The 42,621-nt window shown below is 63.3% G+C and carries 37 protein-coding genes and 2 pseudogenes; 21 read left to right on the forward strand and 18 right to left on the reverse strand.

Going from position 1 to position 42,621, the window contains the following annotated elements; genetic code table 11:
- Positions 1-144: 144 nt before the first annotated feature.
- The 3 genes from groL to NKH02_RS28250 all read right to left on the reverse strand — a co-directional run bounded on the left by groL (position 145) and on the right by NKH02_RS28250 (position 3,122).
- The gene (gene groL / locus NKH02_RS28240) at positions 145-1,800 is read right to left on the reverse strand and encodes a chaperonin GroEL (RefSeq protein ID WP_352882975.1); all 1,656 of its coding nucleotides are present in this window, start codon (positions 1,798-1,800) and stop codon (positions 145-147) included.
- Between the two features lie 62 nt (positions 1,801-1,862).
- Positions 1,863-2,159 carry a co-chaperone GroES gene (groES, locus tag NKH02_RS28245; RefSeq protein WP_031261112.1) on the reverse strand — a complete coding sequence of 99 codons (297 nt, stop codon included), beginning with the start codon at positions 2,157-2,159 and terminating at the stop codon, positions 1,863-1,865.
- A gap of 165 nt (positions 2,160-2,324) precedes the next feature.
- Positions 2,325-3,122: a class I SAM-dependent methyltransferase gene (locus NKH02_RS28250; protein WP_352882977.1), complete on the reverse strand. Its 798-nt coding sequence runs from the start codon at positions 3,120-3,122 to the stop codon at positions 2,325-2,327.
- A gap of 84 nt (positions 3,123-3,206) precedes the next feature.
- On the opposite strand from NKH02_RS28250, the gene NKH02_RS28255 reads away from it, so the two are divergent.
- Positions 3,207-4,058: an ATP-grasp domain-containing protein gene (locus NKH02_RS28255; protein ID WP_352869405.1), complete on the forward strand. Its 852-nt coding sequence runs from the start codon at positions 3,207-3,209 to the stop codon at positions 4,056-4,058.
- Positions 4,059-4,074: 16 nt separating this feature from the next.
- On the opposite strand, the gene NKH02_RS28260 is transcribed toward NKH02_RS28255, so the two are convergent.
- Positions 4,075-4,701 carry a TetR/AcrR family transcriptional regulator gene (locus tag NKH02_RS28260; RefSeq protein WP_352869407.1) on the reverse strand — a complete coding sequence of 209 codons (627 nt, stop codon included), beginning with the start codon at positions 4,699-4,701 and terminating at the stop codon, positions 4,075-4,077.
- Positions 4,702-4,827: 126 nt separating this feature from the next.
- On the opposite strand from NKH02_RS28260, the gene NKH02_RS28265 reads away from it, so the two are divergent.
- The 4 genes and pseudogenes from NKH02_RS28265 to NKH02_RS28285 all read left to right on the forward strand — a co-directional run.
- Positions 4,828-6,015 (forward strand): MFS transporter, encoded by a 1,188-nt coding sequence (locus NKH02_RS28265; RefSeq protein ID WP_352869409.1) that lies wholly within the window; start codon positions 4,828-4,830, stop codon positions 6,013-6,015.
- A 12-nt stretch (positions 6,016-6,027) separates the two neighbouring features.
- The gene (locus NKH02_RS28270) at positions 6,028-7,329 is read left to right on the forward strand and encodes a D-arabinono-1,4-lactone oxidase (protein ID WP_352882979.1); all 1,302 of its coding nucleotides are present in this window, start codon (positions 6,028-6,030) and stop codon (positions 7,327-7,329) included.
- Complete coding sequence (locus NKH02_RS28275; protein WP_352882980.1) at positions 7,326-8,465, forward strand: DSD1 family PLP-dependent enzyme; 1,140 nt, start codon at positions 7,326-7,328, stop codon at positions 8,463-8,465. Before NKH02_RS28270 ends, NKH02_RS28275 begins: the two co-directional genes overlap by 4 nt.
- A gap of 86 nt (positions 8,466-8,551) precedes the next feature.
- Positions 8,552-8,680: pseudogene (locus tag NKH02_RS28285) on the forward strand (iron ABC transporter permease); the annotation flags it as partial.
- A 21-nt stretch (positions 8,681-8,701) separates the two neighbouring features.
- Here the strand turns inward: NKH02_RS28285 and NKH02_RS28290 are convergent.
- Genes NKH02_RS28290 through NKH02_RS28315 form a run of 6 tightly spaced genes read right to left on the reverse strand, consistent with a single transcriptional unit; the run spans position 8,702 to position 14,499 of the window.
- A complete protein-coding gene (locus tag NKH02_RS28290) occupies positions 8,702-9,637 on the reverse strand; it encodes a phosphatidate cytidylyltransferase (protein WP_352882982.1) in 936 nt (311 codons plus the stop codon).
- Entirely contained in the window at positions 9,637-10,299 is a 663-nt protein-coding gene (locus NKH02_RS28295) for a lysophospholipid acyltransferase family protein (protein ID WP_352882983.1), read from the reverse strand. Before NKH02_RS28295 ends, NKH02_RS28290 begins: the two co-directional genes overlap by 1 nt.
- A complete protein-coding gene (locus NKH02_RS28300) occupies positions 10,296-10,739 on the reverse strand; it encodes a hypothetical protein (RefSeq protein WP_352882984.1) in 444 nt (147 codons plus the stop codon). Before NKH02_RS28300 ends, NKH02_RS28295 begins: the two co-directional genes overlap by 4 nt.
- Positions 10,736-12,061 carry a phosphatase PAP2/dual specificity phosphatase family protein gene (locus NKH02_RS28305; RefSeq protein WP_352882985.1) on the reverse strand — a complete coding sequence of 442 codons (1,326 nt, stop codon included), beginning with the start codon at positions 12,059-12,061 and terminating at the stop codon, positions 10,736-10,738. Before NKH02_RS28305 ends, NKH02_RS28300 begins: the two co-directional genes overlap by 4 nt.
- 5 nt (positions 12,062-12,066) lie before the next feature.
- Complete coding sequence (locus tag NKH02_RS28310; protein ID WP_502913867.1) at positions 12,067-13,851, reverse strand: bifunctional alpha/beta hydrolase/class I SAM-dependent methyltransferase; 1,785 nt, start codon at positions 13,849-13,851, stop codon at positions 12,067-12,069.
- Positions 13,852-13,890: 39 nt separating this feature from the next.
- Complete coding sequence (locus NKH02_RS28315; RefSeq protein WP_352882987.1) at positions 13,891-14,499, reverse strand: CDP-alcohol phosphatidyltransferase family protein; 609 nt, start codon at positions 14,497-14,499, stop codon at positions 13,891-13,893.
- Positions 14,500-14,713: 214 nt separating this feature from the next.
- On the opposite strand from NKH02_RS28315, the gene NKH02_RS28320 reads away from it, so the two are divergent.
- The 4 genes from NKH02_RS28320 to NKH02_RS28335 all read left to right on the forward strand — a co-directional run bounded on the left by NKH02_RS28320 (position 14,714) and on the right by NKH02_RS28335 (position 21,217).
- On the forward strand, positions 14,714-15,190 hold the full coding sequence (locus tag NKH02_RS28320) for a MarR family winged helix-turn-helix transcriptional regulator (RefSeq protein ID WP_352869425.1): 477 nt from the start codon (positions 14,714-14,716) through the stop codon (positions 15,188-15,190).
- Entirely contained in the window at positions 15,187-16,368 is a 1,182-nt protein-coding gene (locus tag NKH02_RS28325) for an HlyD family secretion protein (RefSeq protein ID WP_352882988.1), read from the forward strand. The genes NKH02_RS28320 and NKH02_RS28325 overlap by 4 nt, the downstream gene beginning before the upstream one ends.
- A gap of 307 nt (positions 16,369-16,675) precedes the next feature.
- Positions 16,676-18,208, forward strand: coding sequence for a DHA2 family efflux MFS transporter permease subunit (locus NKH02_RS28330; protein WP_352882990.1), 1,533 nt, complete (start codon positions 16,676-16,678; stop codon positions 18,206-18,208).
- 327 nt (positions 18,209-18,535) lie between these two features.
- The gene (locus tag NKH02_RS28335) at positions 18,536-21,217 is read left to right on the forward strand and encodes an EAL domain-containing protein (RefSeq protein ID WP_352882991.1); all 2,682 of its coding nucleotides are present in this window, start codon (positions 18,536-18,538) and stop codon (positions 21,215-21,217) included.
- A 68-nt stretch (positions 21,218-21,285) separates the two neighbouring features.
- Here NKH02_RS28335 and NKH02_RS28340 read toward each other — a convergent pair whose 3' ends face one another.
- Both NKH02_RS28340 and NKH02_RS28345 read right to left on the reverse strand, forming a co-directional pair.
- On the reverse strand, positions 21,286-21,801 hold the full coding sequence (locus tag NKH02_RS28340; protein ID WP_352882992.1) for a CAP domain-containing protein: 516 nt from the start codon (positions 21,799-21,801) through the stop codon (positions 21,286-21,288).
- Positions 21,802-21,873: 72 nt separating this feature from the next.
- A complete protein-coding gene (locus NKH02_RS28345) occupies positions 21,874-22,236 on the reverse strand; it encodes a winged helix-turn-helix transcriptional regulator (RefSeq protein WP_352882994.1) in 363 nt (120 codons plus the stop codon).
- 106 nt (positions 22,237-22,342) lie between these two features.
- Between NKH02_RS28345 and NKH02_RS28350 the strand changes: the two genes are divergently transcribed.
- Together NKH02_RS28350 and NKH02_RS28355 are read left to right on the forward strand one after the other, a co-directional pair.
- Positions 22,343-23,047, forward strand: a complete 705-nt coding sequence (locus NKH02_RS28350; protein WP_352882996.1) for a glutathione S-transferase family protein — start codon at positions 22,343-22,345, stop codon at positions 23,045-23,047.
- 219 nt (positions 23,048-23,266) lie between these two features.
- The gene (locus NKH02_RS28355; protein ID WP_352882998.1) at positions 23,267-24,094 is read left to right on the forward strand and encodes a DUF2189 domain-containing protein; all 828 of its coding nucleotides are present in this window, start codon (positions 23,267-23,269) and stop codon (positions 24,092-24,094) included.
- 10 nt (positions 24,095-24,104) lie between these two features.
- Here the strand turns inward: NKH02_RS28355 and NKH02_RS28360 are convergent, their stop codons facing one another.
- Positions 24,105-24,737: a LysE family translocator gene (locus tag NKH02_RS28360; protein ID WP_352869435.1), complete on the reverse strand. Its 633-nt coding sequence runs from the start codon at positions 24,735-24,737 to the stop codon at positions 24,105-24,107.
- A gap of 273 nt (positions 24,738-25,010) precedes the next feature.
- Positions 25,011-26,240, reverse strand: coding sequence for a TadE/TadG family type IV pilus assembly protein (locus tag NKH02_RS28365; RefSeq protein ID WP_352882999.1), 1,230 nt, complete (start codon positions 26,238-26,240; stop codon positions 25,011-25,013).
- Positions 26,241-26,552: 312 nt separating this feature from the next.
- Between NKH02_RS28365 and NKH02_RS28370 the strand changes: the two genes are divergently transcribed.
- Complete coding sequence (locus NKH02_RS28370; protein ID WP_352883000.1) at positions 26,553-27,413, forward strand: TIGR01459 family HAD-type hydrolase; 861 nt, start codon at positions 26,553-26,555, stop codon at positions 27,411-27,413.
- A gap of 6 nt (positions 27,414-27,419) precedes the next feature.
- Positions 27,420-28,400, forward strand: coding sequence for a bifunctional riboflavin kinase/FAD synthetase (locus NKH02_RS28375; RefSeq protein ID WP_352883002.1), 981 nt, complete (start codon positions 27,420-27,422; stop codon positions 28,398-28,400).
- A gap of 17 nt (positions 28,401-28,417) precedes the next feature.
- Here NKH02_RS28375 and NKH02_RS28380 read toward each other — a convergent pair.
- Positions 28,418-28,970: pseudogene (locus NKH02_RS28380) on the reverse strand (HdeD family acid-resistance protein).
- A gap of 195 nt (positions 28,971-29,165) precedes the next feature.
- Between NKH02_RS28380 and NKH02_RS28385 the strand changes: the two are divergent.
- Positions 29,166-29,972, forward strand: coding sequence for a MipA/OmpV family protein (locus NKH02_RS28385; protein ID WP_352883003.1), 807 nt, complete (start codon positions 29,166-29,168; stop codon positions 29,970-29,972).
- On the opposite strand, the gene NKH02_RS28390 is transcribed toward NKH02_RS28385, so the two are convergent.
- On the reverse strand, positions 29,921-30,154 hold the full coding sequence (locus NKH02_RS28390; RefSeq protein WP_352869443.1) for a hypothetical protein: 234 nt from the start codon (positions 30,152-30,154) through the stop codon (positions 29,921-29,923). The two genes, NKH02_RS28385 and NKH02_RS28390, sit on opposite strands and share 52 nt — an antisense overlap.
- 123 nt (positions 30,155-30,277) lie before the next feature.
- Between NKH02_RS28390 and ileS the strand changes: the two genes are divergently transcribed.
- Together ileS and NKH02_RS28400 are read left to right on the forward strand one after the other, a co-directional pair.
- Positions 30,278-33,265 (forward strand): isoleucine--tRNA ligase, encoded by a 2,988-nt coding sequence (gene ileS, locus NKH02_RS28395; RefSeq protein ID WP_352883004.1) that lies wholly within the window; start codon positions 30,278-30,280, stop codon positions 33,263-33,265.
- 211 nt (positions 33,266-33,476) lie between these two features.
- Entirely contained in the window at positions 33,477-34,157 is a 681-nt protein-coding gene (locus NKH02_RS28400; RefSeq protein WP_352869447.1) for a hypothetical protein, read from the forward strand.
- Positions 34,158-34,208: 51 nt separating this feature from the next.
- Here NKH02_RS28400 and NKH02_RS28405 read toward each other — a convergent pair whose 3' ends face one another.
- Positions 34,209-34,658, reverse strand: a complete 450-nt coding sequence (locus NKH02_RS28405; RefSeq protein WP_352883005.1) for a nucleoside deaminase — start codon at positions 34,656-34,658, stop codon at positions 34,209-34,211.
- A 241-nt stretch (positions 34,659-34,899) separates the two neighbouring features.
- Here NKH02_RS28405 and NKH02_RS28410 point away from each other — a divergent pair, with 241 nt between their 5' ends.
- The 5 genes from NKH02_RS28410 (at position 34,900) to NKH02_RS28430 (ending at position 41,855) form a co-directional block, all read left to right on the forward strand.
- Positions 34,900-37,113 carry a pseudouridine synthase gene (locus NKH02_RS28410; protein ID WP_352883006.1) on the forward strand — a complete coding sequence of 738 codons (2,214 nt, stop codon included), beginning with the start codon at positions 34,900-34,902 and terminating at the stop codon, positions 37,111-37,113.
- 13 nt (positions 37,114-37,126) lie between these two features.
- A complete protein-coding gene (gene rsmD / locus NKH02_RS28415; RefSeq protein ID WP_352883007.1) occupies positions 37,127-37,681 on the forward strand; it encodes a 16S rRNA (guanine(966)-N(2))-methyltransferase RsmD in 555 nt (184 codons plus the stop codon).
- A gap of 114 nt (positions 37,682-37,795) precedes the next feature.
- Positions 37,796-39,166, forward strand: a complete 1,371-nt coding sequence (locus NKH02_RS28420; protein ID WP_352883008.1) for a M16 family metallopeptidase — start codon at positions 37,796-37,798, stop codon at positions 39,164-39,166.
- Between the two features lie 250 nt (positions 39,167-39,416).
- Positions 39,417-40,760 (forward strand): M16 family metallopeptidase, encoded by a 1,344-nt coding sequence (locus NKH02_RS28425; RefSeq protein WP_352883010.1) that lies wholly within the window; start codon positions 39,417-39,419, stop codon positions 40,758-40,760.
- 225 nt (positions 40,761-40,985) lie between these two features.
- On the forward strand, positions 40,986-41,855 hold the full coding sequence (locus NKH02_RS28430; RefSeq protein WP_352883012.1) for a patatin-like phospholipase family protein: 870 nt from the start codon (positions 40,986-40,988) through the stop codon (positions 41,853-41,855).
- A gap of 197 nt (positions 41,856-42,052) precedes the next feature.
- On the opposite strand, the gene NKH02_RS28435 is transcribed toward NKH02_RS28430, so the two are convergent.
- Positions 42,053-42,616 (reverse strand): TetR/AcrR family transcriptional regulator, encoded by a 564-nt coding sequence (locus tag NKH02_RS28435; RefSeq protein WP_352869456.1) that lies wholly within the window; start codon positions 42,614-42,616, stop codon positions 42,053-42,055.
- Positions 42,617-42,621: the final 5 nt, after the last annotated feature.

Consider the following 42,621-nt stretch of genomic DNA (forward strand, 5'->3'; position numbering starts at 1 on the left):
ATGCCGCCACTCAAGCCCGCTTGCGGGCTTGAGCAACTTGGATTCATGGGCGAGCTTTATGGACTTCTTAGAAATCCATGCCGCCACTCAAGCCCGCTTGCGGGCTTGAGCAACTTGGATTCATGGGCGAGCTTTATGGACTTCTTAGAAATCCATGCCGCCCATGCCGCCCATGCCGCCGCCGCCCATGCCGCCAGGCATGCCGCCGCCAGCCGACTCCTTCTTCGGAGCCTCCGCGATCATGGCTTCGGTGGTGACCAGCAGGCCGGCGACCGAGGCCGCGTCCTGGAGAGCGGTACGAACGACCTTGACCGGATCGACGATACCCATGGCGATCATGTCGCCATAGTCGCCGGTCTGGGCGTTGTAGCCGAAGGTCGCGCCCTTGTTCTCAAGGATCTTGCCGGCAACGATCGATGCTTCCGCACCTGCGTTGGCCGCGATCTGGCGGGCCGGAGCCTGCAGCGCACGACGAACGATGTTGATGCCAGCGGCCTGGTCGGCATTGACGCCGGTGGCCTTGATGTTGGCCGAAGCGCGCAGCAGGGCTACGCCACCACCAGCAACGATGCCTTCTTCGACGGCCGCGCGGGTTGCGTTGAGGGCGTCATCGACGCGGTCCTTCTTTTCCTTGACTTCGACTTCCGTCGCACCGCCGACGCGGATCACCGCAACGCCGCCCGCGAGCTTCGCGAGACGTTCCTGCAGCTTCTCCTTGTCGTAGTCCGAAGTGGTCTCTTCGATCTGCTGCTTGATCTGGGCAACGCGGCCCTGGATCTCGGCCTTCTTGCCGGCGCCGTCGACGATGGTGGTGTTCTCCTTGGAGATCGACACCTTCTTGGCGCGGCCGAGCATGTTGAGGCCGACGTTCTCGAGCTTGATGCCGAGGTCTTCCGAGATGACCTGGCCACCGGTGAGGATGGCGATGTCTTCCAGCATGGCCTTGCGGCGATCACCGAAGCCCGGCGCCTTGACGGCGGCGATCTTCAGGCCGCCACGCAGCTTGTTGACGACCAGCGTGGCCAGGGCCTCGCCTTCGACGTCTTCCGAGATGATGAGCAGCGGCTTCGAGGTCTGCACGACGGCTTCGAGAACCGGCAGCATGGCCTGGAGGTTGGAGAGCTTCTTCTCGTGCAGGAGGATGTAGACGTCCTCGAGCTCGGCAACCATCTTGTCGGCGTTGGTGACGAAGTAGGGCGAGAGGTAGCCGCGATCGAACTGCATGCCTTCGACGACTTCGAGTTCGGTCTCGGCGGTCTTGGCTTCCTCAACCGTGATGACGCCTTCGTTGCCGACCTTCTGCATCGCTTCCGCGATCATCTTGCCGACCGACTCGTCGCCATTGGCCGAGATCGTGCCGACCTGGGCAACTTCCTCGGAGGTCTTGATCTTCTTGGCAGCCTTGCCGAGCGCCGCGACGACTTCGGTCACGGCCAGGTCGATGCCGCGCTTCAGGTCCATCGGGTTCATGCCGGCGGCAACGGCCTTGTGGCCTTCCTGGACGATCGACTGCGCCAGAACGGTCGCGGTCGTGGTGCCGTCGCCGGCGATGTCGTTGGTCTTCGAAGCAACTTCGCGGACCATCTGCGCGCCCATGTTCTCGAACTTGTCTTCAAGCTCGATTTCCTTGGCGACGGTGACGCCGTCCTTGGTGATGCGCGGCGCGCCGAACGACTTGTCGATGACGACGTTGCGGCCCTTGGGGCCGAGCGTGACCTTCACCGCGTCGGCGAGGATGTTGACGCCGCGCAGCATGCGCTCGCGGGCATCACGGGAAAATTTTACGTCTTTGGCAGCCATTTTTAGCTCCTGGCAGGGGCTTTGATTGAGCCCGGGAATTCAGTTGATGAAAAGGCCTGATATCAGCCGATGATGCCCATGATGTCGGATTCCTTCATGATCAGAAGGTCTTCGCCATTGAGCTTGACTTCGGTGCCCGACCACTTGCCGAACAGGATGCGGTCGCCAGTCTTGACGTCCAGCGGGACCAGCTTGCCAGCTTCGTCACGAGCGCCGGAGCCGACAGCGATGATCTCGCCTTCCTGCGGCTTTTCCTTTGCCGTGTCGGGGATGATGATCCCGCCAGCGGTCTTGGATTCGGATTCGACCCGGCGAACGACCACGCGGTCATGAAGCGGGCGGAACTTCGACTTTGCCATTTTTTCTTCCTCGATGAGAACGGTGAGAACAGTTCCTCCGTCCGGCGGCGCCGGACATATGAGTTAGCACTCACCAATGGCGAGTGCTAACGTGGCGCTGAAATAGGCCGCCGCCCTGCCAGAGTCAAGGCGGTCGGAGCGCCTCTTGGCACCTCGATGACGAACTTATCGGGGCTTGGCCGAACCGAACACCAGCAGCGGGCAACGCTCCGCCAGGGGATAGCTGCCGCTCGGCACGACGCGCACGTCGTCGAACCAGTTGCTCGCTTCCTCGATCAGCATTGCCAGCGTCGCGAAGCTGTAGCTTATGTCCGAGCCCGCATAGACGTCTATCGTGTTGATCGACACCATGGTCCAACCCGTCCTCGCGGCAAGAGCTTCGCGGTTGGGGAACAGGCTGTCGAAGGTGTCGCGGATCGTTCGCACCTTGATTGCGAAATCGCGGTCGTCGGTCGTGCACGCCATCGCGATCCGCCATTTGAGCGCGTGGAAATTCTCGACCCCGCCGGCCAGAACCAGAGCTTCGATGCCGCGCGGATCATCCGCCGTTTCCGGCCGAGCAAAAACGCGGATCGCCGCACGCCTGCCAGGCTTCAGCACCCTCGCGATTTCGCCAAACAGCGAACCGCGCGCGGCTTTGGAATCGACCGCCGACAGGCATCCGTCGCCGATGACGGCGTCGAAACTTGCCCGATCCACTGGCAGGTCAAGCCAGTTGCCGGCTATCGCCTTTCGCGATCCGTCGTCGCCGGCCCATACGCCGGAAATCATGGTGGCCGATTGATCGACCGCCAACATCGATCTGCCCAGGATTGCCAGTTCCGGCGTCACTCCAAGGAGCAGGACGTCGGCATTTTTCAGATCGAGTTCGCGATCGAATATGCCGATGGTTTCCGCTGTTGGCCGGAGCGGCGCATCCAGAAGTTTCCAATGGCGGTGATAATTGTCCCAGTGATTTGTCATGCAATTTATTGGGCCATGGACGTCTAGATTTAGATACCCATCGGGGCTTAATAGAGGTTGTTGTATAAGCCAAGAGGTCGATGATTGGCGCGTATTCTCGTGGTCACCCATGAGCATGACCGATTCCTGGGCAGGCGCGACATCCTGCTGCGCAGGAGCAGCCCATACATGCTTTTCGACATTCTCGCCGAATTGAAAAGGCGCGGCCATTCGGTTCGGGTTCAGCAAGGTCTGTCGACGCCATTCAGCGCCGATATAGCGGTGTTGCATGTCGACGCCACGGTGACGCCCACGGACTATGTCGACTATGCATCAAGTTTTGCATTCTGCCTCAATATCGGGGCGGTCGACATATCCAAGCGTCGGATCAGCGGTGCATTGGTCGACAGAGCTGACAGCTGGCAAGGTCAGGTGATCGTCAAAAGCAATCTCAACAATCAGGGTATTCCGGAGACGTTCCTCAATCGGCAATCGCAACGCGCGGGCAAGCCTCAGCTATTTCCGGACATGCCTGTTCAGGAACCTTACGCGATCCATGAGTCGATCGGCGATATTCCACAAAGTATCTTTGACCGCGCCGATCTGGTCGTGGAAAAGTTCATTCCGGAAAGAGAGCGCGATGGCTTCGCGGCGCGCTTCTGGGTGTTCTGCGGAGACCGCGAGCGCTGCACGCGTTATGTATCGCCCAAGCCGTTGATCAAGGCATCCGAAACGATCCGACGTGAGCCTGTTCCGGTCCCCGATGAACTGCGTTCGCTGCGGCGCGCGCTCGGCTTCGATTATGGAAAATTCGATTTTGTGGTGCATGACGGCAGGGCGGTGCTGCTGGATGCGAACAAGACCCCCGGCCGTCCCAGCAATTTGAGGAGGATGTTCGCGGCAGGCGCTTCCGATCTGGCCGATGGGTTTGAGAGCCTGATCCGCGGTGTGCGATAGATCAATGATGGGTGTTCTACAAAAACAACCGCAGCTGCGTGTGAATGATCGAACGATAATCTTCGATCGTGCGGCGGCTTTCCGCTTCGCCCTCGGCAAGCGCCAGGCGCACGACACCGCCGGCGAGCTGGAAGATCAGGATGACCATGCGTTCGAACTGCTCGCGCTTCCCGGGCTCGAGCAGGGTGATGACATGGTCGCAGAACATCCTGGCTTGATGTCGGGTTTCGGCGATGTCGAGATTCTTGAGCGCCTTGTCGGCCTGGATGGCGTTCTGCAGATCCTGGATGGCCGGATCGCCGGCGACGCGGCTGAGATAATCGTCAAGCAGCCGGTCGGCGGCCACGATCACGTCCTTCGCCTCGCGGACGTCGGCGATGATCGCCGTCAGCCGGGCACGGCTGACTTCTGAAAACCGCTCGTAGAGCATCGCCAGGATCGCCGATTTGTTGGGAAAGTAATGGTAGACGGTGGCGATCGGCCCGCCCGCCAGCATGCCGACTTCCTTCATGGTGACGGCGTCGATGCCCTTCTCGCCGATCAGCCGCATGGTCGTCGACAGGATCGCGTCGATGCGCTCGCGGCTGCGTTCCTGCTTGGGCCTGCGCCGGGGCTCGGTGGCTGTTCTGTTCACTTCCGTCATGCACCGATCTTTCGCACGGGTTTTTCAAAATCCGGTTGACAAGAAATATGATCAAGTATCAGTTTCTAGAAATGCTGACAGGTTGTCAGTTTTTTTGCCGCGCGGCAAGGACGTTGGGAGGCGCCTTTGGCTTCGACAAATACCGGGCACTCGGGCAATGGCGACTGGCTGGTCGGCAATCCGACCGGCGCACAGCTTGCCTCGGCACTGTGGATCGGTTCGGTCGGCCTGCTCATCCTCGGGCTGCAGCCCGTGTTGCTCGGCGCGCTCTACACCGAGGGCCATGTCAGCGGCGATGAACTGGCGCTGGTCGCGACCGCCGAGATGATCGCCATTGCCATCGGTTCTGCTGTCGTGGCGATGCTGCTTTCGGCCCACAACATGCGCCGGAAAAGTGCCGTCCTTTTGCTGTTGCTGGCGCTGGCCAATGTGTGGACGGCCTATGCCGCAACCGCCAACACGCTGATCGGGGCCCGCGCCCTGGCCGGTCTTGCCGAGGGCGGTCTGGTGGCGGTCGCCACGGAGTTGATCGCCCGTTCGCGGCGCGCCGAGCGCATCGGCGGCTATTTCGTCACCATGCAGACACTGGCGCAATGCGCGCTTGCCCTGTTGCTGGCGCTTTATGTCATCCCGGCAGCCGGATCGGCGGGCGGCTTCCTCGTTCTTGCCGTCGTCTGCATCGCGTCGCTGGCGGTCGCCTTCACCGTCCCCGGGGACTACGCCGATCTGCCCAAGGAAGAGAATCTGGCCAATGTGCTGACGATTCCTTCGCTCACCGCGCTGCTGTCGGTGTTCTGCTACTTCATGTTCTTCGGTGCGGTCTGGGCCTTTCTGGAACCGCTTGGCGCGCAATACGGCATCGATGGCCGCACCGTCGGCCTGATCGTCTCCGCCAGCCTCGCGGCGCAGGTCCTGGGTGCGATGACGGCAACCGTTTTCGAGGCGCGCATCGATTATCGCTTGGCCATCGCCGCGATCGGTGCCATCGCGCTTGTCAGCTCGCTGGTTCTCGCCAGCGGACCTGGCCCCGCCACATTCTGGATCGCCGCCCTGGTCATGGGCTTCATCCTCTTGTTCATCGTGCCCTATCAGATCCGGCTGGCGATCACCGCCGACGAGACGCGCACCGCCGTGCTGCTGGTGCCCGCGGCCCAGCTGTTCGGCCTGGCGATCGGACCGATCGCCGCGTCGCTGCTCATCGACGGCAAGGACTTCCGGCCGGTGCCGGAATTCGCCGCCGCCAGTGCTGTGGCCAGCGTGGTGCTGCTCGGTCTGTTTATCCTCGTGACGCGGCGCCGCCGCGCCGTTGCCTGAGCGGGGAGCGCCATGTCGAACAGATGGAGCAACTGGTCGGGCATTGTCACCGCCGAACCGCGGTTGATCGCCAGTCCCGCCGATGCCGGCGAACTGGGCGATCTGGTGCGCACAGCGCCGGGTCCGATCCGCGTCGTCGGCGCCGGTCATTCCTTCACCCCGCTGGTGAAATCCAAGGGCACCATCCTGTCCTTGGAGAAATTGGAAGGGCTGGTCTCGCACGACGCCGAGAAACATCAGGCGCGGGTGCGGGCAGGGACCCGGCTCGGGCCGCTCATGCACATGCTGCAAGGCATCGGCCAGGGCCTGCCCAATATGGGCGATATCGACCGCCAGGCCATCGGCGGCGCGCTGGGCACGGCCACCCATGGCTCGGGACCGACGCTCGGTGCCTATCACACGCAGCTGGAGACGGTGCGGATTGTCGACGGGTTGGGCAAGCTGCGCGACTTCAAGCGGGCAGGGGACCAGGAGATGATCCATGCCATTGGTGTCGCGCTCGGCGCCTTCGGCGTGATGACCGAAGTAACGTTGAACAACATTGCCACCTACCGGCTGCGCCGCCGCAAATGGGTGCTGCCGATCACTGAGATGCTGCGGGACTTCGAGACGATGATGGCCGCCCATCGCTCGGCCGAATTCTACTACATTCCGTTTTCCGGTTACGCGCAGTTCATCGCCAGCGATCTCAGCGACGCGGCACCGACCCCGCGACCGCCGGAAGCGGATGAGGCCGGGTTGAGGACGCTGCGCCGGCTGCGCACCGCGCTCGCCTGGCTGCCGTCGCTGCGCGGCCGCCTCATCCGCTCGGCGGTCGCCAAATTTCCGGCCGAGGACTACGTGCAGGACTGGCTCAACGTCTATGCCAGCGACCGGCAGACCAAGTTCAACGAGATGGAATACCATTTGCCGTTCGAGGAGGGGCCGAAGGCGCTGGCCGAAATCATCGAGCTGACGGAGAAGCGCTTTCCCGAGGTCTATTTCCCGATGGAGGTGCGCAGCGTTGCGCCCGACGAATTCTGGCTGTCGCCATTCTATAGGAGGCCGACCTGCTCGATCGCCATCCACCATGACGCAGCGAACGATCCGCTGCCGTTCATGCGGGCGGCCGAGCCGATCTTCCGCAAATACGGTGGCAGGCCGCATTGGGGCAAGATGCACAGCCTGAAGGCGGCGGAGCTGAAAAAGCTCTACCCGCGCTGGGACGACGCCATGGCGGTGCGGCGCGACATCGATCCGCAAAACCGCTTCGTCTCGCCCTACATGGCCGGCCTGTTCGGCATCGAACCCGGTCCTTTTGGCAACGAACGATGAGCGCCTATTTTTCCGCCCTGTCGGACGCACTAAAGACTGCTGGCATTTTGCAGCCCTGTCTGGTGCTGGATATCGACCGGCTGGATCGCAACATCGCCCTGGTAAAGGGGAGGCTGGATCCCGGCCTTGCCGTGCGGCTGGTCGACAAGTCGCTCGCCTGCCTACCGCTGCTTTCGCACATTGGCAAGGCGCTCGGCACCAATCACGTCATGTCCTTCCATCCGCCGATCAGCGAGGCGGTGCTGAAGGCGTTTCCAGATGCCGATCTGCTGTACGGCAAGCCGATGCCGGTCGGCGCGGCAAGGGCGGCGCTGGTGAAAGCCGACGCCGACTGGTCGCGTGTCTGCTGGCTGATCGATACGCAGGAGCGGCTGGCGGAATATGGCGCACTCGCGACCGAGTTGGGCATCGAGCTGGGCATCGCTTTCGAGATCGACGTCGGACTGCATCGCGGCGGTTTTGCGAGCCCGGAGTCCTTGTCGAAGGCGTTGAGCGCGCTGCCGTCCCGGCTGCGTTGCGAAGGCGTCATGGCCTACGAGGCGCATGCGCCGCACATTCCCGGCCTGTTCGGCGGGCCGGTGAAAGCGTTGGCAAAGGCGTCGGCGCAGGCCACGGCGTTCGTCGCTTGCCTCGGCGCCGACCAGCGCCGCATCTTGAACATCGGCGGCAGCAAGACCGCACTGCTCCACCATGGCGGCGTGGCCAACGAAGTGTCGATGGGCTCGGCCTTCGTGCTGCCCAGCGATTTCGATACGCCCGGCCTCGAAGGCTTCCTGCCGGCTGCCTTTATCGCGACGCCGATGCTGAAAGTGGTCGAGCCGATGCTGCCCGGCCCGCCTGCCGTGACCCGCCTGCTGCAGGCACTCGGCCGGTTTCCACGCAAGGGGTGCTACCTCTATGGCGGCAAGTGGATGGCCGAGCCCGTGTTCCCCGAAGGCATGAAGACGAACGCCCTGCTCGGCCTGTCCTCCAACCAGCAATTCATGGGCTTGCCGGCCGATGCGACCGCAAGGCCAGGCGACCATGCCTTTCTGCGCCCGACGCAGAGCGAGGCCGTGCTGCAGCAATTCGGATCGATCGCGGTGTTTTCCGGTGGTAGGATCGCCGATCGCTGGCCGGAGCTGCCGATGGGGTGATCGCCTACGCTTTCACGGAGGTCCAGATCTCCAAACCGCCATTGCCGCCGCGCGGGTCGAATTCGGGGCCGTAGCGTTCGAATTCCGGCGCTGTGCTTTTGATGGCCAGCGATCTCCTGGCACGAACGCTGCCGCCGCCGCGGGAACTGCCGATCGGCATCAGCTCGGTCGGTGCGTTCCTCGTCGTCACCATGCTCATCCGCAACCTGCTCTGAGCGCGGTCGGAAACGGCTTACTCAGACCGTCCAGAAATAGCGCACGATGTGAAAGAACACCGGGGCGGCGAAGACCAGGCTGTCGGTGCGGTCCATCATGCCGCCATGGCCCTCGATCAGATGGCCCCAGTCCTTGACGCCCTGGTCGCGCTTGATGGCCGAGGCGACCAGCCCGCCTAGAAATCCCATCGAGCAGGCGACGAAGGCCACGGCCGCCGCCTGCAGCGGCGAGAAGGGCGTCACGAACGACAACAGCGCGCCGAGCAGGCTCGCCGACACCAGTCCGCCGATCAGGCCTTCCCAGGTTTTCGACGGCGAGACATTCGGCGAAAAACGGTGTTTTCCAAACAGCTTGCCGAAGATGTATTGCAGCACGTCGCTGCCTTGCACGACGATGATCAGGAAGGCGATCAGCAGCAGGGTGCGGCCTTCGAAGCGCGGCACGTCGAGTGTCAGCAGCGCTGGAACATGGCTGACGCAATAGACCGAAATCATCACCGCCCATTGCTGCGCGGCGATCCGCTCGAGGAAGCGTTCGGTGTCGCCATGCAGCGCCGTGATGGCCGGCATCAACAGGAAGCAATAGACCGGAATGAAGATGACGAAGAGCCCGTACCAGGCGGTCCACACCAGCCAGTATTGAAACGGTATGATGATGCCGAACATGCCAAGCAGCACCCAGTGGTCGCTGCGGCGGGTGTGCGTCAGCGTCACGAATTCGCGTAGCGCGGCGAAGGAAATCAGCGCGAACAGGATGGTCATGCCGTAGCGGCCGAAGAAGAAGGCGACCGTCATCATCGCCACCATCACCCACCAGGCATTGATGCGCTGGGTGAGATTGACCAGGGTCGAGCTTAGCGGCTTCGGCGCCCGCGCCGAAAGTATGGCGGCGACGATGCTGGCGGTGGTCAAAACCGCCAGCAGGCCGATGATCAGGATGGAGATCTCGTGGCGCATCAATCGTCTCGCTCGGGACGCGGGTTGAGCGCCAGAAGCGTGGCGTGGGCACGCTCGAGAAAGGCGCGGCGCTCTTCGCCAGGCGTCACGGCGACCGGTGCGCCGAAGACGACGCGGCACAGCAGCGGCACCGGCAGGAACTGTCCCTTGGGCAGCACGCGCGACATGTTCTCGATCCAGCACGGGATCAGCTCGACCTGCGGCCGCGCCATCGACAGATTGTAGAGCCCGGAGCGGAAGGCCAGCAGCGGCTCCTCGGTCATGTTGCGGGTGCCCTCGGGAAAAAGGATCAGCGAGTGGCCCTGGTCGAGAACCGACAGCATGATCTCGATCGGATTTTCCTCAGGCTTGGTCCATTGCCGGTTGATCAGCACCGACGACAGCATGTCCTCGGCAATGAAGCGGCGCAGCCGCGACTTTCCCCAGTATTCGCCGGCAGCGACCGCGTGGGTGATCGCGCGCTCCTTTTCGCTGAGGCAGGCCGACAGCAGGATGAAGTCGCCATGGCTGGTGTGATTGGCGAAATAGATGCGCTGCCGGTCGGACGGCAGGCTGCCGCTCCATATCGGACGCACGCCGGTCACCATCCAGGCCAGCGCCGAGAGGCCGACGGAGGTTACCGTCTGCAGCAAGGTGAAGGTTTTCAGCGAAAGCTTGTTCATCGCGGCGCCCAAAACCCCGCCGCCAGAAGTGCTACGGCAAACAGGGCGAGGGCCGCACGCTGCTTGAACAGCAAGCGGCTTGTGCCAGCCATGCGGTCATCGAGCGTGCGTGTCGTGGACGCGGCGGGTTTCAGGCGCATGCGCGCCAGCATGTCATCCACCGCGGCGCCGCCGGAAACCTCGTCGTCGTGGCTCGCCATCAGCCGGAAGAGCAGCGCATCGAACGCCAGCAATGCCGACAGCGCCAGCACGGCGACAGCGCTCGCGGCGGTGATCGACAAGGCGACGGCCGCAGGCAAGGTCTCGAAGGCTCCGCGCGCCGACGCGGCCAGGGGCCCAAGGATATTTGCGGCGATCACGAGCGCAGCCGGCCATGCGGCCTGCTGCATCAGCATGCGGGCGAAGCGGTCGGCGCCTTCCTGGTAAGCATTGCTGGTCATGACGCCGCCTGCTCCGTGGTCTCGGCAAGATGAACCGGCCGGCCGGCTGCCATCAGCATCTCGCGGGCAAGCGTCGGCGTCTTGGCCCTGCAGGTCGCAACCAGCCATTCGGCGACGACGCCGGCGCTCCTCTGGAAGCCGAGCGCACAGCACACCAGCACGGTGCCATCGCGGCGCGCACTCTCCAGTGCGCTGGCGGCCTGTTGCTGTATCGACGCCGGCGGCGGCAACAGGTCGATCATCGGAAAGCTGATCCAGCGGCAATCGGCTCCTGCCGGCTTTTCAAATTCGGCGGCGAGGTCGATGATCGTGCCGAAGCTGTTGGCCTCGCTTGCCGTGGGAAAGCGCCCGAGAAAAACGCCATCGGCAACCGCCACCCGGGGAGCAAGATTACGCGTCCAGGCCCACATGTTTGCCCTGGCGCCGAGCCGGTAGGGCAAGAGCAGAATACGGCTTGCAAGCGTGATGCTGCCATCGGCGGATTTCTGGAACACCTTCGAGCCGGACCCGGCATAGGCGAAGGCGACGATGGCCAGCGCCAGCGCCGGCCAAAGCAGGAAGAGCGCGACGGCACAGAAGAAGGCGCCGAGCGCGGCAGCGGCCAGGGCAAGGACAGCACCGAGCGCATAGAACCGCGCCAGCCGCCGCGCCTTCGCATCGCTGGTCAGCCGGACGCCTGAAAACGGCAACGCGCCGCTGCGGGGAAACAGCCACAGCGCGAAAAACCCGAGCAGCGCGCCGGTCGGGATGTCGATGAAATGATGCTGCCAGGTCGTCAGCACCGAAGCACCGATGAGGAAGCACCAGCCATGCCAGACCGGCAGGAGAAAGCCGCCGAGCCGGTTGCGCCAATGATCCCAGATGATCACCAACAGGGCGATGTGCAGCGAGGGCGCCTGGTTGAACGGCTTGTCGAAACCGCCGAGCACGGCAAACAGGAAGCCCGGCAGCCCGGTCGTTGCCGGCCGCACGAACGTCGCGGTCAGTGGGAACAGGATGAAGCAGGCAACGGCGACGATCTGCGCCGTGAGATAGCGCCCGGCCAGGCGGTCGACCCCTTGCCTGTTGTCGTTGAGCAGCAGCGACAGGCCGTAGAACAGGTTGATCGACCAATAGGGCACGATGGTCCAGGCGAGGAACGGGATGCTGTGTTCCCAGGAGAATACGATGCTGCCGACATCGTCGCGCCGCGACGCCAGCCAGTTGGCGAAGCCGTAGCTGAGGTAGAAGAACGGCGCCAGGAAGGCCAGCCAAAGGGCCGCCCTGACGACCACCCGTCCATAGGGCTCGTCGCGCGCGGTGGATGCAAGCGATGACACCATGCTGCTCAGCGGCGCCGCGCGACCGAGACGGTGAAGATGCCCCATTGGTCGATGCGCTGGTCGAGCTTGTCGAAGCCGGCGGCTTCGACAAGCTGGTCCATCTCGCCTTGCGTGCGCCGGCGCATCACCCAGGCCTCGCCGCCGCGATGCGAGGTCAGGCTGCGGGCGATCATCTCGAGCTGCGGATGCCAGGGCTGGTTGGTGTAGAGCAAAAGACCCCCCGGCTGCATGGCGCTGGCCAATCCGCCGAGCGAGCGGGCGATCATCGCATTGTCGGAGAACAGCTCGTAGAGGCCGGAGACGATGGCGAGGCCGGGCGCCGGATCGATCGAGCCGAGCATATCGGCATCGAAGGCGTCGGCGCGTTGGAACGAGACATCAGCCGGCAATTGCCGTTCGGCGATCAACTTGCGGCCAAGCTGCACGTTGAGGTCGGAATAATCCTGCAGGCGCACGCTCGCCGGCTGGTCGGGGCTCTTGACGATGGCATCGAGAACATAGCGGCCGTGGCCGGCGGCGATGTCGAGAATGTGCGCCGGGCGGCCTGCGGCCTTGAGCGTCATCAGGCACGAGCCGATCAGTTCCTCGAGATGCAGCTTGCGCTGGCGGATGCCGCGCCAGCCTATGGCCTCCAGGAAGATGCGGTCGATGACACGGCCAAGGGGTGTGAGACCCCGCGCGTCGTTCTCATAGACATAGTCCAGCGTCGAGCCGGAATCGAAGCCGGTGGCGATGCCGGTTTTCATGCCCTGCGAGATCCAGGCGCCCATGCGGATGGAGGCACGGCTGAATGCCCAGTAGAGGCCTTTGGGCGACAACAGATCGAGCGGCGAGGCAAGCCTATCGGCCTCGTCGCGGGTGTAGCCGGCAATATCCGCCTGCTTCAGGTCGACCGGCGCATCCGATGCCGCGAACTGCCTGGCCAGGAATGGCCGGATCAGGTCGAGGGCCTGCGCCCGATCGCGCTCGCCCAGCGTGTCGTGGAAGAAGCCCGGCAACACATGGCGTTCCTTGGCGCGGCTGCCGAGATTGACGAAGAACTCATGCTGCGGACCGTGGCGCACCACCCAGTCGCTGCCCGAAAGCAGAAGCTGCGTCGGCACGGTGATGGCGCGGGCGTCAGCGACGATCCGCGCGGCATACTGGTACAGTTCGACCAGGATGTTGGAGGCGATCGGCCGTGTGATCAGCGGATCGCTCTCGAAGGAGGCGATGCGCACGAGATCATGGGTCAGGAATTTCGCCTTGACGTAGGAATTGACGAAGAAGCGGCCCTTGATCTTCTGCCAGAACGCAATGCCTTCCCTGGCGAAGGGCACGTAGAGTTTTACCGAGAAGGCCGGTGAGGCCAGCACCATGGCGCGCAGCTTCGGGGCATAATCATGCACCCAGGCTGCGGCGAGCACGGCGCCGAAGGATTGCGCGATCAGCGCGATATCCCGCGTGGCGAAGCCATCCCTGGCGGCGATCTCGCCCATGAAACAGTCGATGTCGCGCACCAGGGCCGAGAAGGAAGGGGCATAGCCGCGCTCGCCGGACGAGCGGCCATTGCCGCGGGCATCCCACGCATAGAAGGCGTGGTCCGGCATCCGCAATTCATCGACGAGGTGCGCCATGCGGCCGCCATGTTCGTGGCCGCGGTGGAAGAGCACCACCGCGCCCTCGGCATCCGCGGACGCCGCCGGCCAGAACCGGTAGAAGATCTCCGTCCCGTCATGGCTGCGGAAGACCCGCTCCTGCGCTTGCCGCTCAAGGCTTTGCGTGGGCGCGGCGGCGATCGGCTCGTGCATCATGGTCTTTCCCTCTGGCGGCATAGCGAGCCTCGATGCTCAGCTGGCGCTGCCAATAAGGCCGGCGCGTATCCGGTTTATGGCGGTCAGCAGCGAAAGCGTTGCCAGGGCCGGAAACACAAATGGCGCGATGGAGGCCGGCCAGAGCCCGGCGGCGCACAGCACGGCGACCACGCCGAGCGCCAGCGCCCTGTCGCTCTTGCCGAACGGCCCGGCATAGTTGCGTCCGACCTTGGCGGCGATGCCGAGCACGCCGGCGAACTCGGTCAGCGCCGCCGATATCGCGAAGGCGATGACGCCCCATGCGCCAAATTCCGGAAAGACGGCAAAAGGGAGAATCAGCGCGAAGTCCGAAACGACGTCGCAAAACTCGTTCAGATACATGCCGAGCGTCGAGGCCTGCCCGTGTTCCCGCGCCAGCATGCCATCCACGGCATTCAGCGCCATTCGCACGAACATCACCGCGGGAATCAACAGCAGCAGCCAGCGCCATTCATGCAGAACCGCGATGGCCGCTCCTGCCGCCATCGACATCAACGCCGCCAGGATGGTTATGCTGTTTGCAGTGACCCCGATTGCCGCCAGCCGATTGACCAGCGGCCGCAGCCTTCCCTGGAAAGCCGGCTTGAGAGCGTAAAGCGTCGGCATTTTCGTGATCCCCCGATCCTGACCAACGGCTGTACATCAATATGTCAGACACGACCAGCATGACGTGGCGGAGCGGCTATGCCGACTGGCATGGCGACCAGGCGCTCACCAATCGCTAACCATGACTGCATCGCATGGCTGTCATGCGCATTTGCCGGCTTCTTGTGCAACGCGGCATCTTGAATAGTAAGCACGCTTATTATATATCCCGCTCATGGTTTCCGATGGCATCGACAGATTGGGCTTCTTGATCCACGACGTGCAGCGCCTGATGCGCAAGCGCTTCGAGGCGAGGGCCAGTGGCTTGGGGCTTTCTTCGGCGCAATGGCGGCTTCTGGTCCGCGTTGCCAAGGAAGACGGCGTCGCGCAGGCGCGGCTGGCCGAACTTCTCGAAATCGAGCCGATCAGCGTTTCTCGCCTGGTCGATCGCATGGAGGAGGGCGGCTGGATCGAGCGTCGTCCCGACGCCACCGATCGCCGGGTGCGCATGATCTTCCTGACGCCCAAGGCGAGCGAAGCCTACGCCGTGATCAAGAGCATTGCCGGGGAAGTCTACGAGGAATCACTGGTCGGCGTGAAGCCGGAAGCCCGCCGTGTCCTCATCGAGGGGCTTGAAGCGATGGTCCGGAACCTGACCGACGACGAGACGCCGTCCATTGAAAAAGTAAAGACAGAAGGCGCAGCAGCATGAACGCGGTAGCCAAGATAGACGAGAAAGTGACCGAGCTGGAAATGGAAGCGCCGGAGAAGCCGGCCGCCGCCCCGGTGACGGTTGCTCCCCCGGTGCAGCCAGCCCTGACCCCTGTGAAGAAGAAGCGCCGGCTGGGTCGCTTTCTGCTGATGGTCGCACTGCCTGCCGCACTGGCTGCCGGCGGCGGCTATGTCTGGGTCACCGGCGGCCGCTACCAGGAGACGGAGAACGCCAATCTGCAGCAGGCCAAGGTCTCGATCGCTTCCGACACGGCCGGGCGTATCGTTCAGGTCGACATCGCCGACAACCAGCTGGTCAAGCAGGGTGATGTGCTGTTTGCCATCGACCCCGAGCCATACCGGATCGCGCTGGCCCAGGCCGACGCGGCGGTTGCGGGAGCGCGTCTCAATGTCGAGCAGTTGCGCGCGGCTTATGGCCAGTCCATGGCTCAGCAAAAATCCGACACCAGTCAGGTCGCCTTCGCCCAGTCGCAGTTCGACCGCGCCGCCGACCTTGCCCAGAAGGGCATCAACGCCAAGTCGTCACTGGACGAGGCCAAGAACGATCTCGACAAGGCCAAGCAGCAATTGGCCGTTGCCGAGCAAGGCATCATCAGCGCCAAGGCAGCGCTTGGCGGCAACCCCGACATCGAGACCGACAAGCACCCGACCGTGATGGCCGCGCTCGCCGCGCGCGACAAGGCGGCCTACGACCTGGCGCGGACCACGGTCAAGGCGCCGGCCGACGGCGTCGTCAGCCAGGCTTCCTCATTCAAGGTCGGCCAGTATGTCGGTTCCGGCACGCCGCTGTTCTCGCTGGTCGAGACCGGCGACACCTGGATCGCCGCCAATTTCAAGGAAACGCAGCTCACCCACATGAAGCCCGGGCAGAAGGCTGATATCGTGGTCGACACCTATCCGGGGCGCACCTTCGAAGCGACGGTCAAGGCGATCGGCGCCGGCACGGGAGCGGAATTCTCGCTCCTGCCGGCCCAGAATGCCACCGGCAACTGGGTCAAGGTCACGCAGCGCATTCCGGTGCGTCTCGAACTGACCGATGCCGGCGCCAAGATGGCGTTGCGCACCGGCATGAGCGCCACCGTTACCGTCGACACCGGCGTGGCGCGTGGCCTGCCGTCGATCTTCGGTCACGCCACGGCTGGCGAGACCGCGCAGTAAAGTCAGCGGAATCCCGCGGGGACCTGCGGGTGGAAGCGAGTAGCAGGATTGGTCTGATGGAGGAGTGGGAAGGATCAGCGTCTGGGCGAAGCCGCCGCGCGGCTTGACCGGAATCTGAAATCTTCGGCACGGACCCGTCGGTCCTCATGTTTCCGGGCGGCAGGCATCCGCTCATCAGAGACTTTCGGTCGATGTAACCCCCACATCGATAATCGCGTCCCACCGCGATGAAGGTCTCTCAACGGAAGGCTTTGCCGCCCGGAAACCCGTTGTACACGTTTTTGTTACCTGCTGGAAGTTCCACGTCATGAGCACGCCCGAACCCTTCAAAGAAGTGCCGCATCGCGGCCTGATCACGGTCGCGCTCATGCTGGCGACGATCATGCAGGCGCTCGACACGACGATCGCCAACGTCGCGCTGCCGACCATGACCGGCGATCTCGGCGCCTCGCCGGACAACATCAACTGGGTGCTGACCTCCTACATCGTCGCCGCCGCCATCATGACGCCGGTGACCGGCTGGCTGGCCGATCGCTTCGGCCGCAAGGAACTGTTCCTGGGGGCGGTTGTCGGCTTCACCGTGTTCTCGATGCTGTGCGGTATTGCCTGGAGCCTGGAGAGCATAGTGTTCTTCCGGCTGATGCAGGGCGTGTTCGGCGCCGCCATCGTGCCACTGTCGCAAACCTTCCTGCTCGACATCAACCCCAGGGAACGCCACGGCCAGGCAATGGCCATCTGGGGCGCCGGCATCATGCTGGGGCCAATCCTGGGCCCGACGCTCGGCGGCTGGCTGACCGAGAATTTCAACTGGCGCTGGGTGTTCTTCATCAATTTGCCGGTCGGCATCATCGCCTTCCTCGGCATGGCCGCCTATCTGCCGGCGGTTGCCCGGCGGGTGCGCGGTTTCGATTTCTTCGGCTTCGCCATGTTATCGCTCGGTGTCGGTGCGCTGCAGCTGCTGCTCGACCGCGGCGGCGAGGTCGACTGGTTTTCCTCGATCGAGATCTGGATCGAGCTTGCTCTTTCCCTCACCGGCTTTTGGATGTTCATCATCCACACGATGACGGCGGAACACCCCTTCATCGATCCCAAGATCTTCCTCGATCGCAATTTCGTCACCGGGCTGGCGTTCATCTTCGTCATGGGCGTGCTGATCCTGGCCTCGATGTCGCTGCTGCCGCCGATGCTGTCGACCATCTTCGGCTATCCAACCGTCACCATCGGTGTCGTCTTGGGGCCGCGCGGTGTCGGCACGATGATTTCGATGCTTGTCGTCGGGCGGCTCATGAGCAGGATCGACGCCAGGATTCTTGTCGTCATCGGCTTTCTGCTGACAGCGCAGTCGCTCTACACCATGTCCACCTTCACGCCGCAGATGGACAATTGGCTGATCCTCAGCTCCGGCGTCATCCAGGGCCTGGGCATGGGCATGGTGTTCGTGCCACTGTCGACGGTCGCCTTCGCCACGCTGGATGTGCGCTTCCGCACCGACGCCACGGCTTTGTTCAGCCTGGTGCGTAACCTCGGCTCGTCCATTGGCGTGTCGGTCGTGACGGTTCTGATGGTGCGCAACACGCAGGTCAATCATTCCGAGCTTTCGGCCTTCATCAATCCGTTCAACCCAAATCTGTGGGCGGTCTCCCCGGCGGCCGCAAGCGGCGATCCAACGGCGCTGTCGCAAGTCGACCGCATGGTCAATCTCCAGGCGATGATGATCTCCTACGTCAATGACTTCAAAATACTCATGGTGATGACGCTGCTTGCCATCCCGTTTGTTTTCCTGCTGCGCAAGCCAAAGCAGGCGCCTGCCGCTGGCGCACCAGCCGCGCACATGGACTAGATGCCGTTGCGCTGGAGGTTGTATGTCTCCGTGGCAGCCAGTCTGGAGATCATGATCATACAGCCTGCATTCTCAACTATCCCAGTAGCGGATGGCGCAGTGGCGATCGCCTCGGGCGGTTGTCGGCCGAATTCATCCTGATGTTGAAGAATACTGAGTCTGGAAGCTCAAAAGAGGTTCGAGAACAGCCCTTGGCTTCAGGTATCGAGGCTCCGCAGCCTCGATCTCGATCCAGTTCATCTGTCATTAGTATATCCGTAACACTATGGGGACTTCCGTCTGCAAGTGAGCGGTATTTTCCCATGCGCCAAATCGGAGGAACTCTGTTTGGTCACGAAATCATCCAGGCTAGCCACCGAGGTGCCCGAGTCGAGCGGCCTGGCCGCACTGGCAAAACTGGCTACGGCTTCCTACGAAACCCTTGAGCACGAGCTTCGAGCTACGATCGTCGGGCTCGAAGGCCAGGCGCTCCGTTTCAAGACGGTGATCGACAACATATCGCAAGGCATTTGCTTTTTCGACGCCGATGAACGTCTGATCTTGTCTAACCGTCGCTATGCGGAGATCTACCGCATTGCGGTGGAGCAATTGCAGCCGGGCCTGACACTGGGTGAAATCGTTGAGCGACGCGTCGCTGCCGGAACATCCGCTATGGCTGCCGACGCCTATCTAGCATTGGCCCGGTCGGTCAATTCGAGTGTCACTTCAAGAATCTGGACCGCCAACCTCACCGATGGCCGGACAATCCAGGTCTGCCACCAACCTATGCCCGACGGCGGCTGGGTTTCCACGCATTCGGACGTTACGGAACTCGCGGCCAATCGCCAGATTGTCAATGAACGCATCTCGCTGCAGACGCTGATCGACTGGGTGCCGGGCTATCTATGGGTCAAGGACACCGAAAGCCGCTTCGTGATGGTCAACAGGGCCCTTGCGTCCGACAATGGCCGGGACAAGACAAGCGACATGATCGGCTTGACCGACTTTGATCTCCATGCTCCCGAACTTGCGCAGAAATTTCGCCTGATCGAACAGAACGTCCTCACCGGCGGACAGCCGATGATCGACGAGGAGGAGTTTGTTGTCGATGCGTCCGGCGTCGGCAAGTGGTTCTCGTCGACGAAGGTGCCGCTGCGCAATGTTAAAAATGAGATATTCGGTCTAATTGGCATCGCCCACGACATCACTGCCCGCAAGCAAGCCGACGTCCTCCGTGACGGGCAAGCGCAAATCCTGGAAATGATCGCGATGAGTGCTCCGCTCGAGGACGTGCTCGACCGCCTCATGCGTCTCGTGGAATCCCAGCTGACAGGCATATTCGGTTCCGTCTTGCTCCTCGACAAGGACGGCAGCCATTTGCGGCACGGTGCGGCGCCGAGCCTGGTGAAAGGCTATACGAACGCCATCGATGGCATCGCCATCGGTCCCAAGGTCGGATCGTGCGGGACCGCGGTCTATCGGCGGGAGCCGGTCATTGTCGCCGACGTCATACAAGATCCGCTGTGGGAGGATTACCGCGAACTGGTGGCGGTATACGGTTATCGTTCTTGCTGGTCGACCCCGATCCTGTCGCATCAGGGCGCGGTTTTGGGTGTCTTTGCAATGTATTCGATGACGGTGCGTGAACCGGTCGAGGCCGAGACCCGGCTGATTGATTTCACGACCCGCATCGCCGGTATAGCGATCGAGCGCAAACTGGCTGAAGACCAAATCCACTTCATGGCAAATCATGACGTGCTTACCGGGCTTCCTAATCGCGCCTTGCTGGAGGACCGGCTTTCTCAAGCCATCTTGTACGCGCAGCGATACGATCGCTGGGTGACGCTGGTGTTCATCGATCTGGACAATTTCAAGCTCGTCAACGACACGCTTGGCCACAATGCCGGAGACGAGCTCCTGAAGACCGTCGCCAGCCGTATGGTCGAATGCGTAAGGGCGACCGACACCGTTGTGCGACTTGGCGGCGATGAATTTGTGATCGTCCTGTTCGACCAGCCCACCGATGTCGATCTCATCTCCCAGAGCTTGCAGAAGATCCGGGCCGCGATCGCGGAGCCGGTTCATCTCGGAGAGCATCAGCTACGAACAACCGCCAGCATCGGCATCGCAAACTATCCCAAGGATGGAGCGAACCCGGAAACACTCCTGGCCAATGCCGATGCAGCCATGTATCGCGCGAAAGAGTTCGGCCGCGACAATTTCCAGTTCTACGCTCCCGAATTCAACTCAAGGGCTCATGAAAAATTCGTGCTTCAAGAGGAATTGCGAAACGCCTTGGCCGCCTCGGAATTCGCGCTGGTCTACCAGCCGCAAGTTGATCTTCGCTCGGGGCGTGTCTTTGCGGTGGAAGCGTTGATACGCTGGAACCACCCAACACTGGGCCTGATAGCGCCGACCAGCTTCATTCCTGCGGCCGAGGAGACAGGTCTGATCGTGCCGATCGGCGATTGGGTCCTGCACGAAGCCTGTCGACAGAACAAGGCCTGGCAGGATGCGGGTCTGCCGCCGATGACGGTTTGCGTGAATGTGTCGGCTCGGCAATTCAGGGAAAGGAACCTGATCGGACGTGTCGTCAATGCACTCCAGGAGAGCGGCCTTGAGGCAAGCTATCTGGAGCTGGAGTTGACCGAAAGCCTCATCATGCAGGACACCGATTTGGCGGTCGCGACGATGAACGAACTGCAACATCTTGGCGTTCAGATATCGATCGACGATTTCGGGACGGGCTATTCCAGCCTCAGCGCACTCAAGACGTTTCCAGTTGCGCGGCTAAAGATCGACAAATCTTTCATCAACGACGTCGCCGATGACGAAAACGATCAGGCTGTTGCGAGCGCCGTAATTTCGTTGGGTCAAAAGCTGAACATGAGAGTTATCGCCGAAGGCGTCGAAACCGACGATCAAATCGCCTTCCTGCGCAAGAACAATTGCGATGAAATGCAGGGATATCACTTCAGCAAACCGGTCTCCGCACGGGACATCGAGACCTTGCTCAACCCGAAGGATTGACGGATCAGCCATTGATCCGCCGCGCAGCTTGACGAAGAAGCCGGCGGCCGACGGCGATACGCCTGCTGCTATTTCCCGAGCACGAGGCTCCAGTAACGGAGGTTGCTATCGCTGCCATCGCGCACATAGGCAAGGCCGAAGCGGGTGAAGCGCGGATCGAGCATATTGCGGCGATGGCCGGCTGAATGCACCCAGGTATCGAACAGCTTCTGCAGGTCGAAACGGCCCTCGGCGATGTTCTCCGCGGCCGCACCCGCAATGCCATTGTCTTTGACGCGCGAGGCGAAATCCTTGCCCCATCCGGTGGTGTGGCTCATGCGACGGCGTTGCGCCATGTAGCCGGCCTGCTGCAGGGCGGCCTGTTCGAGCTGCCGGTCGGGGACCAGCGCCGCGAGTCCGGCCGAAGCGCGGATGCCGGCCAGCGTGCCGGTGGCGGATGAGGAAACCCCGGCGCCTCCGCCGGTCGGCAGCGAAACGGTGCCGCAGGCGGCAAGCCCGGCCAACGCGGCAAGGCCGACGCCCTTCAGCAGCATGCGCCTGTTCAGATTCGGGATCGGGTGGTTTTCGATTTTCGCAACGGTCATGCCCACCTGAAATAGTGGCGATCATGGCTTTTGCCGGGCAGGGCGGCGAAAACCGCGGTGGAATCGACGATCCTAGGCGGCTGTGTCGAGATTTGCGTCCGAGGTTGGATTACCGCCCATCCGATCGTCTTCCGTATGCACCCACCAGGCGCCGAGCGCATCGATCAGCGGCACAAGCCCGCGACCCGGCGCGGTAAGATCGTATTCAACGCGCAACGGATAGCCCGAATACACCGTTCGCCGCACGATACCGGCGTCCTCCAGCTTGCGCAGTTCCAGCGCCAGAATGCGGTGCGAGACCGTTGGGTTGTTGCGCCTCAGGTCGCTGAACCGCTTGGTCCCGTCCTTCAGATAATAGAGCAGCAAGGTGGGCCAGCGGCCGCTTAGCACGCGCATGGTCTCTTCGATCGGGCAGCGTGAGACGACGTCTTTCATGGGTAGTCCCTGGTTACAAAATTGTGCGTAATTTACATGGGGCGACCAGCGTTTAGGGTCAAGTTTCGCTGCGCGGCGTGATCCCTTCAATCATGGAAGAAAACAAATGGAACCTATCCTCCTTTATGGCTTCCCGGCGGGAAGCTCGATGGGGCTCGTCGCCGCCTTTGAACGCGTCGGGCAGCCTTATCGCCTGTGTCGCGTCGATATGCTCACCGAGATGAAGAACGATGCATATGCCAGCATCAACGACCGTCAAGAAACTCCGGTTTTGATCACCGACGAAGGCGCGGTGCTCACCGAGACCATGGCCATCGCCGCTTGGGTCGAAGCCCGCGACACGCAACGTCGCATCAGCTTCGACCCGCGCACGCCGCAAGCCGACCGCATGCATCAGTTGATGGCCTTTGTGAACACCGGATTCACCGCCGCCTTCAGCCCGCTCTGGGCGGCATTGGAAATGGCCGCGGATGAACCGGTTCTGAAGGCGACTTTACGCGACTTCGGCCGCAAGGCCGTAGCCAAACGCCACGACCGCCTTGAAGCGATGATCACCGATACGGACTTTCTGGTCGGCGATCGACTGACGCTGGCGGATACCACGCTGATTGGCGTGGCCCGATGGGCGGAGTTCCACCAGGCGATCGACGGCGCTGCCTATCCCAGGCTGGCCGGGTTGCGCCGACGCATCGAGGCCGAACCGGTGGTGCGATATGCCCTGGCTGTCGAGGATGGCGAAAGGCCTGCTGGTTCGGGCGCCTGCCTTGGCCATGTGCCGCTGGCCGAGGTGATCGATCGCTTCGCCGCCTGACGCGCTTCAGGTATTTTCAACCGCGCGGCGCCGACATGCCTGGCGCCGCGCCACTGCAAACCCGGTTACCGATCCGGGGAGAGAGCCGGAATCAACTCAACCGATCAATGGACTTGGCGACAAGCGGCCCTAAATCGACTAGAATTGCGCTTGAACGAGAAGTGGCAGCTACGGGCGGCCATCCTGGCGGTGACCGCCCCGATACACGGGAGGATGGTTATGGCCGGCTTTCATGTCATGGCGGACGCACGTGGAATGCATGTGCAGCCAAAGGTGCGTCGCATCACCACCTCGGACCTTTGGGATGCACTGCGCCTCGGCGCCGAGGATTTCTGGGCAAAGCCATCGCACTACGTGTTCCTGTGCCTGATCTATCCCATCGTCGGCCTGATCCTGACGCGGTGGACGTCGTCTGGCGCCAATGCCATCCAGCTTATCTATCCCTTGATGTCGGGGTTCGCACTTGTCGGCCCGTTCGCCGCGCTCGGTCTGTACGAGATCAGCCGCCGGCGCGAGCTCGGCATGAACACTTCCTGGTGGCATGCCCTTGACGTGCGGCGCTCGCCGGCGATTCCGTCGATCGCGGTGATCGGCATCATGCTGGTCGCGCTGTTCCTGTTGTGGCTGTACACCGCCCAGTCGATCTACACCGGCCTGTTCGGCGACCGGCCCCCGGCATCGATCGGCGGCTTCGTCCGCGAGGTGTTGACGACCGGCAAGGGCTGGACGCTGATCCTTGCCGGCAATGCCGCGGGCTTTGTCTTCGCCGCGGTCGTGCTGGCCACCACCGTGGTTGCCTTCCCGTTGCTGCTCGACCGCGATGTCGGCGCCGTTTCGGCCATCGAGACCTCAGCGCGGGCGGTCATGACCAATCCGCTGCAGATGGCGCTATGGGGGCTGATGGTCGCCGTGCTTCTGGTGATCGGCTCGATCCCGCTGTTTGCCGGGCTCGCGGTGGTCATGCCGGTACTCGGCCATGCCACCTGGCATCTCTACCGCAAGGTGGTCGAGCCGGAGCGGGAGCAGCAGATAAGGCGACCGATGTAACGAAGCGCTCTCAGCGCTGCGCGTCGGTCGCCATCTTCAGCGCCAATGCCGCCAGCACGGTGCCCATCATCCAGCGCTGGATGACCAGCCACAAGGGCCGTCCGGCGAGGAAAGTTGCGATCGAACCGGCCGTCACCGCGATGATGGCATTGACGGTAAGGCTGATCGTGATCTGCGTGGCGCCCAGCACCAGAAGCTGCGACAGGACATGGCCTTTGCCCAGGCTGATGAACTGCGGCAACAGCGACAGATAGAGCACGGCCACCTTCGGATTGAGCAGATTGGTCATCAGGCCCATCGCGAACAGCTTGCGTGGCCGGTCCCTTGGCAGTTCGCGCACCTGGAATGGCGAACGCCCGCCCGGCTTCACCGCCTGCCAGGCAAGCCACAGGAGATAGAGCACACCGGCAAAGCGCAGCGCGTCATAGGCATAGGGCACGGCGAGCAGCAGCGCGGTGATGCCGAAGGCCGCCGCCAGCACATAGAAGAGAAAGCCGAGCGCCACGCCACCGAGCGAGATCAACCCGGCCTTCGGTCCTTGCGACAGGGATCGCGAGATCAGGTAGATCATGTTGGGGCCTGGCGTCAGCACCATGCCGAGGCAGACCAGGGCGAAGGCGAGATGATTGGCGGTTTCGGGCATCGGTTCGTTTCCCTAGCGGGCTGCCGTGGGTACGTGATCCCGCGAGCGGTCAACATGTGCCTGTCCCGGCAGGCACGCGCAAGGGCATGACGACGCCAGCCGTTGCGCCAGTTGGTTGCCCGTGCCTCTGGATCAGCCGACGATGCGCAGGTTCGTTGCCGATTTCCTTGCTCGGATCCGTCGGATCCTCGCGGAAGCGTGAAACGGGTGTGCAACCCGCGCCTCACTATCGGCGGCCGCCCTAAATGTGGGCCAAACGTTCGGAGGCGTCTCTCATTTGGCGAGAGTAATGCGGCGGCTGGCATACATCTCGCGATTTCCAAGAGCGGCCGTGCAATCCGTTCTGACGGATGAGTTTCCCGTCATCTGCACGGTCTTGCCAACAAGCCTCAGGCAGTCGCCTTGGCTGCTCATATCTGAGTTGCCGGCGTAGGAAATGGGAGCGTCAGGCGCATAGATGAAACCGCTGATCACGGAATTCGCGCCGCCATTCAGCGTCAAGGCGGACGTGTTCCCGCGATCCTCGAAAATGGTGATGCCGGCATAGGGGCCGCTGGTGGGCGGGGAAAGGTTAACCTGCTCATTGGCATTTATGTAGATCTGTGCGCCTTCCGTGAGGAATATGGTCACGCCCTGGCCGGTCAGGCTACCGTTGCCTCCGGGCTTGATGGCGGTGCCGCGCAGGATGTAGACGCCCGGATCAAGTGTTATGTCTCCCGACAATGTTTTGTCGCAATAAGTGCCAGGTGACAGCGTGTAGGTTTTGCCGTTCGGGACCGGCAGACACAATGTGAAGGCGGGAGGGACGACGTCGGCCAAAGGATCAAACGATGCATATTGATGCTCGAGCGGCGTTCCACAGGTGAGATTGGCGCTGGGTGGCGAAAGCCCGGAAGTGCCGCCGACAGTCGAGACGCAGCCCGCTGAAACCAGCGCGGAACCGCCTCTGCTCACGGCATCGGACGCATCGGAGTTTGCCGCGATTACGCAGTTGGCCATCGAGACATTGGTCGAGCCCTGCAGGCTCACGGCGGCCGATGCCTGCGGATCGAGCGCCAGCACGCAGGCTTGCGCGCCGGGCTCCAGTTTGACTGAGGCTGAGCGGTGAGCCTGCCAGGAGGGCGCGCCGCGGATGAAGCTTGCACGGCTGATGCTGGACGAAACCGAGATGTAGTAGGCGCTCGCGTCCCCACTTGCCGCAGCCGAAAAGGTGGAGACGCTGCCCGAATATTCTTGCTGGTCGGCGGCGCTCATGTTGGCCGAGAAAAATGTCAGCCCGAGCGCCCGGACATCACCTGCCGTCATGCCGGGTGAGTACTTCGTGGCGACGGCAAGCCCAGCCGCGTCCAGTGAGTTCTGCAATTGCGCGGCGTCGTCGCTCGTGCCCACCAGATCCATGATGCCGGCCACGCTAACCATTATCGGCAGCATCGCCATGGCGGTCGCCAAAGCAAAGTTGCCGCGCCTGTCGCGCGCGAATCTGAGGATCATCGCCTTCAGCATCCCTGCCTAGAAACCAGTTTTCGGCATGACAATGCTGACAAAATGCTAAATTTCATGTTGCTGGATGCCTCAAAGACCGGCCAGCTCTTTGATGGCTCGTTAACTATGCCGGCTCCGACGGCACAATACGCCGTGTGACAACCCGCTGAAGCTTGGAAGACACTAGCGCCGCGGTCCTTTGCGCGAGGCATCCACTACCGCTCTCACGGCCACGCCGAAAGCTGGTGACAGGCCGGAGCGGTTCGGCTAATCCGAACCGGCCGCGCGACCGTCGGCCGTGGTGCTCGTATGATCATGACTGAAGGAAATGGCATGGCGGATTCGCCTGAAATCATCGGCTCGCTCGAAGACGTGTCGAAGGCCTATTCGGCAATCCTGTGCGATGTCTGGGGCGTGGTCCACAATGGCGAGAGGCATTTCCCCGTGGCGGCCTCGGCGCTTGCGAGGGTTAGAGAGGCGGAAATTCCCGTCGTCCTGATCACCAATTCGCCGCGCAGAAGTGCCGATGTCGTGGCGCAGATGAACGTGATCGGTGTTCCACCCTCAGCCTACGACCGGGTGGTCACGTCAGGCGACGTGACCCGGGATTTGATCGCCGAGGGCCCGCGCAAGATTTTCCATATCGGCGCCGACCGTGACTTCACGCTCTATGAAGGTCTCGACGTCGAGCTTGTCGAGGAGTTCGAGGCGTCCGGCGTCGTCTGCACCGGTCTGTTCGATGACGAGGTCGAGAAGCCCGAGGATTACACCGAGCTTCTGCGGCGATTGCGCGCCAGGAACCTGCCTTTCATTTGTGCAAATCCCGACATCGTGGTCGAGCGTGGCGAACGCCTCATCTGGTGTGCCGGCGCGCTGGCACGCGATTATGCCCAACTCGGCGGCCGCACATTGATCGCCGGAAAACCCTACGCGCCGATCTACGACGTCGCCATGAAGGAGATTGTGGAGCTACTCGGCCGGCCGGTCGAACGCGGCCAGGTGCTGGCCATCGGCGACGGCATGATGACCGATGTGAAGGGCGCCGCCGACAATGGCTTCGACGTTCTCTATGTCTCCGGCGGTATCCATGCCCGCGACTATGGCGATGCACTGCAACCGGATCCGGCAAGGCTGGCGACCTTCCTGGAAAAGCATGGATATCGTCCGGTGGCCGTCATTCCCAGACTGCGGTAGGTGACGATGGCAGCCTTCCAGCACGTTCTGGCAACAACTCCGCTGCCCGCCGACCTGCGCGGCGGCGTCGTGGCGATCGGCAATTTCGATGGTGTCCATCGTGGCCATCAGGCGGTGCTCGAGCGGGCATTGACCGAGGCCGGGCGGCGTGATGTGCCGGCCCTGGTGCTGACGTTCGAACCGCATCCGCGCAAGATATTCAGGCCTGATATACCCTTGTTCGTGCTGACGCCGCCGCCCATGAAGGCGCGCCTCCTGTCGCTACTGGGTTTTGCCGCGCTCGTCGAACAGCCGTTCACGCGCGACTTCGCCTCGCTGTCGGCGGAAGCGTTCGTGACCGATGTGCTGGAAAAGAACCTTGGCATTACCCACGCCGTGACCGGGTTCGATTTCCATTTCGGCAAGGATCGTCAAGGCGGTCCGGCCTACCTGATGGCGGCCGGTGAGCGTCACGGCTTCGGCGTCACGCTCGTCGACGCCTTCCGTGACGAGGGCGCCGAGGTGGTCTCATCCAGCCGCATCCGCGGGTTGCTGAGCGGGGGCGAGGTGGCCGAGGCCGCTGGACTGCTCGGCTATCGCTTCACCGTCGAAAGCGAGGTGGTCGGCGGACAGCAGCTCGGCCGCACGCTTGGCTTTCCCACCGCGAATATGAGGCTTTCAGCCGAAGCCGCTCTGAAGGAGGGCATCTATGCCGTCCGCTTTCGCCGCGCCGACGGGACACTTCACGACGGTGTCGCCAGCTTCGGCCGTCGCCCGACGGTCGACAGCAACGGCGCGCAGCTGCTGGAAACCTTCGTCTTCGATTTCTCCGGCGACCTCTATGGCGAGATCTGCCAGGTTTCCTTCTTCGGTTTCCTGCGTCCGGAGGTGAAGTTAGAAGGGCTCGATGCGCTGGTCGCGCAGATGAAGCGCGATGAAGCCGAGGCGCGCGCGCTGCTTGCCGGCGTCAAGCCGCTCTCCGACCTCGACGCGGCCATGGCTTTTTGAGCCAGGCGTGATCCCGGCTACTTCTTCAGTGCCAAACCAACGGCGATGAAGGTCCAGCCCTGGAAGATCAGGTCGATCGCCAGGAACAGCCCGAGCACCCACAGGCTGTTGACCGGCCAGCCCATGGCGATGACCAGGCCGGCAAGCGCGCTGATGACACCGGCCGCGACGACCCAGCCCCAGCCGCGCTGCGGCCGGTGGCTGTAGCCGACCCAGGCCCTGAGCACGCCTGACGCGACCAGCGCGATCGCCAGCAGGAACGTCAGTACCCGCCGAGGGCAGCGGATTGTCGAAAGCGAAGAAGCCGGCGACGGCGTAGAGCAATCCGCTGAGCAGCCAGTAGAAGAAGCGGCCCCAGGTTTTGACGCCGAACGCATGCACGATCTCGATGACGCCCGCCATCAGCATCAGCCATCCCACGACATAGACCGAGGCCACCGTGGCGATGAACAGATTGCCGAAGGCAACGCCGCCGAAGATGAGCAGCAGTACGCCGAGCGCGACAAACCACCCCCATTTTGTCCGTGTTTGTTCGATCGCGATTTTCAAGGCGTCGCCATGCAGGGTCATTGTCGCGGTCTCCACCAAGGGCTGCGGGGTACGGGCGGACGTTAGTCCCGGCGTCGGTCAACGTCCAGTCGATGGCCGGCAGTGGGGGATCGCCTGCAAACCACGAGCGGATGTCTCGGATTTTAAATCAAATTTTACCAAATGGCCGTCAAAGCTGTCATCGGTAACCGTGTGTGTTGTGTTAGTGGAGTGGCCATGAGTCCGGTCGGAAAAATCTCTCTGGTGTTGGCCGCTGCGCTGCTGGGTGGCGCGGGCGCTGCCAATGCGGGCGAGGGCAGTTGGCTGTCCGGCGACTGGTATCTGACCGTTGGCGCCACCGGCATGGTGGCGCCGAATTTCGAGGGCGGCAAGAAGTACCTGCTCAGCGCTTCGCCGATCATTTCGTTGGGCAAGGCCGGACCGGCGGCACGCTTCTCCTCGCGCAACGACAACATCTCGCTGGCGCTGGTCGACGATGGCGGTGTCCGCGCCGGCCTGACCGGCAAGTTCCTGTTTTCCCGCGACGATGACAACGCCGATGAGCTGAAGGGCCTCGATCCGGTGCGCTGGGGCGGCGAAGTCGGCGGCTTCTTCGAATTCTATCCGACGGATTGGCTGCGCGCCCGCGCCGAGCTTCGCCACGGCATCCGTGCCCACAACGGCTTTGTCGCCGACATCGCTGCCGACGCCTTCTACGATGTGACGCCAACCGTGCGGATTTCGGGCGGGCCGCGCGTGTCGTTCGCCTCGGCTGGTTATTTTGACGCCTATTATGGCGTCGACGCGCAGGAAGCCGTGGCCTCGGGCCTGAGCGAATATCACCCCGGTGGCGGCCTGAAATCGACCGGCGTCGGTGGCGCCATAACCTGGAAGGTGACCGAGCCGATGACCGCCAGCCTGTTTGGCGAATATTCCCGCCTGATGGGACCGGCGGCCGATTCCAGCCTGGTCAGGCAACGCGGCGACCGCAATCAGTTCATGATCGGCGTGTCGACCACATATCGCTTCGACTTCACGATGTAAGTGAATCGAACGAGACGCTTTATTCCTGCGCTCATCTCCGCTAAAAGCCGGGGCATGATGAGCTTTTCGCGCCTTTGCAGGCCGACGATACGAATTATGAGCCCGGTGTTCCGGGCGGCCTGAGCGCCGCCGGAGCCGCCGGGAATTTTGGCGTGCGCCATCTCGCGCTTTTTCCAGATCATAAGGCATGTCGCCCAAAAGTGGCCCCGGTTTTGGGAAAACGACATGCGCAAGAAGTAAAGTTCAACGCCCGAGCTCCTTTGCGGCCAGGCAATGCACATGGCAGACCAATGACCGATTCCCTCATGACCGACACCAAAGAAACGATCGACTATTCCAAGACGCTTTACCTACCGCAGACGGATTTTCCGATGCGCGCCGGCTTGCCGGAGAAGGAGCCGCTGCTGGTCCAGCGCTGGCAGGACATGGACCTCTACGCCAAGCTGCGCGAAAGTGCTGCCGGCCGCACGAAATACGTGCTGCATGACGGCCCGCCCTACGCCAACGGCAACATCCATATCGGCCACGCGCTGAACAAGATCCTCAAGGACGTCATCACCCGCTCGTTCCAGATGCGCGGTTATGACTCGAACTATGTGCCGGGCTGGGACTGCCACGGCCTGCCGATCGAATGGAAGATCGAGGAGCAGTACCGCGCCAAGGGCAAGAACAAGGACGAGGTGCCGGTCAACGAATTTCGCAAGGAATGCCGCGAGTTCGCCGCGCACTGGATCACGGTGCAGGGCGGCGAGTTCCAGCGGCTCGGCGTCATCGGCGACTTCAAGAATCCCTATACGACGATGGCTTTCCACGCCGAGGCGCGCATCGCCGGCGAGCTGTTGAAATTCGCCATGTCGGGCCAACTCTATCGCGGTTCCAAGCCGGTGATGTGGAGCGTCGTCGAGCGCACGGCGCTGGCCGAGGCCGAGGTCGAGTACCAGGATTATGAGTCCGACACGATCTGGGTGAAGTTTCCGGTCGCCAGCCTCGCTCGGTATGCCACCAATGTCATGGATGGTAAGCTCGCGAAATTAAATCCAGAACTCAACGAGGCATCGCTCGACCTGCTGCAGGCCCATGTCGTCATCTGGACGACGACGCCCTGGACGATCCCTGGCAACCGCGCCGTCAACTACTCGCCGCGCATCGCCTATGGCCTCTACGAGGTCACGGCGGCCGAGAACGCGTTCGGCCCGCAGCCGGGCGAAAAGCTGATCTTTGCCGACGCACTGGCCGAAGACTCCTCGGCCAAGGCCAAGGTCATCTTGAATCGTCTCCGCGGCGTTTCGGCGCAAGAGCTTGGAAGCCTTACGCTTTCGCATCCGTTCAAGGGCTTTGGCGGCGGTTACGAATTCGCCGTGCCGATGCTCGCCGGCGACCATGTCACCGACGACGCCGGCACCGGCTTCGTCCACACCGCACCGGGGCACGGCCGCGAGGACTTTGACGCCTGGATGGATGCGGCAACGGATTTGCGCGCACGTGGCATCGACAGCGCCATCCCGTTCACCGTCGACGATGGCGGCTTCTTCACCAAGGACGCGCCGGGTTTCGGCCCGGACCGCGAGGGTGGACCGGCGCGTGTCATCGATGACAACGGCAAGAAGGGCAACGCCAACCAGGCCGTCATCGACGAGCTGATCAAGCGCAACGCGCTGTTCGCTCGTGGCCGGCTGAAGCACTCCTATCCGCACTCCTGGCGGTCGAAGAAGCCGATCATCTTCCGCAACACGCCGCAATGGTTCGTCTATATGGATAAGGACCTCGGCGACGGCTCGACGTTGCGCGGCCGTGCGCTGAAGGCGATCGACGACACCCGTTTCGTGCCCGCCGCAGGCCAGAACCGCATCCGCGCCATGATCGAGGAGCGCCCGGACTGGGTGCTGTCGCGTCAGCGCGCCTGGGGCGTGCCGATCGCCGTGTTCGCCGATGCCGACGGCAATGTGCTGAAGGACGAGGCGGTCAACCAGCGCATCATGGACGCCTTCGAGCAGGAGGGCGCCGACGCCTGGTTCGCCGCCGACGCCAAGGAGCGTTTCCTCGGCAATCACGATGCGTCCAAATGGAAGCAGGTGATGGACATCCTCGACGTCTGGTTTGATTCGGGCTCGACGCACGCCTTCACGCTGGAGGATCGTCCGGATCTGAAATGGCCGGCCGACGTCTATCTCGAAGGCTCCGACCAGCATCGCGGCTGGTTCCACTCTTCGCTGCTCGAAAGCTGCGGCACCAGGGGCAGGGCGCCTTATGACACAGTCGTCACCCATGGCTTCACCATGGACGAGGACGGCCGCAAGATGTCGAAGTCGCTTGGCAACACCGTGGTGCCGCAAGACGTCATCAAGCAGTCGGGCGCCGACATACTGCGTCTGTGGGTGGTGACGACCGATTACTGGGAGGATCAGCGCCTCGGCAAGAACGTGCTGCAGACCAACATCGACGCCTACCGCAAGCTGCGCAACACCATCCGCTGGATGCTCGGCACGCTCGCCCATGACGACGGCGAAGAGGTGCCGCTGGAGAAAATGCCGGAGCTGGAGCGGCTGATGCTGCACCGGCTGGCCGAGCTGGATGAGGTCGTGCGCTCGGGCTACGACGCCTTCGAGTTCAAGCGCATCACCCGCATGCTGCTCGATTTCATGGTGGTCGAGCTGTCGGCCTTCTATTTCGACATCCGCAAGGACGCGCTCTATTGCGACGCGCCGTCGAGCGTGCAGCGCAAGGCTTCGGTGCAGGTCGTGCGTCATCTTTTCGACTGCCTGGTGAAATGGCTGGCACCAATGCTGCCTTTCACCATGGAAGAGGCCTGGCTCGACCGTCATCCGGACGCCGTCTCGGTGCATCTCGACCAGTTTCCGCAAATTCCGGCGGACTGGAAGAATGAGGCCCTGGCGGAAAAGTGGCGCAAGGTGCGGCAGGTGCGACGCGTCGTCACCGGCGCGCTGGAGATCGCGCGCGCCCAGAAGGTGATTGGGTCGTCGCTGGAAGCTGTGCCGGTCGTCACCATCAACGATGCGGCACTCGAAGCGGCGATATCGGATGTCGACATGGCCGAGATGGCGATCACCAGCGATCTGGTCATCGCTCATGGGCAAGCGCCCGCGGGTGCCTTCACGCTTGACGACGTCAGGGGTGTCGCCGTGGTGGTCGAAAAGGCCGAGGATCGCGGCCTGGTGAAATGCGCGCGGTCCTGGCGCTACACCGCCGATGTCGGCCAGGATCCGGAATTCCCCGACGTTTCGGCGCGCGATGCCGCGGTGCTGCACGAATTGAAGGCACTTGGCCGGCTTTAACAGGCTGGCCAGCCAGCTGGATCGGTGCACAAATGCCACGCCGGGCGGGCGAAAACCGCCCGCGCGTTGCCCTTAACGAGTGGTTGAGGTAAACACGCGAAACTCCGGAAGACAAATTGTCGCCGGATTTCCGTCGCAAGTGCTTGGACGATGGGGACCGGTCATAAGACCGGTGGCAATCGAGAGGCTGTCTACAGTGGGACTTTTTGGCATGACCGAGAGATATAACGCGCGCCTGGCGCTGCTGGCGCCGCTTGTCGCATCGGGCCTGGCTTTGTCCGGCTGCATGGGCTCTCCGACCTATGGTACCGACAAGACCGCCGGCGAACAGCTGGCCGGTGATATTTCCGGCGCGTTTTCGTTCGCGCCGAAGCGCAAGGAACAGATCGATTACAAGCCGCGTCCGACGCTGGTGAAGCCGGCGCCGGGCCAGAAGGAAGCGCTGCCGGCGCCGCAGGACAGCATCGAGACGGCAAGCGCCGAATGGCCCGAATCGCCCGAGCAGCGCCGCGCCCGCCTGCGCGCGGACGCCACCGCCCATCAGAACGACCCGGCTTACCAGTCGGAAATCGTCGACGACGTGCAGACCGACCCGGCCTCGGTGAAGAAGGCAATGGCGGAGTCAGGCTCGAGCCATCCGCCGGCGTGGACGCCAGCCGATTCAGACAAGGGTCGCGCCGCCGAGATCCAGCGCCGGCTTGCCGACAGCAAGCAGGGCGACCCGAACACCCGCAAATATCTCAGCGAACCGCCGGTGCAGTATCGTGTCGCTGCCGGCACGGCGCCGCAGAACGAGCTTGGCGAGGACGAGTACAAGAAGGAACGCCGCCTGAAGAAAGAGGCGCAAGGCAAGAAGGGCAGCGGCTGGTTCGACTGGCTGCCGTCGCTCTAAAAACGGACGGTCTGCGTTTCGTTGCTTTGCGTTGACGGGCCTTGCGCCCGGTCAGCCGCGCCGTTCCAGGAAAAATCCTTTGAGCAACAGGGCCGCCTCGGTCTCGCCCATGCCCGGATAGATGTCGGGCGTGTGATGGCAGGTTGGCGAGGCGAAGAAGCGCACGCCGTTGACCACCGCGCCGCCCTTGTCGTCGGCGGCGCCGAAATAAAGCCGGCGCAGCCGGGCGAAGGAAATAGCGCCGGCGCACATGACGCAAGGCTCCAGCGTCACATAGAGATCGTGCCCGGTCAGCCGCTCGGCTGACAGTTTGCGGCAGGCTTCGCGGATGACCAGCATCTCGGCATGCGCCGTCGGGTCGGCAAGTTCGCGTGTGCGGTTGCCGGCGCTGGCAACGACCGCGCCGCCGCTGGCGATGACGGCGCCGACCGGCACTTCGCCGCGCAAGGCCGCCGCCTCGGCCTCTTTCAGCGCCATCGCCATGAAATCCGGTCGCTTCACGCGGTTTCCATTCCGATTATCTCCTCGCCACCCCAGGCTTTTGGTTTTCGTTTGTCTTGCCGGAAAAACCGGTCTCCACTTTTCCCTGACAAACTCTGATGATCCTGTTATTGAGCGCATCAACCCGAAAGTCGGACTCGATTTTCGGAAATGATCATGCGCCAAATCAAAGTGCTACAGCGTTCGTTGCGCGCCCGAAAGGATGCGCCACGCTGTAGCAGCGCAAACGGACAAAGGCCACATGGACGACAACGACAAGAAATTCCGACCCAAGAAGGGTCCGGCCAGGAACGGTTCGAAAACGGCGGGACCGCGCAGCCGTGATGGCGCCGCCAGCAAGGGCGGCAAGCCGTCCTTTGGCGCCAAGAAACCTTACGCACCGCGCGGCGATCGCCCGATGGCCGCGGATGGCGAGCGGCCGAAGCGCGACTTCAAGAGCGGCGACAAGCCATTCAGCAAAGGCCCGCGTCCCGAAGGCAAACCTTTTGAGAAGCGTGAGGGGCCACGCAAGCCCTACGCACCGCGCGGCGACCGGCCGATGGCGGCCGAAGGCGAACGCAAGCCCTATGAGAAGCGCGAAGGCCCACGCAAGCCTTATGCGCCACGTGGCGACCGTCCAGGGGCCGCTGAAGGTGAACGCAAGTCCTATGAGAAGCGCGAAGGGCCGCGCAAGCCCTATGCACCGCGCGGCGATCGGCCGATGGCGGCTGCAGGCGAACGGCCGAAGCGCGACTACAAGCCGCGCGAAGCCGGTGAGGGTGGCGCCCCGCGCACCGAAAGACCATTCCACAAGGGCCCGCGCCCGGAGGGCAAGCCCTATGAGAAGCGCGAAGGCCCACGCAAGCCTTATGCACCGCGTGGCGACCGTCCGGCTGCGGCGGCAGAAGGCGGCGACAAGCGCTTCGATCGCCCCAAGCGCGACTTCGGCGATCGTGCGCCGCGCGACTTCGCTGACCGTCCGAAGCGTGATTTCGCTGATCGTCCCAAGCGCGACTTCGGCGATCGGCCACAAGGCGCGTCAGGCGGCAGCTTCAGGCCGCGCCCGCATTCCGCGGAAGCGACGGAAGAGGCGGGCGAACGCATCGCCAAACGGCTGGCGCGCGCCGGCCTGGCCTCGCGCCGCGATGCCGAGGAGCTGATCGCCGCCGGTCGCGTCAAGGTCAATGGACGCGCCCTGACCTCGCCGGCCTTCAACGTCATGCCTGATGACATCATCCATCTCGACGGCATGGAAATCCCGCCGATCGAGCGCACCCGCCTGTTCCTGTTCCACAAGCCGGCAGGCGTGGTCACCACCAACCGCGATCCCGAGGGCCGCAAGACCGTCTTCGACGTGCTGCCGGCCGAGCTGCCGCGGCTGATGACCATCGGCCGGCTCGACATCAACACCGAAGGCCTGCTGCTGCTCACCAATGATGGCGGCCTGTCGCGCGTGCTCGAACTGCCGGCCACCGGCTGGCTGCGCCGCTACCGCGTGCGCGTCCACGGCAAGGTCGAGGAGAGCGCGCTTGCCGGCCTGCGTGAAGGCATTGCCGTCGACGGCGTCTTCTACGGTGCCATCGAAGCGACGCTCGACCGCGAGCAGGGCACCAATGCCTGGCTGACCATCGGCCTGCGCGAGGGCAAGAACCGCGAAGTCAGGAACATCCTGGGTTCACTTGGCCTCGATGTGACGCGGCTGATCCGCATCTCCTACGGGCCGTTCCAGCTCGATGACCTCGCCGAGGGCCATGTGCTGGAGATCAAGGGCCGGGTGTTGCGCGACCAGCTTGGCGAACGCCTGGTCGAGGAATCCGGCGCCAATTTCGACGCCGAGGTCACCAAGCCGTTTTCCAACAAGCCGGTGCGGCGTACTGAAGTTCGCGAGCCGGAGCCCGAACGGCCGAAATTCACCCGTGACGGCGAGCGCCGCCCGATCGGCGAGGGCGGGTTGATCAAGAACCGCAAGCGCCGCGAAGGCAGCCGCGACGAGGCGCTGGGCAAACTGTCGACCAGTCCCGACAGAAGCGCAGGGTCCGAGAAGAGCTTTGGCGAGCGCGGTCCGCGGCCCGAACGCAGCTTTGGCGACAAGCCACGCGGCAATTTTGGCGACAAGCCACGCGGCAATTTTGGCGACAAGCCGCGCGGCGGCTTCGGCGACAAGCCTCGTGGCGCTTTTGGCGGCAAGCCCGGCGGCGGCAAGAAGTCCGAGCGCGAGCAGCGGCCGATCGAGCCGCCCGGCCAGCGCAAGGCCAATGTCTGGATGGCGCCGGGCGCTCGGCCGATCGGCAAGGGCAGGGCAGAGGCCGACGCCGCCAAGGCGGCTGACGCCAAGGCGCGCAAGGCGTCATTCAAGCCGTCTTATGGCAAACCCGCCGGTGCAAAGCCATTCGGCAAGCCGAGAGGCGAGCGTCCGGGCGGTGCCGGTGGTGGCGAGCGGCCGCGCGGTGGTCCCAAAGGTCCCAGAACGAGATGAGGCCCAAAGCGAGATGAGAATCGTCGGCGGTGAGTTTCGCGGGCGTCCCTTGGCGACGCCCCGCTCGAGCGCCATCCGTCCGACGACCGATCGCACCCGCGAGGCCGTCTTCAACGTGCTGGCGCATCGCTTCCCGGAGCAACTGGACGGCGCGCGCGTGCTAGACCTGTTCGCAGGCACCGGCGCACTGGGGCTCGAAGCGCTGTCGCGCGGTGCGTCCTACGGCGTCTTCATCGAGGAATCGGCCGAAGGCCGTGGCTTGATCCGCGACAATGTCGAAGCCTTCGGCCTGACCGGGCGGACCAAGATCTTTCGCCGCGACGCCACAGGCCTTGGCGAGGCAGGCACACTGGCGCCGTTCGGCCTCGTCTTCGCCGATCCGCCCTACGGCAAGGGCCTTGGCGAACGCGCCCTGCGGTCGGCGAAAGCCGGCGGCTGGCTTCGCCCCGGCGCGCTGTGCGTGGTCGAGGAGGCCGCGGTGGCGCCCTTCGAGCCGGGCTCCGGCTTTTCCGTGCTGGACGAACGCAGTTACGGCGAGACGGTGATCCGCTTCATCGAGGCGGCCTGATACGTTTTGCTCCTGGCCTCTTTGCCGCCGCCTTTGCCGGCAACATGACCAACAATTCACTTTGCTTGTCGTCCAGACCCTGCCTATCGTCCTGCCGAGAAACCGGAGCCATTGATGACCTCTAAAGCTGAATGGCTGCGCGCAACGCTGCTGGCGACGTCGCTGGCTTTCACGATCACCGGCCCGGCGCTCGCGGACAGTGCGCCGGACGCATTCAAGGTCACGGATTTCCTGCTCGACAACGGTATGGAGGTGGTCGTCATTCCCGACCATCGCGCGCCGATCGTCACCCACATGGTGTGGTACAAGATCGGCAGCGCCGACGAGCCGCCGGGCAAATCCGGCATTGCCCATTTCTTCGAGCATCTGATGTTCAAGGCGACGACCCATCATGCGGCCGGCGAGTTCGATCGCGCCATCTCCGATATCGGCGGCTCCAACAACGCCTTCACCTCTTACGACTACACCGCTTTCCACGAGACGGTGGCGCCGTCGGCGCTCGAACTGATGATGAGCTTCGAGGCCGACCGCATGCGCAACCTCATCCTCACCGACGACGTCATCAAGACCGAGCGCGATGTCATCCTCGAGGAGCGCCGCTCGCGTATCGACAACAATCCGCAAGCCGTGCTGGACGAGGAGGTCGACGCCACGCTGTGGCAGAATCAGCCCTATCGCATTCCCGTCATCGGCTGGATGCAAGAGATGCAGCAGCTGAACCGCACCGACGCCACCGCCTTCTATGATAAATATTACCGGCCCAACAACGCCGTGCTGATCGTCGCCGGCGATGTCGAGCCGGACACGGTGCGGGCGCTGGCCGAGAAGACCTATGGCAAGGTGGCGCGCGGCCCCGATCTGCCGCCGCGCATCCGCCCGGTCGAACCGGAGCAGAACGCCAAACGCACGGTGACGCTCGCCGATGCCCGAGTCAGCGTGCCAAGCTTTTCCACGCAATGGGTGGTGCCATCCTATCATTCGGGCAAGCCGGGCGAGGCGGAAGCGCTCGACCTGCTGGCGGAAATCCTCGGCGGCGGCAATCGCAGCCGGCTCTACCAGGCGCTCGTCGTCCAGCAAGGCATTGCCTCCAACGCCGGCGCCTATTTCCAGGGCACCATGCTCGACGACACCAATTTCACCGTCTACGGCGCGCCGCGCGGCGATGCCAAGATCGCCGACGTCGAGGCGGCGGTCGATGCCGAGGTCGCGCGCATCGTCCGGGAAGGTGTCACGCCATCGGAGCTGGAAAAGGCCAAGGACCGCTATGTCAGGTCGATGATCTTTGCCCGCGACAAGCAGGATTCCATGGCCAACATCTATGGCTCGACACTGGCCACCGGCGGCAATGTGCAGGACGTCCAGCAATGGCCGGACCGTATCCGCAAGGTCACCGCCGAAGAGGTCAAGGCCGTCGCCGCGCGCTATCTGGTGCTCGCCCGGTCGACGACCGGCTATCTCTTGCCGCAGCAACAGGCGGGGAATTGATTTGATGTCGAGATTGAGCGTTGGCGCTGCCCCTCACCTGCCTGCCGGCATCCTCTCCCCGTATTGTGACGGGGAGAGGGGCGCTGTCATCGCCGGTTTCGCCAATCACCAGCGTTGCAAGACGGGCGCCGAGATTGCGGCCAGCCCCCTTCTCCCCGTCCCTATACGGGGAGAAGTGCCCGGCAGGGCGATGAGGGGCGGCGCCGACGTCGACAATTGTTCGTCTCGAACACAGATTGAAAGTAATCATTTGTCTGAAGCCCAAAGGCGTGCGGTTGCCCCGCTGATCACCTTGCTCCTCTCCATCCTCTTCCTGATCCTGCCGGCACTCACCGCGCGCGCGATGGACATCCAGTCCGTCACCTCGCCAAAGGGCATCACCGCCTGGCTGGTCGAGGATTATTCCGTGCCGATCGTCGCCATCCGATTCGTCTTCGGCGGCGGCTCGACGCAGGATCCGCCGGGCAAGGAGGGGCTGGCCAACCTGATGACCGGCCTGTTCGACGAAGGCGCCGGGCCGCTGGACTCGGAAGACTTCCAGATCAAGCTCGACGATGCCGGTGCCGAGATGAGTTTCGAAGAGAGCCGCGACGGCATCTATGGCTCGATGCGCTTGCTGGCCGAGCAGCGCGACGAGGCGTTCGACCTGTTGCGGCTGGCGGTCAACGAGCCGCGCTTCGATCAGTTGCCGATCGACCGCATCCGCGCCCAGATCCTGTCCGGCATCATCGCCGGCGAGAACGACCCCGACACGGTCGCGCAGAGCAAATGGGCGCGCGCCCTCTATGGCGACCATCCTTATTCCCGCTCCGACCAGGGCACCAAGGAGAGCATCGCCACCATCACGCCGGATGATCTGAAAGCCTTTCACAAAGCGGTGTTCTCGCGCGGTGGGCTGCATGTCGCCGTTGTCGGCGCCATCGACCCAGAGACGCTGAAGAAGAAGCTCGACATGGTGTTCGGTAACCTGCCGCAAGACCAGGCGCTGAGGCCGGTGGCCGATATCGACCCCAAGCTGGCGCAGCATGTCGAGGTCGACTACGACCTGCCGCAGACCTCCCTGCAGCTCGCCTATCCCGGCGTGAAGCGCAGGGCGCCGGATTTCTTTCCGGCCGTGCTGATGAACGAGATCCTCGGCGGCGGCACCTTCACCTCGCGCCTGTTCCAGGAGGTGCGCGAAAAGCGCGGCCTGGCCTACAGCGTCAACTCCTCGCTGATCAACCAGGACCACGCCAACGCGCTGGTCATCAGCACCGGCACCCGGTCGGACCGCGCGGCCGAAACGCTGGGGATCGTCCGCGACGTCGTCAAGCAACTGGCCGATGAAGGCCCGACCGAGGCGGAGCTGGCGGCGACCAAGAAATACATGATCGGCGCCTACGCCATCAACAATCTGGACTCGTCGAGCGCCATCGCCTCGACATTGGTCGAACTGCAGCTCGACGATCTCGGCATCGACTACATGCAGCGCCGCGCCGGCTACATCGACGCGGTGACGCTCGACCAGGTCAAGGCGGCGGCGAAGAAGCTGCTGACCACCGAGCCGACCATCATGGTCATCGGGCCGAAACTGGCCGGAGCCGGCAAGGGATGAGAGCCGGCACGCATTTCTCTTTTCCGAGCGCCGGCGCTGCCCCGGCTGGCCGCAACCTCGACGCCTATTCTGCAACGCTGGCGATTGGCGAAATCGGTGATGACAGCGTCCCTCTCCCCGTCACTATACGTGGAGAGGATGCCGGCAGGCAGGTGAGGGGCGGCGCCGACCTCGCCAATTGGCGGTCTCCGACACCAGCCGGAAACGGGACAGGAGTCACGCAAAATGGCGCCTAGCTTCGGCATCGCCTTCGGCGGCGGCGGCGCGCGCGGGCTGGCGCATATCCATGTGATCGAGGCGCTGGACGAACTGGGCATCAAGCCGGTGGCCATTGCCGGCTCGTCGATCGGCGCCATTATGGGTGCCGGCATGGCCGCTGGCATGACCGGCAAGGACATCCACGACTATGCCCGCTCGATCCTCGGCCGCCGCGCCGAAGTCGCGAGCCGCATGTGGCGGGCACGGCCGGGCACGATCGCCGAAGCCATGCAGGGCGGCATTCGTGTCAGCCAGTTCAACGTCGAGCGCATCCTGAAAGCCTTTCTGCCCGAAGCCATTCCCGAAACGTTTGCCGACCTGAAAATCCCGCTGAAGGTAACCGCGACGGACTATTTCGGCCACAAGCTGGCCGTGTTCAACGATGGCGACCTGCACTCGGCACTGGCGGCCTCGGCGGCCATACCCGCCGTGTTCCGCCCGGTGATGCGCGACGGCAGGCTGCTGATCGACGGCGGCATCTACAATCCCGTGCCCTTCGACCTGATCGAGAACGACGCCGACATCATCATCGGCGTCGACGTGGTCGGCGCGCCTGAGGAGGCCGACCGCAAGCACCCGACCTCCGTCGACCTGATTTTCGGCGCCACGCAGCTGATGATGCAGTCGATCATCGCCAACAAGCTGAGACAATGCCGCCCCGACATCCTGGTTCGCCCGGCGGTTTCGAAATACCGCGTGCTCGATTTTCTGAAGATCGATGCCCTGATGAACGAGACGGTGGATATCAAGGACGAGTTGAAACGGCAGGTGGAGAAGGTGCTGGAGGCGCGGCTTAGTGCTGCCGTCAACGCGAGGCGGGGAAAGCAGGTCGGGTGAGGATGGTGGCGTGCCGGTAAGACCTGGCGCCCATTCTGCTTGCCGAACCGGCTTAAGCGAACAAAAGGCGACCTATGGGAACGGTCGCGTTTGATGCGGCCATAGGCGAGTTCACGGCCGAATGGCGACTTTGCGCCTAATGTCGGCCGAACGATAGCCGCATTGCTTTCGACAAGAGCACTCCTGCCGCAGACCACCTAGCTGGCAGACACCTGGCTGATCCCGGCATCGACCCAGGCACGCGTCTGTTCCAGCACTTCATCCGAAAACGTTGGGTCGTCGATCGCCCGGGCGAGGATCACTGCCCCCACCATCGCCGCAAAGCTTCCGATCGCCACGTGGCGTCTGGCTGCCGCATCCAGCTTCGGGAGCGCCTTGCCGATATGGTCGATCTGCGATCGAAGGCCCTCTGTCATGGCTGAGCGGGCAGCCGGGGTCTGATGGCGGATAGACGCGGCAAGACCCGCCGTCGGACAGCCGCCGGCGGCGTTGTCGCGATGACGGGGCGAAAGATAGGAACCCACATAGGCGCGAAGATCGCCCCCTCCGACTGAGTCCGCGGCAAGGACATGGGCAAGGGTCTGCGCGATCAGGTCGTCCTTCGAACTGAAATGGCCATAAAAGCCGCCATGGGTGAGCCCGGCGGCCTTCATCACTTCCGCCACGCTGACTGCGTCGAAACCCTTGTCGCGAAACAGCCGGCTGGCCGCATCCAGAATCCGGCGACGGTTCTCCGCCATCTGCTCTCGACTGACCTTCATTTCAA

The sequence above is a fragment of the Mesorhizobium sp. M1396 genome (assembly GCF_040317725.1).
Lineage (GTDB): Bacteria > Pseudomonadota > Alphaproteobacteria > Rhizobiales > Rhizobiaceae > Mesorhizobium.

What these genes read in the sequence shown, in the direction of transcription:
- groL (WP_352882975.1), bottom strand. Translation starts at nt 1,800, where the DNA reads ATGGCTGCCAAAGACGTAAAATTTTCCCGTGATGCCCGCGAGCGCATG.
- groES (WP_031261112.1), bottom strand. Translation starts at nt 2,159, where the DNA reads ATGGCAAAGTCGAAGTTCCGCCCGCTTCATGACCGCGTGGTCGTTCGC.
- NKH02_RS28250 (WP_352882977.1), bottom strand. Translation starts at nt 3,122, where the DNA reads ATGACAAATCACTGGGACAATTATCACCGCCATTGGAAACTTCTGGAT.
- NKH02_RS28260 (WP_352869407.1), bottom strand. Translation starts at nt 4,701, where the DNA reads ATGACGGAAGTGAACAGAACAGCCACCGAGCCCCGGCGCAGGCCCAAG.
- NKH02_RS28270 (WP_352882979.1), top strand. Translation starts at nt 6,028, where the DNA reads ATGTCGAACAGATGGAGCAACTGGTCGGGCATTGTCACCGCCGAACCG.
- NKH02_RS28275 (WP_352882980.1), top strand. Translation starts at nt 7,326, where the DNA reads ATGAGCGCCTATTTTTCCGCCCTGTCGGACGCACTAAAGACTGCTGGC.
- NKH02_RS28290 (WP_352882982.1), bottom strand. Translation starts at nt 9,637, where the DNA reads ATGCGCCACGAGATCTCCATCCTGATCATCGGCCTGCTGGCGGTTTTG.
- NKH02_RS28295 (WP_352882983.1), bottom strand. Translation starts at nt 10,299, where the DNA reads ATGAACAAGCTTTCGCTGAAAACCTTCACCTTGCTGCAGACGGTAACC.
- NKH02_RS28300 (WP_352882984.1), bottom strand. Translation starts at nt 10,739, where the DNA reads ATGACCAGCAATGCTTACCAGGAAGGCGCCGACCGCTTCGCCCGCATG.
- NKH02_RS28305 (WP_352882985.1), bottom strand. Translation starts at nt 12,061, where the DNA reads ATGGTGTCATCGCTTGCATCCACCGCGCGCGACGAGCCCTATGGACGG.
- NKH02_RS28310 (WP_502913867.1), bottom strand. Translation starts at nt 13,851, where the DNA reads ATGCACGAGCCGATCGCCGCCGCGCCCACGCAAAGCCTTGAGCGGCAA.
- NKH02_RS28315 (WP_352882987.1), bottom strand. Translation starts at nt 14,499, where the DNA reads ATGCCGACGCTTTACGCTCTCAAGCCGGCTTTCCAGGGAAGGCTGCGG.
- NKH02_RS28320 (WP_352869425.1), top strand. Translation starts at nt 14,714, where the DNA reads ATGGTTTCCGATGGCATCGACAGATTGGGCTTCTTGATCCACGACGTG.
- NKH02_RS28325 (WP_352882988.1), top strand. Translation starts at nt 15,187, where the DNA reads ATGAACGCGGTAGCCAAGATAGACGAGAAAGTGACCGAGCTGGAAATG.
- NKH02_RS28330 (WP_352882990.1), top strand. Translation starts at nt 16,676, where the DNA reads ATGAGCACGCCCGAACCCTTCAAAGAAGTGCCGCATCGCGGCCTGATC.
- NKH02_RS28340 (WP_352882992.1), bottom strand. Translation starts at nt 21,801, where the DNA reads ATGACCGTTGCGAAAATCGAAAACCACCCGATCCCGAATCTGAACAGG.
- NKH02_RS28345 (WP_352882994.1), bottom strand. Translation starts at nt 22,236, where the DNA reads ATGAAAGACGTCGTCTCACGCTGCCCGATCGAAGAGACCATGCGCGTG.
- NKH02_RS28350 (WP_352882996.1), top strand. Translation starts at nt 22,343, where the DNA reads ATGGAACCTATCCTCCTTTATGGCTTCCCGGCGGGAAGCTCGATGGGG.
- NKH02_RS28355 (WP_352882998.1), top strand. Translation starts at nt 23,267, where the DNA reads ATGGCCGGCTTTCATGTCATGGCGGACGCACGTGGAATGCATGTGCAG.
- NKH02_RS28360 (WP_352869435.1), bottom strand. Translation starts at nt 24,737, where the DNA reads ATGCCCGAAACCGCCAATCATCTCGCCTTCGCCCTGGTCTGCCTCGGC.
- NKH02_RS28365 (WP_352882999.1), bottom strand. Translation starts at nt 26,240, where the DNA reads ATGCTGAAGGCGATGATCCTCAGATTCGCGCGCGACAGGCGCGGCAAC.
- NKH02_RS28370 (WP_352883000.1), top strand. Translation starts at nt 26,553, where the DNA reads ATGGCGGATTCGCCTGAAATCATCGGCTCGCTCGAAGACGTGTCGAAG.
- NKH02_RS28375 (WP_352883002.1), top strand. Translation starts at nt 27,420, where the DNA reads ATGGCAGCCTTCCAGCACGTTCTGGCAACAACTCCGCTGCCCGCCGAC.
- NKH02_RS28385 (WP_352883003.1), top strand. Translation starts at nt 29,166, where the DNA reads ATGAGTCCGGTCGGAAAAATCTCTCTGGTGTTGGCCGCTGCGCTGCTG.
- NKH02_RS28390 (WP_352869443.1), bottom strand. Translation starts at nt 30,154, where the DNA reads ATGATCTGGAAAAAGCGCGAGATGGCGCACGCCAAAATTCCCGGCGGC.
- ileS (WP_352883004.1), top strand. Translation starts at nt 30,278, where the DNA reads ATGACCGACACCAAAGAAACGATCGACTATTCCAAGACGCTTTACCTA.
- NKH02_RS28400 (WP_352869447.1), top strand. Translation starts at nt 33,477, where the DNA reads ATGACCGAGAGATATAACGCGCGCCTGGCGCTGCTGGCGCCGCTTGTC.
- NKH02_RS28410 (WP_352883006.1), top strand. Translation starts at nt 34,900, where the DNA reads ATGGACGACAACGACAAGAAATTCCGACCCAAGAAGGGTCCGGCCAGG.
- rsmD (WP_352883007.1), top strand. Translation starts at nt 37,127, where the DNA reads ATGAGAATCGTCGGCGGTGAGTTTCGCGGGCGTCCCTTGGCGACGCCC.
- NKH02_RS28420 (WP_352883008.1), top strand. Translation starts at nt 37,796, where the DNA reads ATGACCTCTAAAGCTGAATGGCTGCGCGCAACGCTGCTGGCGACGTCG.
- NKH02_RS28430 (WP_352883012.1), top strand. Translation starts at nt 40,986, where the DNA reads ATGGCGCCTAGCTTCGGCATCGCCTTCGGCGGCGGCGGCGCGCGCGGG.
- NKH02_RS28435 (WP_352869456.1), bottom strand. Translation starts at nt 42,616, where the DNA reads ATGAAGGTCAGTCGAGAGCAGATGGCGGAGAACCGTCGCCGGATTCTG.